Here is a 42,346-nt window from a genome sequence, read left to right as displayed (position 1 = left end):
ACATCACCGAAGCCACCCGATGGGCCAACCGCGACATGAACAGGCCATTCACCATCCTCGGCCTTGCCGGATGATGTTGAAACGGCCGTGCACCGCTAACTGATCGAATGCATTGGCCCAGCCTATGAATCCTGCTGCACTACACCTCGCAGCTGTGGGTGTGCTCGGCGGCCGTCATGCGCCGTCATGCTCTGGGTACCCACGAAGGCTTTGACCACGCGGGGCCGTCCAAGCCTGATCCGGTCGAGGGCCTTGATCCTGGCCTTCTTGCTCCGGTCGCGCCACGTGTAGCCGTCGGTGTCGAAGACGAGCGGCTGCAGGTAGTCGACGGGGTCGATGACCCACCGCACATGGCCGGTCGGCATCCGGTACGCCCATCAGGTTGATCTGCTCGAGGTAGCCGGCGTACACGGCCAGGGAGCAGCCCTCCCGTGTCCGGCTTCCGGAGGTGAGGTGGTTCGGCACGTAGATGCGGGGGTGGGCAACCGACTGGTGGTGAATAAGATCACGCAGGTCGTTGTTGATGTAGTTCGCCGTCGACGCGGTCGCCAGGTGCGGCGTGTTCATGATGAACGAGTTCTACGAGCAGAACACCGGGTTCTCGACCAAGCTCTACTCGATCCTGGAAACGCAGATCGGTGCGCTCGTCGACAACCCGGCGGCGGCACAGGATCTCTCGGCGAACGCCGGCGGCAAGACCTCACCCGAGAGCTTCGAGAAGTACCTCACCAACCCGGCGATCACCTACACCACCGAGCCGCACGGACTCCAGGACATCGCAGGCTTCATGAAGGAGATCGGAATGATCTCGAAGACGCCGGACAGTTGGAAGGATCTCACCTTCCCCACCGTCCACGAGCGTGCCGGTAGCTGACGTCACAACCCGCACCTCCCGACATCCCGCGCGGTGACCTCGCCGTCGGCGGTCGCGTCCGGCGACCGCCGACGGCTTGTCATCTGGGGGGCGGACCCCGTCAGTGGCGTTCGTCGCGGTCACGCCGGACGGTGGCCTTGCGTCCCTTGATGGTGCTGCCGCGCAGCCCGGCAATGATTTCGTCGGCGACCGAGTTCGGCACCTCGACCAGGGAGAAGCGGTCGGCGATCTCGATCGAGCCGATGTCCCGGCCGCGGATGCCGGTCTCGCCGGTGATCGCGCCCACCAGGTCCTGTGGGCGTACCCCGGCGCGCCGGCCCAGACCGATGAAGACCTGGGTGGTGCCGCTGGCGCGGGGACGCGCCGGTCGGCGTTCGCCCCGTCCCTCGTAACCCGGTCGGCTGTCCCGAGTCTCCCGGCCCTCGCGGGGCGCGCGGACCGCGACCTGCGGGATCTCCTCCTCGGCCTCGTCGGAGCCGGGCAGGGTCGCCTCGTGGGACAGCTTCACCGCGGCGAGCGCCACCTCCATCAGGTCGAACTCGTCGCTGAGGGTCTCGACGATGACCCGGAACGGGTCCAGGTCGTCCTCCAGCAGGCTCTCCCGCAGCGCGGCCTGGGTCAGCTCCAGTCGGCGGGTACGCAGGTCGGCGACGGTGGGGATCTTGTCGATCGTGATCCGCTGTCCGGTGACTCGCTCGATGGTCTTGAGCATCCGGTGCTCCCGCGGCTCGGCCAGGGTGATCGCCACCCCTTCCCGCCCGGCCCGGCCCACCCGGCCGATGCGGTGCACGTACGACTCCGGAGCCGAGGGCACGTCGTAGTTGACCACGTGGCTGAGTTGCTCGACGTCCAGCCCACGGGCGGCGACATCGGTGGCGACCAGCAAGTCGGCAGTGCCCGCCCGGAGCCGTCCCATCACCCGGTCACGCTGTTCCTGGCTCATTCCGCCGTGCAGCGCCTCAGCCCGGTACCCTCGACCGTTCATCGTCTCGGTGAGCCGGTCGACCTCCTCCCGGCTGCGGCAGAACACGATCGCCGCGGCCGGCGACTCGACGTCGAGCACCCGGCCCAGCGCCGCCGGCTTGTGTGCCCGGGCCACCAGGTAGGCGCTCTGACGCACCCGGGGCGCCTCCCCGGCCACCGCCTGCTCGCGGGCGATGAGGATACGCAGTGGATCGCTCAGGTGAGCGCGGGCCATGCCATCGATCCGTGCCGGCATGGTCGCGGAGAAGAGCACCGTCTGGCGCTGCTCCGGGGCGTGCTCCAGGATCGCCTCGATGTCCTCGGCGAAGCCCATGTCGAGCATCTCGTCCGCCTCGTCGAGCACCACCGCGGCGACGTTGCCCAGCCGCAGCGTTCCCCGGGCGATGTGGTCCAGTGCCCGCCCGGGGGTGGCCACCACGACGTCGACCCCGATGTCCAACGCCCGCAGCTGCCGGCCGATCGGCTGTCCCCCGTAGATCGGCAGTACCCGGGCGCCGAGATCCTTGCCGTAGCGGTGGAACGCCTCCGACACCTGCACCGCGAGTTCACGAGTCGGCACCAGCACCAGGGCCAGCGGGTCGCCCTTGCGTTCGTCCGGCATCCGTTGCAGCAGGGGCAGTGCGAACGCCGCCGTCTTGCCGGTGCCCGTCGCCGCCTGTCCGAGCAGGTCCCGGCCGGCCAGCAGCGGAGGGATCGCCTCGCGCTGGATCGGCGTGGGCTCCTCGTAGCCGAGCGCGGCGAGTGCGGCGAGCAGTTCGGGCCGCAGGCCGAGATCCGCGAAGGCGGGGTGGTCGGTGGACGGGCCAGGCGATACGGGCGTGGAACTCATGGGACAAGCTTTTCATTACGCCCTATCGCCCGCTGCGCCGACCACCGGAACCTGCCCGGCGCTACCGCCGACCGGCCCGGCGAGTCATGTGCCGAACGGTACATTCAGGTGGCGGCGGCGGCCGCAGGATGCCGGTGGTGGCCATCGCAGAGCCCGCCACCGCCCCGCAGGAGGCGCTCCTGCGGTGGGCGACCGGGTCCGCCGTCGGGCAGCCGGTGCACCCCGGACCGCTCGGAACCGCTCGTCCAGTACGTCCCACTGGGTCCGGTACCCGCTCCACGGTCGACATCGGCGTCACAGTTCGCCGCAGCGGCGCTCGGCCCGGTGATCGAGGGTGCTGCGCGGCAGAAGCATCTCCACCGCTTTTGCCACGCCTTAGAGGGATATAGGAGCTCTGCTCGTACTCATTCCGATTCATCTGATTACTGTCTGCAACAGGTGGTCGTCGCGCCGGCAGAGAGGACCGACCATGCGAGTGCCCAGCCGAAGCCCGGGACACCAGTCCGGTCCTATCGTCACGCCGGCGCGTCGTCGTCCGCGAGGCAGTGTGCGCCCGCTCACCACTGCCCCGCCCGACCTGGCGGCCTACCGCGATGCCGTCGCCGAACTGCTGGTCGAGGTGGGTGCGCTCGCCCAGGCGAGCAGCACGACCGCCCGTCAGGTGCTGATCGACCAGCGGCTGCGGGAGCCGGCCATCGCGAAGGTCCTCGAAGCGACCTCGCAGGGCCTGATCGGCGCCCGGGAAACCCTGCTGCTGGAGATGGCGCGGTACCAGCCGAACGCGCGTAGCTCCGCCGGGGACCTCGTCGCCCTCGTCCGCATCTACCTACTGTCCCGGATCGACGTGATGTGGTGGCGCGACGCGTCGACCTTCCTCACCGACACCGAGGTGCACCACAGCACCGAGCTGGTGGACCTGGAGTGGCTGCGACGCCGGGACCTGCTGTGGTTCCGTTACGCCGAGCAGCCCCGCACGGTCGTCGGCCGGGGGGTGCGCGCCCTGCGCCGCCGATTGCAGCCCGAGGCCACGCCGCGTACCGCCGGGTTGTTGTTCCGCCGGGCCCGCCGCGAGGTGGTCGCCCTGCTCAACGACATCGGCCGCGAGTTCGCCGCCGCCACCCCGGCGGGCACCCCGCCGCTGTGGGTCACCAGCCTGGTCCGCAGCGCCGAGCACCAGTACCGGTTGCGGCGCCTCGGGTATGCGGCGATGGTGCCCAGCGGGCACTGCCTGGGCTGGGCCGCGGACGTGGAAATGGAGTGGTTCGGCCACTTCGGCGTGCGGGAAACCCTGGCCGGACTGCTGCTGAACCGGCAGCGGGCCGAAGAGATCAACGTGGTTGACGAGGGGCAGGCGTGGCACATCTGCCTCGCCCCATCCGCCACTCAGCGGCTGCGGCGGGCCTACGAGGCCGAGATGGGGATCTGAGCGATGTGCGGCATCGTGCTCACCCTCGGCCCGGAGGCCGACCCGGCGGTCTTCCGGCGGATGCTCGGTACGCTCTCCCCGCGCGGTGCGGTCACCGAGACCCGGTACGAGAACGGCCTTCTCGCCGGGGTCAGGCGGTTGCCGGTGGTGGACCGGGAGCGTGCCGTGCAGCCGTGGGTCTCCACCGGCGGGCGCTGGCTGCTCTGCTACAACGGCGAGGTCTTCAACCACCACGAGCTGCGCGCCCAGCTGACCGACCTCGGGTACGAGTTCCGCAGCACCAGCGACACCGAGGTGGTGCTCGCCGCGTTCGAGCAGTGGGGCGACCAGGTGGTGACCCGGCTCCGCGGCGAGTACGCCCTCGCCGTCGTGGATCAGGCCACCGGCCGCGCCTACCTGGCCCGGGATCCGCTCGGGGTGAAGCCGCTCTACTGGTCGCGGACCTCGGGATGCCTGCACGTGGCGAGCGAGGTGAAGGCGTTGGTCCTGGTGGGCGCGCCGGTGATCGAGGTGCCGCCGGGGCATCACGGCTGGGTCGACGCCGACCGGCAGGTCCGGCTGCGCCCGTACGTGGACCTGCTCGCGCTCGGCGCGGACCGGCCGGTGGTGGACGACCCGGACGAGGCCGCCCTGCTCGTCCGTGCCGCCCTCACCGACAGCATCCGGGTGCGACTGGACACCGACCTCACGGTGGGTGTGGTGCTCTCCGGAGGTCTGGACAGCTCGCTGGCGTTGCTACACGCGGCACAACTGCACCCGGACTGCGTCGCGGTGACCGTCGGTGCGCCGGGCAGCCCCGACCTGGCGTACGCCCGGCGGTTGGCGAAGGATCTCGGGGTGCCGCACGAGGTGATCGAGCTGCGCCCGCGCGACATCCGGCTGGCCGACATCCGGGAGGCGATCCGCCTCTCCGAGCTGACCGAGTACGGCGACATCATCAACGCGGTCGTCTCTGTGCCGATCTTCCGCCGCCTGCGGGACCTGGGCGTGCGGGTGGTGCTCACCGGCGACGGTTCCGACGAGTTGTTCGGTGGCTACCCGATGTACCACGAGGTCGGGCCGGAGGCGTCGCGGCGGCTCTTCCTGCACAAGATCCGAAACCTGTGTCGTACGGAGCTGCAGCGGGTCGACCGGACCAGCATGGGTTTCGGCGTGGAGGCCCGGGTGCCCTTCCTGGACCTGGCCCTGGTCGAGCTGGCGATGCGGCTGCCGGTGGAGCTGAAGTCGCGTGACGGTCAGGACAAGTGGATCGTCCGCCGGGCCTTCGCCGACCTGCTGCCCGACTACATCCGGCGCCGGCCGAAGAACCCGATGTCGTACTCGTCGGGGCTGCACGAGCGGGCCCGGTTGTACAAGCCGCTCTTCGCCCGGTTGCACCGTTCGTTCGGCTATCACCTGCTGGAGTCGGTCCGCCGCGACTTCGACAGCGTGCTGACGCGCTGCGGCAACGACCTGGACGCCGCGCTCGCCGCCGGCCGGGCTCGGCCCGACTACACCGTGCTGGAACACGCCCGCGATCTGGCCGGCGCGGCCAGGTGGAACGCCACCCCGATGGTGCGCCGCCTGGTCTCGCCGCGTCGCAACCGGGGTGACGAGGCGCCGCTGCCCGGCTGAGTCGTTGCTACGCGACCGGGCCCGGCCCTCCCGGCGTGCGGGAGGGCCGGGCCCGTTGGCGTGCTGGTCTACCAGCTCAGGTAGCTGGGCTGGGTCTGGACGTTCAGCTCGCGGTAGTGGACCAGTTTGGCCGTCCACGTCCGCCAGTCGTTGAGTTCGAGCACGTCCAGCCCCTTCTGGATGTCCGAGGAGTAGATGTGCCCGTTGTAGTAGTAGGCCGACCAGGAGCCGCCCACGATCAGCTGTGTGTCCGACAGCGGACCGCGCTCCCAGTAGCCGATCTCCTTTGGCTTGCGGGAGTCGGTGAAGTCCCACACGGACACGCCGCCCTGGTACCACGCCTGGACCATGATGTCCTTGCCGAGCACCGGGATGAGCGAGCCGTTGTGCGCCACGCAGTTCTCGGTGGCAGCGTTGGTCCGCGGGATCTTGTAGTAGCTGCGGAACTCCAGCTTGCGTTTGTGTCCCTTGCCGGTGAGGTCGTAGATGGCGTTGGCGCCCCGGTCCGGGCCCACGGTCTCGTTGCAGGTGGCGCCACCGCCGCCGCCCAGCTCGTCGGTGAAGATGACCTTGGTGCCGCGGTTGTTGAAGGTGGCAGAGTGCCAGAACGCGAAGTTGGTCGTGTCCCGCACCGTGTGCAGCACCCTCGGTGCCTCCCGCCTGCTGATGTCCAGCAGCACCCCGTCGCCCATGCAGGCGCCGGCCGCGAGATCCTTGGCCGGGTAGGCGGTGATGTCGTGGCAGCCGGTGGTCGCCGAGCCGCCGGTGCGACCCTCGTAGCCACCGTCGGGGAAGAGGTTCGGCGTGGCCACGACCGCCGCGTCGGTCGGCTTCTTCAGCGGCACCTTGACGATGCTGATCGAGTCGTGCGGTGGCTGGCAGTCCGGGAAGTTGGCGTTCGGGCTGTACGAGGAGACGTAGAGGTAGACCGACTTCTTGTCCTTGGCCGGCACCAGGGTGTGGGTGTGCGAGCCGCACGCCGTCTCGACCGCCTTGATGTACCGGGGGCTGGTCTTGTCCCTGATGTCGAAGATCTTGATGCCCTCCCACGACTCCTTGATCGTGGTGGACTGGGAGGTGCTGCTGCACGAGTCGTCGTTGCGGGACGAGTCCGTCGACAGGAAGAGCAGGTCACCGTGGACGGAGATGTCGTTCTGCGCGCCCGGGCAGAGCACCTGCGACACGATCTTCGGCCTGCTCGGCTTGGCGATGTCGTAGATGACGAAGCCGTCGTAGTTCCCGACGAAGGCGTACCTGCCCTGGAAGGCGATGTCGGTGCCGAGCGCCGCGGTGGAGTCGAACGGCGCCTGCTTCGGCAGGTTGGCGATCAGTTTGAGGTTGTGGCTGCTGTCGATCTCGTCGACACCGAGTGGTGCCTCGACGGCCACGGTGGACTCGGTGCCCAACTGCGGGACCGTCTGTGCGTTGCCGGGTGGGGCAACCGCGACACTCGTGAGGAGGAGCCCGGTGGCGGCCACACTGACGATGCGCAGTTGCCGCCCCCGTGGCAGGGTCAATCCGACCATCGGCGATGCCCTTCGAAAGGGGGATGACGATGGCCGTACCCTACTCCGAGAAGAGATTCATCGATGTGATTTGGCTCACATCTGGTCCTGGTTGTCGATGGATGCGATCGCGGCGACCTCGACCCGGAGACGGGCCGCATGACCATGTGACAGGACGATCGCAGGCTGGCGTCACAACGGTCTGCCCGTGCCTCGCCCAGGCGACCGGCACCGCGGAGATGTTCCGCGCAGGTCGGGGCGGTGCTCGGCGCCGCTCCGGTACCGCGGTGACGGCCAGAACGATGGTGTCGCTGGCGGCTACAGGCGTTCGACGGTGGGGCCGGCGCAGCGGTTGCGGCTGTCGAAAACGTAACGGGCGTGCCGGGCGACCAGGTCATAGTCGAACACGTCGTGGTCGGTGACCACCACCACGCCATCGGCCGCGCCGACCTCGCGTTCGGTCAGGTCCACCATCTGCACCCCGGCGGGAAGATGGTGAGCCTCGGCGTACGGCTCGACCGCGCGGACCTCGGCGCCGAACTCCCGCAGCCGGCGGGCCACGTCGACGGCCGGTGAGTCGCGCATGTCCCCGGTGTTGCGTTTGTACGCCAGCCCGAGCAACAGCAGTCGGGAACCGTTGACCGACCGGCCCGACCGGTTGAGCCCCGCCATCACCCGCTGCGCCACATGCTCGGGCATCTCGTGGTTGACGTCGCTGGCCAACTCGATGAACCGGAACTGCCGGCCGAGTCGGCGCTTCACCTGCCAGGACAGGTAGCAGGGGTCGATCGGCAGGCAGTGCCCACCGACGCCGGGACCGGGCCGGAACGGCATGAAGCCGAACGGCTTGGTCGCCGCAGCGTCGATCGCCTGCCAGACGTCGATGTCCAACTGGTGCGAGAGCATGGCCAACTCGTTGACCAGCGCGATGTTGACCTGACGGAAGGTGTTCTCGATCAGCTTCGTCAGCTCGGCGACCCGGGTCGAGCCCACCGGCACCGTACGCTCCACCAGCTGTCGGTAGAAGGCGTCGATCCGGGCCAGCGAGGCGTCGTCCACGCCCGAGACCACCTTCGGGGTGTTCGTCAGCTGCCACGTCTGGTTGCCCGGGTCGATCCGTTCCGGGCTGTAGCCGAGGTGGAAGTCACCAGGACTGCGCAGGCCGCTGGCCGACTCCAGCAGCGGTCGCAGCAGCTCCTCGGTGGTGCCCGGGTAGGTGGTCGACTCGAGGATCACCGTGCAGCCCGGCCGCAGGTGCGGCCCGATCTCCGTGCCGGCCTGCTTCACGAAGCTCAGGTCGGGCGTACCGTCGCGCAGCGGCGTGGGCACGGTGATCACGCAGGTGTCGAAGTCCTTGGCGTCGGCGTACTCGGCGCTCGGGTGGTACCGGCCGCTGGCCAACGCCCGGCCGAGGCGATCGGCGGGGATGTCCGCCACATACGGCTCGCCCGCGGTGAGGCGCTTGACCCGGTCGGTGTCGACGTCCAGACCGACCACGTCGAGCCCGGCTTCGACGGCCCGGATGGCCAGCGGCAGGCCGACGTAGCCCTGCCCGATGACGACCAACTTCTCCACGCCCACCCAAGCTCCCGACAGTAGAAGACAACTGGTGGTGAGGAGCCTAAAGCGCGGTGTTGTGCCGTACGTCCGTTTCGGGGAATCCGAGGAGATTGGGACGGGTGTTGCTCAGCTGCCGCCGTCGGTGATCTCGGTCGGCCCGGTCGTCGGCGCGCCGGTGGTCGGCGTCGGAGCGGGCGACGTGGGCTCCGGATTGGCGGTCGTCGGGTCGGGGCTCGGTGTGGTCGGCTCCGGTGACTCGGGTGCGCTCGGCTCGCTGGGCTGCGGTGTGGTCGGCTCCGGCGAGGTGGGCTCGCCAGGACGTGAGGTGGCGTTGGTGGGCCGTAGCGGCGGCACCGGGGCAGGGCTGCTCGTCTCCTGGCTCGGCGACTGTTCCTTGACGACGACCTCGGCCGTCGGTGCGGGGGTCGGTAGTTTGACCGCCGGAGTGTCGGCCTCCTGGGTGGCGCCGAGGGCGGCACCGAGCGCGGTCAGGCCGACAAGCACGGCGGTGAGCGCGCCCACGAGCGTGCCGCGCCGCCGGCCGCCGGGCGGGGCGGCCAGCACCGGCAGGTCGCTGCGGGTGTCCGGCCCGGCGTCCCGCAGCGCGGCGGCGGCCGGGGCCATCGTGGTGGGCAGGGAACTGTCCGAAACGGCGGCGCGTGCGGCCTCGGCCATCGCCGCTCCGCTGCCGAACCGGTCTGCCGGATCCTTCGCCAGCGCACGACCGATCAGCAACCGCACCGCTTCCGGGACGTCGGGCGGCAGCTCCGGTGGCGGGTCGTCGAGGTGCCTCACAGCGACCTGGAGCGGGTTGTCGCCGGTGAACGGCGGACTGCCGGTCAGACAGCAGTAGCCGACCGCGCCGAGCGCGTACAGGTCGGTCGCACCGGAGACCGGACGTCCGGCGGCCTGCTCGGGGGCCATGTAGAGCGCGGTGCCGGGCACCGCGTTCGTGCTGGTGATACTCGTCACATTCGTCGAGCGGGCCACGCCGAAGTCGACCAGGACGACCGTGCCGTCCTCCTGCACGAGCAGATTGCTCGGCTTCACGTCGCGGTGCACGATCCCGCCGAGGTGCGCGGCGTGCAGCGCCTGCGCCGCCTGCGCCACGACCGACATCGCCACGCCCACGTGCAGGCGCCCATCGGCCTCTATGAGTCGGGACAGCGGCTCGCCGGTGACGAACTCCATGACCAGGTAGTCGGCCCGGCCGCCGCCGGGCAGGTCGTCCTCGCCGCAGTCGAACACCTGCACGATGCCCGGATGGCGCAACGCCGCCATGATTCGCGCCTCGGCGCGGAACCGGGCGATGAAGTCGGGGTCGGAGACCAGCGAAGGCAGCAGCACCTTGACCGCGACCTGGCGGCCGAGGATCAGGTCGGTCGCTCGCCAGACGTCGCCCATGCCGCCGGTGGCGACACGCTCGTCCAAGCGGTATCGACCGCTGAGTACGACCTCCGATGACAGCACGGCACCACCGTACCTACAGCGGGCGTCAAAGAGCGCGCCGGCAGGTCGGCCGTGGCCGCCCGCCCCCACGTGGCCCCGATGCCTGACCGTGCTCTGACGGATGCGGGGGGTCACCGCATCGCCGTAGGCGGGCTGTCCCGACCGTTGTCCGGGACGACCGTAGCGTCGCAGGTCCTCGTCCTGTTACGGCGAACCGCGCTCGAGACGGTAGACAATTATCACTGCGAGTGTGGTCTCCTGGGCTTGTTCGACCCGTTCGGTGCTCCTAACGTGAGCCGGGCCCGGTCGAGCCGGGGACGCCCGCCCGCGCGGTTGTGGTCCTCGGCGTCGTCAATCGGTCCCGGGCCGTGGCGGTCCGGGAACGAACAAGGCGACGGGGGGCGGGGTGCGGGAGGAGGTCCGGATCGAGGACCGCGCCGTCACCCAGGTCCGCGAGCACCGGCGGACGATGCGCGAGGGTCCGGCCGACTGCGAAGCGGCGCGGCCATGACCGGCGGGTTGAGCGAGGTGGTCGCTGCGGCCCAGGCCGGTGACGAGGACGCCTTCCGCTCGTTGTACCGAGACCTCCAGCCCGGCCTGCTGCGCTACCTGACTGCCCTGGTGGGATCGGACGCCGAGGACGTCGCCTCGGAAACGTGGTTACAGGTCGCCCGCGACCTGCCCTCGTTCACCGGCGGGGAGTTCCGGGCCTGGACCGTCACCATCGCCCGCAACCGGGCCATGGACCATCTGCGTCGACAACGGCGTCGTCCGGCCCTGTCAGTGCCGGTGCAGGAACTCAGCGAGTTGGCCGGAGACGCGGACACCGCGCAACGGGCCGGTGAGAGCATCGGCACCGAGGCAGCGCTGGCGATGATCGCCAGCCTGCCGCCCCGGGAAGCCGAAGCGGTTCTCTTGCGTGCCGTTGTCGGGCTCGACGCGGCGACCGCCGGGCGGGTGCTCGGCCGCCGGGCCGGTGCGGTGCGTACCGCCGCCCACCGGGGGCTGCGTCGGTTGGCCGCGCTGCTGGACCAGCAGGACGGGTCCGCCGCGCCGGTCGGCGCGGATGCGCTTCGGCCGGCCGTGGCCCGGACGAGCCCACCCGCCGGCCGCCGGCCGCCGCAGACCGAACCGGTGGACGGCTGACGTGCGGGGGCTGCGCCTGATGCTGCGCCGGTCGGTTCGGACCGAACACGACCGGCTGCTGGACTTCGACCACCACCCCGGGGCACGACAGTCGCCTCCTGGTGCGCCGGTCCCGCTCGCCAGCCTGCTGCGGGCGGCTGCCGCCCCGCCCCGCGAGCGGGAACTCGCCGGTGAGGAGGCGGCACTCGCCGCATTCCGTGCGGCCCGCCGTGACAGCCCGGTCGGCTCGTCAGGGGCCCGCTCGGTACGGCGCCGGTTCACGGCTGGTGCCACGGCGTGGATCGCCGGGCTGGTGGCCACCGTCACCGCGGGTGCCGCCCTGGCCGCGTCCGGCCCGGACCGTCCCGAGCCGCCGCCTCCGGCATCCAGCCCGACGGCACCGGCAACCAGCCTGACCGAGCAGACAACCAGCCCGGTCGTGCCGGCGCCCACCCTGGGCGACGGCGGGCACACCGGGGACCGTGCCGGCGCGCCGACCACTCGCCCGAGCGCCGGTCCGACCTACGACGCGCCGGCTCCCGTCACGCCCACGCCCGACGGGTCCGCACAGCCGGACACCGGTGCGTCCGGATTCGTCGGTCCCGGCAACTCGGCCAGCATCACCGACCGGAACGGTCTCTGCCGGGCCTACCTGGCCAAGCCGCAGCGGCAACGGGAGCGGGCCCTGCGGACCCCGGCCTTCGCCGAGTTGGTGGCTGCGGCCGGCGGTGCGGAGCTCGTCGAGGCGTACTGCCGGGATCTGCGGGTCGGATCGTGATTACCGTCTGCCGGATCCCTGGCCCTGATAGAACGGTGAGGGGCGGAGTCGACGCCCGGCGTGAATGTCACCGGCTCGGGTTACGGTGGTCGCCGGATCCGGTGCGCGAAGGGAGCCGTTGCATGGTGATGTCGCCGGAAGTGGGCCGGGTACCGGTGTTGCGGGACCGCGCCGCCGCCGCTCGACACCTGGCCCGCATCTGCTTCAAGACCGGCCCTCCCACCTACACCGGGGTCGAGCTCGAATGGACGGTCCACGAGACCGTCGACCCGAGCCGACCCATCGACGCCGCGCGACTACGCGCCGCCTTGGGGCCCCACAGTCCCACCACGCTGGACCCGACCAGCCCTGCCCGACGCCTCCTGCGGGGCAGCACGACGACCGTCGAGCCCGGCGGGCAACTGGAGATTTCCAGCCCGCCGCGAGCCTCCGTCGCCGCGCTGATCGAGGCCACCCAGGCTGACATGGACCAGGTCTCCCGGCTGCTGGACGCCGCAGGTCTGACCCTCGGCCGCACCGGCATCGACCCGTATCGACGCCCGCGGCCGGTGCTCGACACTCCGCGGTACCGCGCCATGCGCCGCGTCTTCGACCGGGATGGGCCGGCCGGGCGGACGATGATGTACAGCACCGCCGGACTTCAGGTCTGCCTCGACGCCGGGCAGCCCGAGCAGCTCGCGGCCCGGTGGGCGCTCGTGCACGCCGTCGGGCCGCCACTGCTGGCGGCATTCGCCACCGCCGGCCGGAACGCGGGCCGGGACACCGGCTGGGCATCGGCCCGGATGGTGGCGTGGTGGCGCATCGATCCCGCCCGCACCGCCCCCGTCTGGCAGCCGGACCTGGTTGACACGGACCCGGTCGCCGCCTGGACCGCGTACGTGTTGGCCGCCCCGCTGCTCTGCGTCCGCCGCGACGACGGGGAGTGGACCCCGCCGCCCGACGTGACGTTCGCCGACTGGGTCGACGGGGCGTTGCCCCGCCCGCCCGACGTCGACGACCTCGAGTACCACCTCAGCACGCTCTTTCCGCCGGTACGCCCGCGTGGGTACCTCGAACTGCGCTACCTCGACGCGCAGCCCGGGCGGGACTGGATCCAGCCGCTGGCGGTACTCGAGGCGTTGCTCAGCGGTCCCGACACCGTTGCCGCGGCGACTGCGGCGACCGCTTCCGTCGCCGACCGCTGGCAGGCCGCCGCCCGACGCGGCCTGCGCGACCCCACCCTGTCCAGGGCCGCCGTCGACCTGTTCGACCTGGCGCGGACGGCACTGCCCCGGCTGGACCTGCCGCCGGCACTGTACGACGAGATCGACCAGGGGCTACGACGGCGGCGTGACGCCGCGGAGAGGAGTCAGCGGTGACCGGCACCATCACCGACCGGAGTTCCGAGGAGCTGCGTGGCCGGATCGCGGCCGAGCTGGATCGGACCAGGGCGCGCACCGCGGTGTTGACCGACGCGGTGGACGACGACGACCTGGTGCGCCAGCACTCGTCGTTGATGTCGCCTCTGGTCTGGGACCTGGCCCACGTGGGCAACCAGGAGGAGCTCTGGCTGGTTCGCGACGTCGGCGGGCGGGAACCGGTCCGCCGCGACATCGACGACCTGTACGACGCCTTCAAACAGCCGCGCCGGGACCGCCCCGCACTGCCGTTGCTGCCGCCGGATCAGGCGCGGGCGTACGTGGCGACGGTCCGCGAGAAGGTCTACGACCTGCTGGACCGGGTGGCCTTCGACAGCCGACGACTGGTCGCCGACGGTTTCGCCTTCGGCATGATCGTGCAGCACGAGCAGCAGCACGACGAGACCATGCTCGCCACCCATCAGCTGCGCGCCGGCCCCGCGGTGCTGCAGGCGCCGCCGCCGCCCGAGCCGGCCCGTCCGGTGCCCGGTGAGGTACTGGTGCCCGCCGGTCGGTTCGTGATGGGCACCGACACCGATCCGTGGGCATTGGACAACGAGCGCCCGGCCCACCAGGTGGACCTGCCCGCGTATGTCATCGACGCCGCACCGGTGACCAACGGGGCGTACCGCGCGTTCATCGCCGACGGCGGGTACGACGATCCCCGCTGGTGGACCGAGGCGGGCTGGCGGCACCGCCGCCGGGCCGGGCTGAGCGCGCCGATGCACTGGCGGCGCGACGGCGACGGGTGGGCGTACCGACGCTTCGGGCGGTGGGACCAGGTCCGCGACGACGAGCCGGTGGTGCACGTCGGTTACCACGAGGCGCAGGCGTACGCCGCCTGGGCGGGCAAGCGGCTGCCCTCCGAGGCGGAGTGGGAGAAGGCGGCCCGCTGGGACCCGGCGACCGGCCGCTCCCGCCGCTATCCGTGGGGTGACGACGAGCCGACCTCGGCGCACGCCAACCTGGGGCAGCGACACCTGCGGCCGGCGCCGGTCGGCGCCTATCCGGCCGGCGCCTCACCGCTGGGTGTGCACCAGCTCATCGGTGACGTGTGGGAGTGGACGTCGACACCGTTCAGGGGCCACCCGGGCTTCGCGGCCTTCCCCTACCGGGAGTACTCCGAGGTCTTCTTCGGCGACGACCACCAGGTCCTGCGCGGCGGCTCGTTCGGCACCGACCGGGCCGCCTGCCGGGGCACGTTCCGCAACTGGGACTACCCCATCCGGCGGCAGATCTTCAGCGGTTTCCGGTGCGCCCGCGACGCCGACCCGGACCAGGCCCACCGGTGACGGCCGCGGACCAGGTCTCCTGATGTGCCGGCACCTGGCGTACCTCGGCCCGCCGGTGACGCTGCGGGAACTGTTGTTCGACCCGCCGCACTCGTTGCTGCGGCAGTCCTGGGCGCCGCGCGACATGCGCGGCGGTGGCACGGTCAACGCCGACGGTTTCGGCGTCGGCTGGTACCCGGGCGGCGGCGCCCCGGTGCGGTACCGACGCGCGCAGCCGATGTGGAGCGACCCCACCATCGCCGAACTCGCGGCGGCCACCTCGGCCGGTGCGGTGCTGGCCGCGGTCCGCTCGGCCACGGTGGGCATGGCGGTCGTCGAGGCCGCCGCCGCGCCGTTCGCCGAGGGGCGCTGGTTGTTCAGCCACAACGGCGTGGTGCGGGGTTGGCCGGACTCGATGGTTCCGCTCGCCGCCACCCTGCCCGTGCGGGACCTGCTCACCATCGACGTGGCCACCGACTCGGCGTTGCTGTGGGCGCTGGTCCGTGATCGGCTGCGGGCGGGGGCGGCGCCGGCCGAGGCGATCGCCGACACGGTCAGCGCGGTCGCGGCGGCGGCCCCCGGGTCGCGACTGAACATGCTGTTCACCGACGGGCAGACGGTGGTCGCCAGCACGGTCGGGCACGCCCTGTCGTGGCGGGCCACGCCGGCCTCGGTGCTGTTGGCCTCCGAACCGCATGACGACGAGCCGGGCTGGCGGGAGGTGCCCGACGGGCATCTCGTGGAAGCCACCGCGACCGAGGTCCGTCAGCGCACGCTGGCGACGTGGTGAACGAGCCGGACCGCATCCGACGAGTACGACAGAAGGGAACCAGATGGGCGCCGAGCCGCTAGAGATCCATCTCGACGACCACGACATCGCTCTGAGCCTGCGACGGGACGTGCGGGTCGGGTTGACCGCGCGGGAGAAGTGGCTGCCGCCGAAGTGGTTCTACGACAGCCGGGGCAGTGAGCTGTTCGACGAGATCACCCGGCTTCCCGAGTACTACCCGACCCGGGTGGAGCGTGCCGTGCTGGCTCGACGGGCCGCCGAGATCGCCGAGTTGACCGGCGCGAAGACCCTCATCGAGCTTGGTTCCGGGTCGTCGGAGAAGACCCGCCTGCTGCTGGACGCCTTCACCCACCATGGCAACCTCGGGACGTTCGTCCCGCTGGACGTGTCGGTCAGTGCCCTGGCTGGCTCGACCGCCGCCCTCGCCGCCGACTACCCCCGGCTGCGGGTACGCGGCATCGTCGGGGACTTCACCCGTCACCTGGACCGCCTGCCCACCGGCGGGCGGCGGCTGGTGATCTTTCTCGGCGGCACCATCGGTAACCTGCTGCCGGCCGAACGGGACGACTTCCTCGCCCGGATGCGGGCCGCGTTGGAAGCGGGCGACTGGCTGCTGGTCGGCACCGACCTGGTGAAGGACCCGGCGGTCATCGTGCCCGCATACGACGACGCGAAGGGAGTGACCGCCGAGTTCAACCGGAACGTGCTGCGGGTGTTGAACCGGGAACTCGGCACCGAACTGGACCCGGAGGCGTTCAGCCACGTCGCCCGCTGGGACCCGGAGCGGGAGTGGATCGAGATGCGGCTGCGGGCCGAGCGACCCGTCCGGGTTCGGGTGCTCGACCTGGACGTCGGCTTCGCCGTGGGGGAGGAGCTGCGTACCGAGGTGTCGGCGAAGTTCCGCCCGGAGGGGATCGCCGCGGAACTGGCCGCCGCGGGCTTCCGAGTCCAGCGGTTCTGGACCGACCCGGACGGCCTCTTCGGGGTCGGTTTGGCGCAGGCCGGGTGAGAGCCGTCCGCCGGCGCGAGTGCGTCACCTCCCCCGACGGGCAGCGGCGGGCAGGGGCTGGGTAGGCTCGCCGCAGCGAAGGGGAGTAGCCCGCAACGTCGTGGTCGACAAACTGGTACGTTCCGCATCCGGCCACGTGGCCTCGTTCTGCGAGGCGGGCGAGACCTTTGATCCAGGCTTGACAGCCGGGTCGAGGGCATCCCTGTCCTTCCTCCCGGCCTGATCCGGAAGGACACCATGGAGGGGTTCCTCGTCGCGCTGGCGGTCAGTTTCGGCGTGATCTTCGTCGCCGAGCTGGGAGACAAGTCCCAGCTGATGGCTTTGGCCTTCGCCACCAGATATCGCACCGTGCCGATCCTGATCGGCATCACCGTCGCCACCGCCGTGGTGCACCTGGCCTCGGTGGCGGTCGGCGTCGGCCTCGGCGCCGCCCTGCCAACCGGCTGGATCTCGCTGTTCGCGGGTCTGGCCTTCGTCGGCTTCGGCCTGTGGACCCTGCGGGGGGACACCCTCACCGAGCAGGAGAAGCGCAAGGCCGCGAGGGGCGGCAGGTCGGCGGTGCTGGCGGTCGGCGTCGCGTTCTTCCTCGCCGAGCTGGGCGACAAGACGATGCTCGCCACGATCACCCTGGCCACCCAGTACGGCTGGTTCGGCACCTGGGTCGGCTCGACCGTCGGCATGGTGGCCGCCGACGCGTTGGCCATCGGCGCGGGCCGGCTGCTCGGCCGGAAGCTGCCGGATCGGACTATCAGGTACGGCGCTGCCGCGCTCTTCGCCGCCAGCGGCATCTGGTTGCTCGTGGAGGCGCTCGCTGAGCTGCGTTGAGGACGTCCGGGGCAGACTACCCGGGCATCGGCCGGGTAAGGCGCGAAGGTGGACGTCGAGGGTATTCTCCGCCACGGTCATCACCTGGTGGTGACCGTGGCGGAACTGGTCGGCGTGGTGGTGATCGTCGCCGGGGTGGCCTGGGCGGCGCTGCGGTTCGTCGTTGACGGGCTGCGCCATCGTGATGCCGCCGTGTTCACCCGGATCCGGCTGTCCCTGGGCCGCTTCCTCGTCCTGGGGCTGGAGTTCCAGCTGGCGGCGGACATCCTGCGCACCGCGTTGTCGCCGACCTTCGCGCAGATCGGCCAGCTCGCCGGCATCGCGGCCATCCGGACCGTGCTCAACTACGTCCTGGGTAGGGAGATCGCTCAGGAGCAGCGGCAGATCGGAGAGCCGGAGCGTGCGGGTTGACCGAGTTGACCGGGACGCTGTCCGCCGTGGTCACCGCTCTGGGTGTGCTCGCCGCGGCAGTCGCGTTGATCTCCACCAGGTCCCGGTCGACGGCTCTGCAGGTGTTGCTCGACATGCTCGTCGCCGCCGGCCTGTTGCGGCTGACGGGTGAACCGTCCCTGCCGCAGTTGGCCGGAGTCGTGGCGATCGTCGCGCTGCGCGTGCTGCTGCGCACCGCGTTGACGCGGGACTTCGGGCGGTTGCGGCCGACAGATGCCAGACGCCCGGCCGGGCGGGCCGGCCGGGCGTCCGGGGCGTGAAACGCGGGTCGGTTCAGCCGCCGGGCTTCTGGTAGACGTCCGGCACGCCGTCCTGGTCGAGGTCGGTCTGCTCCTTCAACGCAATCGCCCGGTACACCTTGTTGCGCCGGCGCAGCACCACGGTGGCCAGTAGGGCGGAGATCAGCGAGCCGGCCAGCACCGCGGCCTTGACGTTGTCGCCCTCGACGCTGTCGGAACCGAAGGCCAACTCGCCGATCAGCAGCGACACAGTGAAGCCGATACCGGCCAGCAACGACACGCCGAGCAGATCCGACCAGGTGATGTCGTCGTCCAGGCTGGCCCGGGTGAACCGGGCCAGGAGGAACGTGGACCCGACGATGCCGACGCACTTGCCGACCACCAGGCCGAGCACCACGCCGAGGACGATCGGATCGGTGACCAGCGCGCCCAGGTCGGCGCCGCGCAGCGAGACCCCGGCGGCGAAGAACGCGAAGACCGGTACGGCGAACCCGGCCGAGATCGGCCGCCACTTGTGCTCCAGGTGCTCGGCGAGGCCGGGCATCGGGCGACGACCGGGGCGGTCCTTGCCGGCGAGTACCGGCACGGTGAAGCCGAGCAGCACACCGGCCACCGTGGCGTGCACGCCGGAGGAGTGCACCAGCGTCCAGGCGACGAGCGCCAGCGGGATGAGCGCCCACCACCAGGTGCGGCGGCGCTGCACCAGCAGACCGAACAGGGCGATCGGCACCAGGGAGCCGAGCAGCGGGAGGAAACTGAAGTCGTCGGTGTAGAAGATCGCGATGATGGTGATCGCGAGCAGGTCGTCGACCACGGCCAGGGTGAGCAGGAAGGCCCGTAGCCCCTGCGGCAGGTAGGCCCCGATGACGGCCAGCACGGCCAGGGCGAAGGCGATGTCGGTGGCGGTCGGGATGGCCCAGCCCCGTACCCCCTCGCCGCCGCCGGCGACGTTGACCCCGACGTAGATCAGCGCTGGCACCACCATGCCGCCGATCGCCGCGACCACCGGCAGCGCCGCCCGGCGCGGGTCGCGCAGTTCACCGGCGACGAACTCGCGTTTCAGTTCCAGCCCGACCACGAAGAAGAAGATGGCCAGCAGTCCGTCGGCGGCCCACGCGTTGAGGTCGAGGTCGAGGTGCAGGGGCTCGCCGCCGGGCCAGGGCACCCAAAGCCCCAGCTCCGTGTAGACGTCGCTCCAGGGTGAGTTCGCCCAGATCAGCGCGATCACGGCGCCGAGCAGCAGGAGCACGCCGCCGACGGTTTCGGTGCGGAGCACGTCGGCCAGGAAGCGGGCCTCCGGCCAGGAGGTACGCCCGAAGAGTTGGCGCACGCCGCGACGCCCATCGGGCGGGGTCTGGTCGGTCATACGTGGGGTCTCACCTCGTCGGTCAGAGGGCAGCACGGCATCATCGCCGACCAGGCTTCCCGGCACACCTGTGCGAAACCTTATCCAGTGCCGACGGTCGCCGCGAGCGGGGCGCAGAGCGAGTCTTCCCACACCGGGGCGGTGGACGGCCCGTACCGCTGGATGTGGTGACCGCGATTTTTCCGGGCGGGAGCGATTCCGACGGAGCTTCGGTCCGGTTGGTCATTCCGGGCAGGGTCCGCTACGCAGAAAACGCCTAACAGCGGACATTAGCCGCATGGGCCGCTTTAATGGTTTCACGAGATTTGAGTAGACCTTGGGGGTTTTCGTGAAGTTTATTGGCGTTACTGGCCCGGTACGGAGGCCCGCCTGATGGACCTGTACCGCCAACTTCGCCTGGTGCGCCGGCACTGGTGGATCGTGCTGGTCACCCTCATGGTGGCGCTCGGTGTGACCGCCCTGGTCACCGTCCGAGCCCAGCCACGGTACGTCGCCTCGGTCACCTTCTTCGTGACCACGCCGAGCCAGGGCGTCACGGACGCCTACCAGGGCGGCCTCTTCCTCCAACAGCGGGTGAAGTCCTACGCGGAACTGTTGACCAGCGATCGGCTGGCGCAGGCCGCCGTGGCCGACAGTCAACTGGGGCTGACCGCAGAGGAGATCCAGCGTCGGGTCAGCACCTCCACCGAGACCGGCACAGTCCTGTTGCGGGCGTCGGTGACCGACACCGACCAGACCCGGGCGTTGCGGATCAACGAGGCGCTGTCGGCGACGTTCGTCGAACTCGTACAGAAGATCGAGGCGCGGCCGGACGGCAGCCCCGGACCGATCAGGATCGAGGTCGTCAGCGGGCCCCGGGTCAGCGCCGCGCCCGTGTCACCGCAGCCGACCCGCAACGCCGCCATCGGCCTGCTGGTCGGTCTGGTGGCCGGGGTCGGTCTGGCGCTGCTGCGCGGCATCGTCGACGTCCGCCTGCGCGACGCCGCTGGTCTGCAACGGGTCACCGGCAGTCCCCTGCTCGGCGAGATCCCGATCGACACCGCGGCCCGGTCCGCACCGCTGATCGTGGGTGCTGCCGCGAACTCGGCCCGTGCTGAGGCGGTCCGCAAGCTCCGGACCAATCTGCGCTTCGTCGACGTGCACGAACCGGCGCGGGTCATCGCGGTCACCAGCGCCCTGCAGGGCGAGGGCAAGACCACGATGTCGTGCAACCTGGCGATCGCCCTCGCCGAGGCGGGCTGGCGGGTCCTGCTGGTCGATGCCGACCTGCGCCGGCCGAAGGTCGGCGACTACCTGGGCATCGACGCCGGAGTCGGGTTGACCGACGTGCTGGTCGGCGACGTGCTGGTCGGCGACGTGGTCCAGCGGTGGGGCGACAAGTCGCTGCTCGTGCTGCCCAGCGGCTCGGCCCCGCCCAACCCGAGCGAACTGCTCGGCTCCAAGGCCATGTCGGACCTGCTGCTGGCGCTGCGCGAGTCCGCCGACATCGTCATCATCGACACCGCGCCGCTGCTGGCGGTGACGGACGGGGTGGTGGTCGCCGTGCAGGCCGACGGAGCGTTGCTGATCACCCAGCAGGGACGCACCTCCCGGGCACAGGTGGCCGCGGCGGCCCGTGCGCTGCACTCGGTGTCGGTACGACTGCTCGGTTGTGTGCTGAACATGGCCCGGATGCCCAAGGTCGACGCCTACCAGTACGAGGCCTACCGGGCGGCGGCCGCAACCAGCACTTCGTCGGTGTCGTCGGACCGGACCGCCGGCGGCCGGCACGCCATGCGGGCCTCGGCCAGGAAGGCCAGCGAGGCCAGCGAGGTAAGCGAAGTCACCGAGGTAAGCGAAGTCACCGAGGTCACCGAAGTCACCGACCACACCCAGGAACTCACCCGGCTGCCGCGATGAGGGTCGCCAGGGGGCGCAGGGACCGGCCGATCTCCTCCGCGCAGCGGCGGAAGTCGGCCGGTGTACCGCCGACGGGGTCCCGTAGGTCGTCGTCGTCCGCCGGGACAGGCTGTAGTCGCCCCCGGGCGATGCCGGCCGCCGCCACCGCGGCGGCCAGCGGGTCGTCGGCAGCGTCCGTCGTCGGCTCGACCGTTGCCGCGAGCCGGCCGAACTGGCGCAACGTGAAGGTGTGGTGCAGCGCGGCGGGCGCCAGCGCGGTGCACATCGAGCGCTGGCGACGGGTGGCGGTCAGCACCAGCACGGCGCCGGTGAGGTGTTCGGCAGCGAGCCGCCGGGTGCGGAACGCCGCCGGGTCCTCCCCGGTCTCGGCGGCGATCGCCGCCGCGTACGGGTGCATGGCCAGACCCTCCAGCGCGTCGGTGCCGGCGCTGCTCACGCTCACCGGCCGCCCGGCGAGCAGGCGCCGGGCGGTGAACTCGGCCATCGGCGACCGACACAGGTTGGCGTGGCAGACGAACAACAACCCGTTGACCATCGGGAACCCTCTCGACGACGCGGTCGCGGGCGGTGGCGCCGCGACGGAGGGCGGAGACCGTCGGCGTCCGCTCCGGGAGGGGTTGTCCGCATCGTACGCAGCGATGGTGCCTCCGGTCCCGGCCGCCGCGCCGGACCGGTGGGCCGGGAAGGGGGTGTGGCGGTGCGCGTCGGCATCCTGACGTACCACTTTCCGCCGGAGCCGGCGTTCGTCCCGGGCAGCCTGGCCGAGGAGTTGGCCGCCCGGGGCCACGAGGTGCTGGTGCTCACCGGCTTCCCGGACTATCCCGGCGGGCATGTCTATCCGGGGTGGCGTCAGCGCTGGCACCACGAGACCCACAGTCGCGGGCTGACCGTGCGGCGGGTGCCGCGCTACAGCACCGGTGACGGCGGCCCGCGTGGCCGAATGGCCTCCTGGCTCTCGTTCGCCGCCAGCGCGGCGCTCGTCGGGCGTCGATACCTTGCCGGCATCGACGTGCTGTACGTGTACCAGCCGCCCGCAACGGCGTTCGCCTCGGCGGCGCTGCTGCGCCGGCTCGGCCGGGTGCCGGTGATGCTGCACGTGCCCGACCTGTGGGCCGGTGACGTGCCGGCGGGAACTGAGCAGGACCGGTGGAGGGCGCGGACACGCGCGGCCATCCTCCGGACCTACCGGGCGGCCGGCGCGGTCGCGGTGACCACCCCGTCGTTGCGCGACGCTGTCGTCGCGGTCGGCACCGACCCGGACCGGGTGCGGGTGGTGCCCAACTGGACCGAGGAACGGATCTTCCAGCCGGCGACGGCGAGTCCGGCCGCGAGCCGGCTGATCCGCCGGGGCGGGCGGTGTGTCGTCATGCACGCCGGCACCATCGGTCCCCGGCAGGGGCTGGAGACGGCGGTACGCGCCGCGGCGGCGTTGGACAGCACCGTGGACCTGGTCCTGGTGGGCTCGGGTACGGAGGAACGGCGGGTCCGGAGGCTCGCCGTGGAACTGCGCGCCGACAACGTGAGCTTCGTCGAACGGCGCTCGCCGCTGGACATGCCCGAGTTGTACGCCGCCGCCGACTACCAGCTGGTCGTGCTGCGTGATCTGCCGGCGTTGCGCGGCACCGTGCCGGCCAAGCTCCAGGCTGCGCTCTCCTGTGGCTCGCCGGTGGTCGCCTCCACCGGTGGGGACACCGCCGCCCTGGTCGAGCGGGCCCGGGCGGGGCTTTCCTGCCCCCCGGAGGACTGGGCCAGCCTTGCGGACAGGTTCTGGCTGGCGGCGCACATCCCCGCGTCGGCGCGGGCCGAGATGGGCCGGCGTGGCCGGGAGGCGTACCTGCGGGACATGTCCCTGTCGGCGGGGGTGGACCGGATCGAGGAGCTGCTGCGGGAGGTCGCGGCCGGCGGCATCCGGCAGGACCTGAATCACGACCGACTTTCGTATAACTCCTAATACCGTCATTAGTGCCTCATCTCGCTCGTTGGGTGTTAAGAACAATGTGGCCTTCTGTCCGGTTTCAGAATGGAGTGTGGTGTGACGGAGAGCGAGAGCCGGCGCCGGCGGCACAGCCGGGCCCGCCGGCGCCGTCGCGCACGGCTGCGCCGCGCCCTGCTCACCACGCTGGTGGTCGGCTCGCTGGTACTCGGTCTCGCCGGCTGGGTCGGCTTCCGGGGTTGGCAGGTCCGTGGTCACCTGGTCAATGCGGCCGGGTTGGCCGGTGAGCTCAGTGCCCACCTGGTCGGCGGGGACACCGCTCGCGCGCAGCGGGCGCTCGCCGCGTTGCAGGAACAGTCGGGTGCGGCTCGCCGTGCCACCGGGGACCCGGGCTGGTGGCTCGGTCGGCAGGTGCCCGCCGCCGGGGCGAACTTCTCGGCGGTCCGGCAGATCGCCGTCGCCATCGACAACCTCGCCCGGCAGGCGTTCCCGGCGTTGCTGCGGGTCGACCTGGGTGACCTGGTGCCGCAGGAGGGCCGGTTGGATCTGACCGGGCTGCGGGCCGTCTCCGACGACCTGGTCGCGGTGGACGCGACGGTGCAGCGGACCCGGACGGACCTGGCCAGGATCTCCACCGCCCGGCTGGCCGGGCAGGTCCGGCGGGCGCTGGAGGAGCTGCGCGGCGAGATCGACAGGCTGGCGGCGATGACCTCGGCGGCCGACCGGGCGAGCCGGCTGCTTCCGCCTCTGCTCGGGGTCGACGGCCCGCGGCGGTACCTGCTGGTGTCGCAGAACTCCGCGGAGCTGCGGGCCACCGGCGGCATGTTCGGCGCCTTCGCCGTGATCGAGGCGGACAAGGGTCGGGTCAAGATGGGCGCCCAGGGCAGCAGTTCGAGTCTGGGTAGATTCGTCGAGCCGCTGAAGATCCCGGCGGAGCTGCGCGCCCTCTGGGGGGAGCTGCCCGGCATCTATCCCGCGGACGTCAACCTCAGCCCGCACTTCCCGACCGCCGCGTCGCTGTACCGGGAGATGTACCGGCGGCACAGCGGAGTGACTGTGGACGGTGTCCTCGCCGTCGACCCGGTGGTGCTGTCGCACCTGCTGGAGGCCGCCGGGCCGGTGCGGTTGCCAGGTGGAGTGTCGTTGAGCGCGGAGAACGCGGTCAGCACCCTGCTCAGCGACACCTACCAGCGGATGAGCCCGAAGGAGCAGGACTCCTTCTTCGCCGCTGCGGCGGCCACTGTGTTCGACACGCTCTTCGCAAGGAACGTGCACCCGAATGGGTTGTTGTCCGCATTCAACCGATCTGTACATGAACGTCGGATACTGTTCTGGAGTGCTCGCCCGGAGGAGCAGCGGACGTTCGGCGACAGCCGGATGGCCGGGACGCTTCCGGAACAGGACACCGTGCCAACGGTCGGCGTGTTCCTCAACGACGGCAGTGGCGCGAAGCTCGGCTTCTACCTCCGGCAAACCGCTGATCTGGTGGTCGGCGACTGCCACGCCGACGGCCGCCGAGAGTTGAACCTCCGGGTGACACTCCGGTCCACCGCACCGGCGTCGGGGCTCAGCAAGTCGGTCCTCGGCCTGGCTCAGGCGGGAGACCCGTACACCGCGCGGACCCTCGTCTCGGTGTACGGCCCGGCCGGCGGGGCGGTGCTCGACACCCGCCTCGACGGCGCCGAGACGTCGGTGGGTAACGGCACCGAGCGGCGCCGGCAGGTCGCCACGGTGAACGTCGAGGTCGGACCGGGTGGCACCCGAACGCTGGAGGTCTCCCTGCTGACCGGAAAGACGGAGAGCGGCGCGGCTGATCTGTGGCTGACGCCGACCGCCACTCCATGGGCCACCCATGTTGTTACCGCAGCAAGCTGTTCTCAGTAGGAGGGAACGAACCATGCGGCTATCCCGCATCATCATGGCACTCACGGTCGGTCTGGCCGTAGTGGCCGTGCCGACCACGGCGGGGGCGGTACAGCCGCAGCCGGCGCCAACAGTCACCGGTACGCCCCAGCCGCCGCCCTACCCGCCGGTCCTCGCCTCGCTGACGGTGAACCGACCCACGATCTTCCTCGGTGAGACGGTCATCCTCACCGGCCGCGACTACGGACCGAACGAGACAGTGGACATCGTGGTCTCGGTGACGCCGCTGGCGGCACCGGCCGCCGGCACGGCCCGCCGTAGCGACGGCAGCACCGTCGCCATGACCCCGGTCGGCTTCCAGGCCAGCGCGCCGTTGAGCTTCACCGCGCGGACCAACTCCGAGGGTGTCTTCACCCGTAGGTACACGCCGTCGGTGACCGGTCTGCTCACGTTCACCGGCACCGGCCGGGAGTCCGGGCGTAGCGCGTCGACCGAGCTGCGGGTGCTGCCCAAGAAGAAGCCGCACCTGCCGGTCACCGGCAGCAGCCTGGACACGCCGATGAAGGTCGGCGGCGGGCTTGTCGCCACCGGCATGGTCCTGCTGCTCGGCACGGTGCTCTGGCGGCGGCGCAACCGCTTCGGTGCGGGTGGCGCGCACTAGTCCGACACGCCGGGCAGGGCCCGGACGCATTGACACCGGCGCCCGCCGTTCCCTCCGGCGGGCACCGGTGTCCGGCTGTGCGGCCTCCGCCCGGCGTCGTTGCCGAACCTCATCCCCGCCACCGCGCCCGGCGCCCCCTCTGATGCGGTTCGTCACCCCCGTGCGGTTCACTGGCAACCGTGGACGAGACGACCTGGCAGGCGGTACGAGCCGCGCGGGGCTGGCTGGACGAGACGAACGGCACCGGGGAGGCGGAGCTGACCTGCCGCATGCTCAAGCTGACCGAGGAGGCGGGCGAGGTCGCCGCGGCCTGGATCGGCATGCTCGGCCAGAACCCGCGCAAGGGGGTCACCCACACCCGCGAGGAGGTGGCGGCGGAGTTGGCGGACACCGCGTTCACCGCCCTGGTAGCGATCGAGAGCCTGGGCCTGGATGCCCGCGCCGAACTCGAGGCGTGCGCCGCGAAGGTCGCCGGACGGCTGGACGATCGGCCCGCTGCCAGCGGTTCAGCCGCCGGCGCAGTGATCCGTCCCGTTCTCTGACTCGTACCCCTCGGGTAGGGCGACCGTGGAAGGTGGACGGCGGATGGCCGATCCGGAGCGGGACGGACACCGTCGGACACGTCGGAGCCGGTCGTGGCGGCGCAGATCCCGGAGCCGGGGTCCGTCGCCGGCGCAGCCCGAGTGGCCGCGGGGCGCCGGCCTGCTGGCCGCCGCGGTGCGGGTGCTCGGGCTGGATTTCGTCGCGGTGGTGGTGATCCAGCGCCACGGCGCTACTCCGCCGGGCACGGTGCTCAGTTCAGCGGTCTCGGATCGGGCCACCGAACGGGTCTTCCTGGATCTTGTGGCCGGCGCGAACACCGTCACCGTCACCGGCCGGTGACCTGCGCTCCGGCCGCTGCCGATCGGTCGCTGTGGCGCGGCAGGCGGGCCGGATCGGGCGTAGAGTCGGCCCGTGGAGCGTACCGAGTCGATGCCCGCGCAGACCCGGCCGCCCGGCGTCGCCACCGCCGACCCGGGCAGCGTCCTGCTTCCGGGTCACGACGTGCCGCTGGGCCGCTACACCACTGTGCGTCGGCTGCTGCCACAGCGCGCCCGCCGACTGGTGGGCGCCTGGTGTTTCGTCGACCACTTCGGTCCCGACGACGTGGCGCGACGGCCGGGCATGGAGGTGCCGCCGCATCCGCACACCGGCCTGCAGACCGTGACCTGGCTGCTGGACGGCGAGATCCTGCACCGCGACAGCCTCGGCAACGTCCAGCCGATCCGCCCCGGCCAGCTGAACGTGATGACCTCCGGCCACGGCATCGCGCACTCGGAGCGCTCGCCGGCCGAGCATCCGCCGCTGATGCACGGCGTGCAGCTGTGGGTGGCGTTGCCGGAGCCGGCCCGGGCCGGCGCGGCCGACTTCGCCCACCACGCCGAGCTTCCCCGGTGGCGCGACGGTGACCTGGACGTCACCCTGCTGATCGGGGAGTTGGGCGGCGAACGGTCACCGGCCCGGGTGCACACAGCGCTGCTCGGTGCGCAGTTGGAGCTGGCCGGTACGGGGCCGGTCGGGTTGCCACTGCGGCCCGACTTCGAGTACGCGCTGCTGGCCCTCGACGGCAGCGCCGAGGTGCACGGCGTCCCGCTGGCGCCGGGGGCGCTGCTCTGGTTCGGCGCGGGGCGGCAGTCGTTCGTGGTGCGCGGCGAGCCCGGCACCCGCCTGATGCTGTTGGGTGGTATGCCCTTCGAGGAGCCGCTGGTGATGTGGTGGAACTTCGTCGGCCGTACCCACGAGGAAATTGTCACCGCCCGGGAGGACTGGATGGCCGGGCGGCGTTTCGGCGCGGTCGCCGGGGACCCGGATCCGCCGCTGCCCGCACCGGCCCTGCCCACCACTCGACTCAAGGCCCGCGACCCGGCCGGCGGCCTCCGGGCCTGAGTCGCCCGAGCGGCTCCGGTCCCTGTCGGCACCCCCTGTCCGTTCGGAGGATGGTGTGGGGTATTGTCGCCGCAGTAGCACCAGCCACCCGGTTCGGGTGGCTGTCGGCCGCCTGGTGGCCGCGACCCGGTTCGGGTTCGGCGTGTCGCCAGGGCAGGTGGCTGTGCAGGGGCGCTCCCGGTCGCGGTTCGCGGCCGGGGCGCCACCGCAGCGGCGAGGTCACGGACCGCCGCTATCCCTCGCCCGCACCACGTCGTCCATCCCCGCGGGTGGCCCAGGTCGGACAGGTACTGCAGAATGTCGGAGTAACTCGCGTGGTGTCGGCTCCTCCCGGCTGTCCGGGCAACGACCAGCGCGGGAACCGTCCGTGGGCAGGTCACCTCGTCGCTGGCGAAACCGGCCCCGTTTCCGCTGCTGCCCGGCGGGTAACCGCCGCGCGGAGGGGGTACCCGATGGACTACGACACGTTCGTCGACCAGGTCGCCCGGCGCGCCGGCACTTCGTGGCAGCGGGCGGTGGAGCTGACCCGGGCGACGTTGGAGACGCTTGCCGAGCGGCTGACTGGTGGCGAGGTGTTGGACCTTGCCGTGCAACTGCCCGAGCCGTTGCGGCTGCCGCTGCGCCCGACGCCGGACATCGAGGCGGCGGAGCGCTTCGGTGCCGCCGAGTTCGTCGCCCGGGTGGCCCTGCGGGCCGAAGTTCAGGAGCCGGCCGCCCGCGACGCGGTCCGGGCGGTCTTCGTCACCGTCCGCCAGGCGGTCAGCGGCGGCGAGTTCGACGAACTGGTGGTCCAGTTGCCCCGCGACTACCGGGACATCGTCGAGCCGGCCCTGGCGCCCGGGGCGACCCTACGCCGTCGTTGAGCCGCTGCTCGCGTGCGCTGTTCGGCCTGGACCGGGCCGGTTTGGGGCGGCTACTGCGGTCAGCCGACCGCCCCGGCGGTACGCAGCTCCGTCACCCGGTCCTGCCCGTAGCCGGCCTCGGCGAGCACCTCGTCGGTGTGCTCGCCCGGCCAGGGCGGTGGCCGGCGTACCGACGTCGGGGTGCCGGAGAACCGGGGAGCTGGTGCCGGCTGGACGACCCCGTCGCGGACCAGGAACGTCTGACGGGCGGCAAGGTGCGGATGCTCCGGTGCCTCCCGCCAGTCCAGCACGGGCGCCACGCAGGCGTCGGAGTCGGTGAGCAGGGCCGTCCACTCGTCCCGCGTCCGGGTGCGGAACAGCCGCGACCAGGCGGCGCGCAACGCCGGCCAGTTCGCCGGGTCGGTCCGGTCGGCCATCTCGTCCGGCGGCACCGGGAAGCCGGTGCGCCGGACCAGTTCGTCGTAGAAGCGCGGCTCCAACGCGCCGACCGCGAGGTGTCGCCCGTCGGCGCACTCGTAGGTGTCGTAAAAGGGTGCGCCGCCGTCGAGCAGGTTGACCCCGCGTGGGTCGTGCCACATGCCGAGCTGCCGCAGCGCGTGGATCTGGGTGCTGAGTACCGCGACTCCGTCCACGATCGCCGCGTCGATCACCTGACCCGCCGCGCCGCCGCGCACCGCGTAGAGCGCGGACACGACGCCCAGGGCGAGCATCATCCCCCCGCCGCCGAAGTCGCCCAGCAGGTTCATCGGCGGCACCGGCCGCTGTCCCGCCCGCCCGATGCCGTGCAGCGTGCCGGTCAGGGCCAGGTAGTCGATGTCGTGCCCGGCGTACCCGGCGTTCGGGCCGTCCTGGCCCCACCCGGTCATCCGGCCGTAAACCAGTCGGGGGTTGACCCGGTGGCAGTCGGCCGGGCCGAGCCCGAGCCGTTCGGTGACGCCGGGCCGGAACCCCTCGATGAGGGCGTCAACGTCCTCGACCAGGGACAGCACCACCTCGCGGCCGGCGGTGGACTTCAGGTCTACGCCGATCGAGCGGCGTCCCCGGTTGAGTAGGTCGGGGTGGGGGGTGCCGAACGCCGAGGCGTCCACGTCGGTCACCCGGTCCACCCGCACCACGTCCGCGCCGAGGTCGGCCAGCATCATCGCGGCGAACGGGCCCGGCCCGATGCCGGCGAGTTCCACCACGCGTACGCCGCTCAGGGGGCCAGCTGCCAGCTCTGCGGTCACCCGACCACGATAGGCGCTCACGTCCTGGTCGGTGACGGTCGTCACCCGTTCGCGCTGCTTCGTCACCGGCGCCACCGGTCCGGTTGCGCCCCGCGTGGCGGACGGGATCCGGCTGCCCTAACCTTGGCGGCACGAGGGGAGTACTTCCCACGAACCATGCCGGTCAGTACGGCGCGCCCGGAGCGTGCCTCGGGTGGTTGCCCACGAAAGGTGGGTGAAGGAGACCTCGAACATGACACGGTGTTCGAGGAGGCCCCATGTCCGAGTTGTCCTACGCCGCTGACGGCCTACAGTCGGTGGGTACGCCCTCGCTCTGGGCTGTCACCATCCTCGGCGTGCTCGCCCTGCTGGTGCTGGACTTCCTGTTCACGCGCCGCCCGCACGAGGTCTCCCTCAGGGAGGCGCTCGGTTGGTCCGCCTTTTACATAGCCCTGCCGATGATCTTCGGTGCCTGGGTCTGGCAACGCTACGGACCGGACCAGGGCCTCGACTTCTACGCCGGTTACCTGGTCGAGAAGTCGCTGTCGGTCGACAACCTCTTCGTTTTCATGCTGCTGTTGGCCGCCTTCGCGGTGCCGAGTGTGCTGGCCCAGCGGGTGCTGCTGTTCGGCATCACCGGTGCGCTGGTGCTGCGTGGCATCTTCATCGCCCTCGGCGCGGCAGCCCTGCAGACCCTCGACTTCGCGTTCCTGATCTTCGCGTTGATCCTGTTGGTCACCGCGGCCAAGCTGCTGCGCGACGCGTTCACCGGGCACGAGCAGGCGGTGGACATCAACACCATGCGCTCGGTGCGGCTGTTGCGTCGGTTCATGCCGGTGGTCCACGAGTACCACGGCACCAAGATGACCGCACGGGTCGACGGGCGACGGGCGCTCACTCCCCTGGCGCTGGTGGTGGTGGCGGTGCTCGCCACCGACGTGGTCTTCGCCGTCGACTCGGTGCCGGCGGTCTACGGCATCACCGAGGATCCGTACCTCGTCTTCGCCACCAACGCCTTCGCCCTGCTCGGCCTGCGGGCGCTGTACTTCGTGCTGCACGCGGCGCTGAGCCGCCTGGTCCACCTCACCTACGGCCTGGCGATCATCCTGGCCTTCATCGGCGTCAAGCTCGGCCTGCACTGGGCGCACGGCATCTGGGAGGGCGTGCCGCTGATCCCCACCGAGATCTCGCTCCTGGTCATCGTCGTCGTGCTGGCCGCGGTCACCTTCACCAGCCTGCGTGCCACCCGCAACGTGGTCCCCGGCTCGAAGGAAGTCGTCACCGAACGCAAGTGACCCGCCGGCCCGAGCGGGCCGGCCGGCGAACACCCGCGCCGTACCGGGGCGTGGTACGACTGGGCGGACATCGTCGTGACCCCGGGATTTCAGGGTCGGCGCCGTGTTTCTTCGGGTGCGGCAGGCCGGCTGAGAGGACGGCAACACCGCCCCCGTCCCGAAGACAGCCCATCCGTGACGTTTGCCGACGCCCACGACGGGAACCGGGCCGGAATGACGAAGCCTCGGGTGGTGATCGTGGGGGCCGGGTTCGCCGGTTACCACGCGGCGAAGACGTTGAGCCGGCTGGCCCGCGACCGGGCCGAGGTGATCGTGCTCAACTCGACCGACTACTTCCTCTACCTGCCGCTGCTGCCGGAGGTGGCCGCCGGGGTGGTCGAGCCCGCCCGGATCGCCGTGCCGCTGACCGGCACGCTGGACGGAGTCCGGGTGGTGATCGGCGAGGCCGAGCAGGTGGACCTGCAGAACCGGTGGGTGAGCTTCACCCAGCCGGAGGGCGAGCGCAACCGGCTGGCGTACGACCGGTTGGTGCTGGCGGTGGGCAGCGTCAACAAGCTGCTACCCATCCCGGGCGTGACCGAGTACGCGCACGGCTTCCGTGGCCTGCCCGAGGCGCTCTACCTGCACGACCACGTGATCCGGCAGGTTGAGCTGGCGGAGCAGGCCGAGGATCCCGCCGAGCAGCAGGCGCGGGCCACCTTCGTGGTGGTGGGCGCCGGGTACACCGGGACCGAGGTGGCCGCGCACGGCCAACTCTTCACCGACGAACTGGCCGCCCAGCGTCCCCGTCTGAAAATCCGTCCCCGGTGGATGCTGGTGGACGTCGCGCCCCGCGTGCTTCCGGAGCTGGACCGGCGGATGTCGGCCACTGCGGACCGGGTGCTGCGCCGTCGCGGCGTCGACGTGCGGATGGGCACCTCGGTGGCGGTCGCGACCTCCGACGGGGTCAAACTCACCGACGGCGAGTACGTGCCGACCTGCTCGCTGGTCTGGTGCGTCGGTGTACGCCCCGACCCCTTCGTGGCGGAGTTGGGCCTGCGCACCGAGAAGGGGCGGCTGGTTGTCGACGAGTACCTGACCGTTCCCGGTTTTCCCGAGGTGTACGCGTGCGGTGACGCAGCTGCCGTGCCGGACCTGACCCGACCCGGGCAGATCTGCACGATGACCGCCCAGCACGCCCAGCGGCAGGGCAAGCTCGCGGGTCACAACATCGCCGCCTCCTACGGGCAGGGCAGCCGCCGGCCGTACAAGCATCACGATCTCGGTTGGGTGATCGACCTGGGCGGTAAACAGGCGGCCGCGAACCCTCTCAAGGTGTCGCTGTCCGGTCTGACGGCCAAGGCGTTCACCCGCGGCTACCATCTCCTTGCCATGCCGGGTAACCGGGCCCGGGTGAGCGCCGACTGGCTTCTGGACGCCACCCTGCCCCGGCCGGCGGCGCAGCTCGGGTTGGTGTCGTCCACCGCGGTGCCACTGGAGAGCGCCTCACCCGAGGTTCCCGCCCGGGCACGCTGACCGGCTGGGCCGTGCGGCCGGTGGGCGTACCACCTCCGCACAACCCAGCCGGGCCGGCTGCTCAGCCGCCGGCCATCCCGGCGCCCGCCTCGTCGATCGCGCCGTCGACCGTGTGGGCCAGGTCGACGTCCAACGCGGTCACCGCGCCGGCGTTGCCGGTGGCCACGGTCAGCACGGCGGTCCTCGGGTCCACGCGGCCGATCCGTGGCCCGCGGCCGGTCTGGTCGCGGATCAGGTCGAGGCGGCTCAGGACCCGGTCGAGGTTGTCCGGAGGCAGCTCCAGCGTTCGTGACAGGCAGGCGCCGCCACCGGTCCAGTAGGGCAGGTCCAGCAGGGCCTCGCGCAGCTCGGCCTCCGACAGTGGTGGCGTGGTGCTGCTCGCGCCGACCAGACCGCCGCCGGTCGCCGCCGGGTTCAGCAGCTCCCGCAGCTCGTCCGGTACGTGTAGCGACTCGACCAGGTCACGGTCGTGGGCGGCGAGCGCGGCGAGGGTCGCCTCGGCCTGGTAACGGGCCTGCTCCGGGCTGCGCCCGCTGATCCGGCCGACCTCGGTCAGGAAACCGGAGAGATCCTGCCGCCGCTCGATGCCGTCGACCGGGACGACGTCGTGTAACGAGGCGGGGACGGCCGCCAGCAGCCGCTGTCGTTCGGCGGCGTCCAGCGCCCAGGCCAGGACGAGGACCGTCGACTCCACCCCGACCTTGGCGGTGCGGAAGTCGACGCCGGCGCGGCGGACGACATCCTCGACCAGGTCGCGGTAGCCCACGGTGGTGATGCCCGGCGCCTCGACGCCCGGCTCCGGGCGAGGTCGGGGAGTTTCCGGCACGCCGGCCGGCGACGGAACGGGCCCGCCACGCCTGGTGTCTGGTTTGTGGCGGTTGCCTGCCGGCGGCGGTCCGGCGCGCCTGTGCTGGTCGAGATGGGCGAGTTGCTTGGACGCGCTCAGGCTGGCGCCGGTGTCGGCGGCCTGCATGCCGCGTTCCCGGGCCTGGCGGGCCAGCGCCCGGCGGCGCTGGTTGTCGCCCTCCATCTGCTTGCGCATGGTGGCACCTCGCTTCCGCTGGTGTTTCCCTGGCTTCGTCGATGGCCTTCCCGCCGTTATCGGGGGCGAAACGGTCGGTGCGGGCGCGCGGGCGGCCGGTGTTGGGCAACACCGACCCAGCTTCATCCGGGCGGGGTGATGGGCGGTCACCCGCGGGGGGCCGACGATCGCAGTGGACCGGAGATCTTCCGAGGCACGCGGAAGGGAAGGTCGTGATGAAGCGGATAGTCGAGATCGTCCCCGCCCGACCCGGCTGGTACGCCCGTTGGCGGTTGGCACCCGAGAACACCCGTTGCTACCCGGTGAGCCTGTGGGCGCTGCTGGAAGAGAACGACGGCAGTGGCCGCGAGGTGATCGGCGTCGACTGCGCCGGGCAGTGGCCCGGCGCGCAGGACGACGGGACGGGCGCGGAGTTCGTCCGCTATCTGTACCAGACGCCCGATTCGGGACCACCTGAGGACGCGGAGCCGACTCCGGGTTCACGCGGCGCGGGCCGGTACCCGGTCCCGACGCCCTGAGCCATCCTCCGGCCCCCGGCCCCCGGCCCCTGGTCCCAGGGTCGGGGGCCACCCCCGGTCGGGGTGGCCCTGCCGGTTCCGCCGGCCGGTGGGTTAGTCCAGAGCGATCGGGCGGGCGAGCAGGCCGGTGACCCCGGTCATGTCGAGGATGGTGTTGAGGAACCGGGGGACCGCCCGTAGCCGCAGGCCGGTGCCGGTCTGTTGTCCCGCACGCCAGGCGTGCACGATGACGCCCAGCCCGGTGCTGTCGATGAACTCCAGGTCGCCGAAGTCGAGCACGACGGTGGTGGGAGCGGTGGCCAGCAGCCGGTCGATCTCGGTGCGTAACGGGCCGGCACTGGTGTAGGCGAGGTCGCCGCCGACCCGGATGAGGGGTCGGCCGGGATCGGACCGGTCGACGGAGATGCTCAGCGGTGTCGTCTCGGGTCTGCGACCGTGGGACAGCAACGATCACGCCTTCCGCGGGTGGCGGGCGGGGCAGGGGCGAACGGATCGTAACAACCGCTGAACTGCCGTGCCCGCCGGGCGGACGGCAGTGGCTCAGGTGGCGGTACCGCGAGAGTTGCGTACGCTGAGGTGCTGGGTGAGAGATCGGGCATGCCGCCTGGTGCGGGGTGCGTGACCGAGAAGGAGTGGGACTCAACTGGTGACAGGTGCCGACGTCAGGGACCTCGAACCCGGCGACGGGCGGTTCGCCAGGCCGGGTGTCGCACGGGGCTCCGCGTGGCGCTCCGGTTCGGCCCGGCCCGCCAACGGGCCAGGCGCCCTCGACCAACCCGCCCTCGACCAACCCGCCCTCGACCAACCTGGGGCCCCGGTCGCCGCGGACTGGCCCGAAGTGGTCGAGCATCTTCGTGACGGTCTGGTGGTGTGCGGTCCCGACGGTGTCGTCGCGTACATCAGTCCGGTCGCGCGGCGGCTGCTACCCGAGGTTGTCGTCGGCGGGTCGCTCACCGAGCTGAGTTCCCTCGACCCGGAACTCACCCATCACGGCCGTCGCCTGCGCCTGCGCCGGGTGTCCCTGTCCGCCGGGCGAAGCTGCTGGTACGTCGAGGATCTCAGCGACAGCGTCGAGCGGGCCGACGCGCTGGTGGCCGAGCGGGCCAGGTCTGCCTTCCTGGCTGTGGTCGGCGAGAAACTCGGCAATCCGCTGCACCCGGATCGGGCCGCCGCCGCGGTGGTCCGACTCGCCGTACCCACCCTGGCCGAGGTTGCCGTCCTGGTGCTGGCGCCCCGTTCCGGTCGCGTTCGCTGGTGGCGTGCCCGCCGCGTCGACGACGGGACACCCCACGTGGACGGTGGCGTGCTGGTCCCCGCGGAGCTGCCACCGGCGGTCGAGGAGAGCCTGCGGGGCGGCCAGCTGTCCGCCGTCGACTGGCTGGTCGAACAGGCCGTCGACGCGGGGTGGCTGCCCGATCTGCCCGCCGTCGGAATGGCTGCTCGGCTGGTGTCGCTGCCCGGCCGTGACGCGCCGATGGGAGTGCTGCTGGTCGCCCGGCAGGCCACCCGTTGGTTCGTCGAGGAGGACCTCGATCTGATCCGCGCCTTCGCCGCCCGGGCCGGCGCGGCGTTGACCACCGCGTCGCTCTACCGCGACCAGACGGAGGTCGCCGACACTCTGCAGGCCAGCCTGTTGCCGGTGGAACCGGCGCCGGCGCCGGGTGTGCAGTGGGGTGCCGCGTACCGTCCGGCCCAGGCCGGCCTGCGCATCGGTGGCGACTTCTATGGTTCCCACCGGTTGCCCGACGGCGGCTCGGTCTTCTTCCTGGGCGACGTCTCCGGCAAGGGGGTCGAGGCGGCGGTCTTCACCGGCCAGCTGCGTCAGTGCCTGCATGCGCTGCACCGGGTCGAGCAGCATCCCGTCAGGCTGTTGCAACTACTCAACGACGCCCTGCTGGAGACCACCCTGGCGCACGGACAGGGCCGGTTCGCCACCATTGTGCTCGGGGTGGTCCGCCCGCATCGCGACGGTGGCCTGGCCTTGACGTTGGCCGGCGGAGGGCACCTGCCACCGCTGGTGCTGCGCTCCTCCGGCGAGGTGGAGCAGTTGCCGTTGAGCGGCATGCTCATCGGTGTGGTGCCGGACCCGCGGGTCGGTCAGGTCTCCACCCGGCTGGCACCCGGCGAGACCTGTCTGCTCTACAGCGACGGGGTGACCGAGGCGCGGGGTGGCCGGCGGGGCGACGAGCAGCTCGGCACCGATCGCCTGACGCAGGCGCTGACCGGGTGCCAGCGGATGCCGGCGCCCGCCCTGGCCGAGCGGGTCGAGCAGGTGACCTGCGACTGGTTGGCCCAGCGCGACCACGACGACATCGCGGTGTTGGCGCTGCGTGCCGCCGCCGGTGACCGGCCGCAGCGCTACCCGCATGCCGTGCCGGAGACGCCCGCCGTGCCCGAGCCGGACCAGGAGGGGGCGGCGGGGCCGTGACGACGGGCATCTCGCCCGCTGCCGTGTACCTGGACTACCTGCGCTGCCTCGCCGAGGCCGACGAGCAGGCGGCCATCGAGGTGGCGCACGACCTGCTGGACGCCGGGGTGTCGGCCGACCGGGTCCTGCTGGATCTGGTCGCCCCCGCGCAGGCCGAGGTGGGGGAGCGGTGGGCGCGCAATGAGTGGAGCGTCGCCCAGGAACACGCGGCCACTCACATCAGCGAGCGGGTGGTGGCGGCCGTCGCCGCGTACACGCCTGTCCGTCCGACCCACGGCCGGGTGGTGGTGGCCTGCATGGACGGTGAGTGGCACGCGCTCCCGGCGCGGCTGGTCGCGGAGTTGCTGCGGCTGCGCGGCTGGCAGGTGACCTTCCTCGGTGCCAGCGTGCCCGCCGCCCACCTGGTGTCGTACCTGCACCGTTACGACGCGCACGCGGTGGCGTTGGCCTGCGCGCTGCCGATGCGGTTGCCCCAGGCGCACCGGATGATCGAGGCCTGCCGGCGGTCCGACGTGCCGGTGGTGGTCGGCGGCCGGGGCTTCGGAGTGGACGGCCGGTGGGCGCGGCGGCTCGGCGTGCCGTGGGCGCCGAGCGGGCCGTCCGCCGCGGATCTGCTCGCCGACGAGCGCGCGCTGCGGGCCGATGCGCCGGCGAACCTGGCGCACCTGGCCGACGACGAGTACGCCGCCCTGGTCAGCAGGCGCGGCGAGCTGATCGACAGCGCGTTGGGCGACCTGGCGCGGCGGGTCCCGACCGCCCGGGACTACAGCCCCGCCCAGCTGGACTCGACCGTCAGCGACCTCGGCTACATCCTGGATTTCCTGGCCGCCGCGCTCTACGTCGACGACGGCACGCTGTTCACCGAGTTTGTCGAGTGGCTGGTGACCGTTCTGGGCAGTCGAGGCGTGCCTGCCGCGGCGGTGGAGGCGACGCTGGGCCACTACTTCCGAGTGTTGCACGACTTTCCCCGGGCGTCGGGCTATCTCCAGCAGGGGCGGGCGGCGTTGCCGGTGTCGCCGCGGCGGATCTCGCCGTAGCCGGTGGGGCGGAATTCGCCGTCGAGGGCGTGAAATTCGGCCCGCCGCAGGCTCACCTTATACTTGTCGCACCGCAAGCATCCGTTCCTGAACGGCGGGAGGGGATCGTCGCGGCGTTCACGGTCACGTATGCCGATCACGACGGCGAGGGGCCGACCCGGCTGCGCCTGGCCGGTGAACTCGACATGGGCAGCGCCGCACAGCTCAACGCCGTCATCGACCGGCTGGCCGGGGGCGGGTGGCCGCGGGTTGCCGGCGCCACCAGCCGGGTCGAACGGGTGCTGCAGCTCACCGGCCTCGCCGAAGTGCTCGGGTGCGGGTCCGGTGGCGTGGACCCGGCGGGCACTGACCGTCCGTGAATGGGCTAGATTTCCCGCAGCACGGACCGGCAGGTTCCGTGCTGGCCGACCTGAGGCAGGTAATGATGGGCGCAGGCACCCTTGCTCCGGTTCGGATCCTCGTCGTGGACGACGATCCGGGCGACGTGCTCATGATCGAGGAGGCGCTGGCGACCTCGGACGTGGCTAAGGTCATCGACGTGGTCAACGACGGCCGCGAGGCGATGGAGTTCCTCCGCCGTGAGGGGCGGCACGGCGAGGCCCAGCGCCCGGACGTGATCCTGCTCGACCTGAACATGCCCCGGATGGACGGCCGGCAGGTGTTGGGCGAGGTGAAGGGCGACGAGGACCTGCGAACCATCCCGATCGTCGTGCTCACCACCTCGAACGCGGACACCGACATCGTCAGCAGTTACACGCTCCAGGCCAACGCGTACGTGACCAAGCCGATCGACCTCGACGACTTCAACGACGTGGTCCACCGCATCGACGAGTTCTTCGGTCGGGTGGTCGTGCTGCCCAAGCGGGTCTGACTCCGACCGCTCTGGCGGCGACGCCGCGAATCAGGTCAGCGCGGCCACCACGGTGCCGGCCTTCTCCTCGTGTTGGGCGTACGCGTACGGGTAGGCGGAGATCTGCACGGCCTGGGCGGCCATGGTCAGGCTCATCCCCTGCCAACCGGGCACCTCGAGCAGCGCCTCGTAGAACGCGCGGGAGGCGTACGCCGGACGCATCAGCTCCCGTACGGTGCCCCAACCGCTGCTCGGGCGCTGCTGGAACAGCCCCACCGAGTCGTGGTCCCAACCGATGGCCTGGTGCGGATACTGCTGCGACTCGGGCAGCACGCCGCTGGCGTAGTTGAGCAGGGTGCTCTCCTGCATCGCGGTGGCGACGGCGATGACCATCGCCTGGCGGGGGATCTCCATGTCCACGCCGACGTCCACGATCGCCTTGGCGTTGTCCATCTGCGCCTGGCTGAGGCCGGCGACCGGCTTGGGGCGTGGTGGCGTGGTGGGCTTCGTCTTCGTCGCCTTGGCGATGGCCGACGGCTTTGCGGTCGGCGAGGCGGTCGGGCTGGGGCTGGGGCTGGGGCTGGCCGGGGTGGGGGAGGGGCTGCGGTCGAGGGATCGGGACGCGGCTTCGTCCTGGGCGGCCAGGGCACGGTCGGCCAGCGCCTCGGCCACCTGTGGCGGCGGCGCCGCGTCGTCGTCTCGGGTCGTCACGAGGGCCGCCGCGCCGAGGCAGCAGGTCACGCCGGCGGCCAGGGCCACCCGTGCCGCAGTGGAGGCGAGCATGGCACGGACGCCGCGAAGCGGGTTCCCGGCAGCGCGATGCCGCCCTGCCACCCTTTCGGTGGATGCTCCATCGGCCGAATGGCTCGCCGATGGCCGGGGGGTCAGCCTCTGGTCGATTTGGTCGTCGGGATGCACCCGCCGAGGCTAGAAAGCCGATGGCCGTCTGCCATCGGCTAGCTTGGTGGCATGCATCACAATTCGCGGGCATTTGCCCGGTGGATCTCCGCGGGGCTACCGATAACGGGTGAGGTTCCGTTATCCGTCACGACGAAAATATCCGGAATGTCAGGAGAAAGTGGTAGGGAACGCCGATCTTGTACGTGTCGATAGCAGCCGCAGCGCGCCTCACCCGAACGGGGGACCGTGGATCGGCCTGACCGCACCAGCCGGAAAGCGGTCGGACCAACCGGGCGGTACGCGATTCAGTGCCGGCCGTTCTCCGCCGGAGTGACGGTGAGCCGGTGCCGGCTGCTGTCCGCGCTGGAGAACGGCCACAGTCGATCGGCGTGTTCGACCAGCTCGGCGAGCTGCTGCCGGGTCAGGCCCACCGACGAGATCGACGCGTGCACGTCGGCCCGGTACCGGCCGTCGTCGTCGCGGCCGAGCTTCGCCTCGGCGCGCACCTGTACGGTGTGCGCCTCGTCGGTTATCTCGCCGGCCGCCTCCACCGCCGCGTGGTGCAGGCAGGACGCGAAGGCGGCGGCGAGCAACTGCGACGGGGTCAGCCCGGTGCAGTGCCGAGCCAGCGGCGAGGCGAGGGCGGTGGACAGGGCATCGTCGTCGGTGTGAATGTGACCGCCCTCGGCGGTCGCGGCGGCAACCTCGTTCAACCAGGAACTCGGCATCGCGTTCCTCCCGTCACTCCCCGCCCGGCTACCCGAGGCCGATGGCGTGAAACCGGGATCAGCCGGCGGGTCGGCATCCCCGGAGGCCGGCGGCCTCGGTGACCCGGGCGGCCTCGGTGGCCTCGGCCGCCGCCCGCTCGGTCCACGGGCTGACCGTGGGCGGTCGCTGCCGTGGCATCAGCGGTTCGTGCATCGGCACGTACACCCGGGCATCCACCGCCTCGGCGAGCACCAGCGCGGCGACGAGGCTGCTCGGCCGCCGCGCCGGGTCGTCGGCGAGGCACCGTCGGCACAGCTCGTCGACCTCCGTGGGCAGTCCGGGAAGTTCGGGCAGCGGGCGCAGTCCGCCCCGCGGACCGAGCAACCGGGTGATGCTGTCCGCCGCGTACGGCAGCCGGCCAGCCAGACAGCAGTAGAGCAGGACGCCGAGCGCGTACATGTCGGCCGCCGGGGTCGCCGGAGCCCGTCGGAGCTGCTCCGGGGCGAGGTATGCCGGTGTGCCGACCACGATGCCCTCGGGCGCGGTGTCGGCGGCTCCGCTCGGAGTGGCGATACCGAAGTCGAGCACCTTCACCCCGGACGGGGTGAGCATCACGTTGGCGGGCTTGATGTCGCGGTGCACGATGCCGTGCGTGTGGGCGGTGGCCAGCGCCGCGCTCACCTCCGCGCAGACCCGCACCGCGATCCGCCAGTCCAGCGGCCCGGCGCGCAGGTGGGCGGCGAGCGTCTGCCCCTCCGCCAGCTCCATCACGATGTAGGGCAGCTCGCGCCCGGCAACGGTGCCACCGGTGCCGAAGTCGTGCACGCTGGCGACGTTGGGATGGACCAGGCGGGCCGCGGAACGGGCCTCCGCGCGGATCCGTTCCACCGAAGCCGGACCGTCCGGCAGTCCGGGCAACACCAGCTTCACCGCGACCATCCGGTCCAGCACCTCGTCGTGTGCCCGCCAGACCTCCGACATGCCGCCGATGCCGATGCGCTGATCGAGCCGGTACCGCCCGTCCACCCTACGCATCGACCGCTCCCTGTCGTCAAGGCGCACCACCGCGGTGCGCGTGCGCACGGTACCCCGCCACCGATCAGGGCAAACCGGCATCCGGCGGCGGCTGGTGCGTTAGCGTGCGAGCCGAGACGCCCGATGCGCCGGGCAGTCCGGAGGCGGAGCGGTGATGGATGAGGTGAGCGTACGGTTCGTCGGCGGTCCGGCCCACGATCTGGTCCGGTCGCTGCCGGCCGGCCCGGACGGTGCGCCGCCGCGGCTGTGGGTGCTGCGCCGGCCGCAGGCTGCGCCCACCCCCGTCGCCGACCATCTCTACGCCCGGCAGCGGCCCGACGGGGCCGGCGCATGGTCCATGCGTTTCGTCCGCACCGACCCGGTCGGCGTGACCGAGTGATGCCGCGTCGGTCCTGCCCCGCGACCCGGCGGACCGCACAGCCGGCGCACAGGATCCCCACAAGTGGAACCCAGCGTGTCGGCCCACCATGGCGACCATGATGACCGAGGGGGAGGTCGGGCCGGGCCGGGTGGAGCTGCGCCGGCCAGACGGCGAAACGGTCCGGGTGCTGGTCGTCGACGACGAGCCGACCCTGACCGATCTGTTGTCGATGGCGCTGCGTTATGAGGGCTGGCAGGTGCGGACGGCCGGCGACGGCATGGCCGCGGTACGCGCCGCCCGTCAGTTCCAGCCCGACGCGGTGGTGCTCGACGTGATGCTTCCCGACCTCGACGGCTTCCAGGTGCTGCGCAGGTTGCGGGAGGACAACGCCACCGTGCCGGTGCTCTTCCTGACCGCCCGGGACGCGGTGGAGGAGCGGATCACCGGGCTGACCGTGGGTGGCGACGACTACGTCACCAAACCGTTCAGCCTCGAGGAGGTGATCGCCCGACTGCGGGCGCTGCTGCGCCGCTCCGGCTTCGCCGTCGCCACCCGCCAGGACGCGGTCTTGACCGTCGGCGATCTCACCATGGACGAGGACAGCCACGAGGTGCGCCGGGACGGCCGACTGGTCACCCTCACCGCCACCGAGTTCGAGCTGCTGCGGTATCTGATGCGCAATCCCCGCCGGGTGCTCAGCAAGGCGCAGATCCTCGACCGGGTGTGGAACTACGACTTCGGCGGCCAGGCCAACGTCGTCGAGCTGTACATCTCGTACCTGCGCAAGAAGATCGACGCCGGCGGCCAGCCCATGAT

General features: G+C 71.6%; 42 protein-coding genes (1 of these 42 cut by a window edge). 29 read left to right on the top strand and 13 right to left on the bottom strand.

Going from position 1 to position 42,346, the window contains the following annotated elements:
* Positions 1-122: 122 nt before the first annotated feature.
* Entirely contained in the window at positions 123-365 is a 243-nt protein-coding gene (locus tag ACFHWY_RS19835) for a hypothetical protein (protein ID WP_416581708.1), read from the bottom strand.
* A gap of 200 nt (positions 366-565) precedes the next feature.
* On the opposite strand from ACFHWY_RS19835, the gene ACFHWY_RS19830 reads away from it, so the two are divergent.
* Positions 566-874 carry a hypothetical protein gene (locus ACFHWY_RS19830; protein ID WP_416581707.1) on the top strand — a complete coding sequence of 103 codons (309 nt, stop codon included), beginning with the start codon at positions 566-568 and terminating at the stop codon, positions 872-874.
* Between the two features lie 100 nt (positions 875-974).
* On the opposite strand, the gene ACFHWY_RS19825 is transcribed toward ACFHWY_RS19830, so the two are convergent.
* Positions 975-2,687: a DEAD/DEAH box helicase gene (locus tag ACFHWY_RS19825; protein WP_416581706.1), complete on the bottom strand. Its 1,713-nt coding sequence runs from the start codon at positions 2,685-2,687 to the stop codon at positions 975-977.
* Positions 2,688-3,156: 469 nt separating this feature from the next.
* On the opposite strand from ACFHWY_RS19825, the gene ACFHWY_RS19820 reads away from it, so the two are divergent.
* Entirely contained in the window at positions 3,157-4,113 is a 957-nt protein-coding gene (locus ACFHWY_RS19820) for a DUF5715 family protein (RefSeq protein ID WP_416581705.1), read from the top strand.
* 3 nt (positions 4,114-4,116) lie between these two features.
* Positions 4,117-5,727 carry an asparagine synthetase B family protein gene (locus tag ACFHWY_RS19815; protein WP_416581704.1) on the top strand — a complete coding sequence of 537 codons (1,611 nt, stop codon included), beginning with the start codon at positions 4,117-4,119 and terminating at the stop codon, positions 5,725-5,727.
* A gap of 68 nt (positions 5,728-5,795) precedes the next feature.
* On the opposite strand, the gene ACFHWY_RS19810 is transcribed toward ACFHWY_RS19815, so the two are convergent.
* The 3 genes from ACFHWY_RS19810 to ACFHWY_RS19800 form a co-directional block, all read right to left on the bottom strand.
* Entirely contained in the window at positions 5,796-7,253 is a 1,458-nt protein-coding gene (locus ACFHWY_RS19810; RefSeq protein ID WP_416581703.1) for an LVIVD repeat-containing protein, read from the bottom strand.
* A 297-nt stretch (positions 7,254-7,550) separates the two neighbouring features.
* Complete coding sequence (locus ACFHWY_RS19805) at positions 7,551-8,813, bottom strand: nucleotide sugar dehydrogenase (RefSeq protein ID WP_416581702.1); 1,263 nt, start codon at positions 8,811-8,813, stop codon at positions 7,551-7,553.
* 105 nt (positions 8,814-8,918) lie between these two features.
* Positions 8,919-10,262: a protein kinase domain-containing protein gene (locus ACFHWY_RS19800; protein ID WP_416581701.1), complete on the bottom strand. Its 1,344-nt coding sequence runs from the start codon at positions 10,260-10,262 to the stop codon at positions 8,919-8,921.
* 486 nt (positions 10,263-10,748) lie between these two features.
* Here ACFHWY_RS19800 and ACFHWY_RS19795 point away from each other — a divergent pair, with 486 nt between their 5' ends.
* From ACFHWY_RS19795 to ACFHWY_RS19755, 9 genes are all read left to right on the top strand, one after another.
* Positions 10,749-11,387 (top strand): RNA polymerase sigma factor, encoded by a 639-nt coding sequence (locus ACFHWY_RS19795; RefSeq protein WP_416581700.1) that lies wholly within the window; start codon positions 10,749-10,751, stop codon positions 11,385-11,387.
* A 1-nt stretch (position 11,388) separates the two neighbouring features.
* Positions 11,389-12,144, top strand: coding sequence for a hypothetical protein (locus ACFHWY_RS19790; protein ID WP_416581699.1), 756 nt, complete (start codon positions 11,389-11,391; stop codon positions 12,142-12,144).
* Between the two features lie 122 nt (positions 12,145-12,266).
* Positions 12,267-13,502 (top strand): ergothioneine biosynthesis glutamate--cysteine ligase EgtA, encoded by a 1,236-nt coding sequence (gene egtA, locus ACFHWY_RS19785; RefSeq protein WP_416581698.1) that lies wholly within the window; start codon positions 12,267-12,269, stop codon positions 13,500-13,502.
* Complete coding sequence (egtB, locus tag ACFHWY_RS19780) at positions 13,499-14,833, top strand: ergothioneine biosynthesis protein EgtB (protein WP_416581697.1); 1,335 nt, start codon at positions 13,499-13,501, stop codon at positions 14,831-14,833. Before egtA ends, egtB begins: the two co-directional genes overlap by 4 nt.
* A gap of 22 nt (positions 14,834-14,855) precedes the next feature.
* Positions 14,856-15,602, top strand: a complete 747-nt coding sequence (gene egtC, locus ACFHWY_RS19775) for an ergothioneine biosynthesis protein EgtC (protein WP_416581696.1) — start codon at positions 14,856-14,858, stop codon at positions 15,600-15,602.
* 43 nt (positions 15,603-15,645) lie between these two features.
* Positions 15,646-16,611 (top strand): L-histidine N(alpha)-methyltransferase, encoded by a 966-nt coding sequence (egtD, locus tag ACFHWY_RS19770; protein ID WP_416581695.1) that lies wholly within the window; start codon positions 15,646-15,648, stop codon positions 16,609-16,611.
* 237 nt (positions 16,612-16,848) lie between these two features.
* Positions 16,849-17,436, top strand: coding sequence for a TMEM165/GDT1 family protein (locus ACFHWY_RS19765; RefSeq protein WP_416581694.1), 588 nt, complete (start codon positions 16,849-16,851; stop codon positions 17,434-17,436).
* Between the two features lie 48 nt (positions 17,437-17,484).
* Positions 17,485-17,847, top strand: a complete 363-nt coding sequence (locus ACFHWY_RS19760) for a DUF1622 domain-containing protein (RefSeq protein ID WP_416581693.1) — start codon at positions 17,485-17,487, stop codon at positions 17,845-17,847.
* A complete protein-coding gene (locus tag ACFHWY_RS19755) occupies positions 17,844-18,146 on the top strand; it encodes a hypothetical protein (RefSeq protein WP_416581692.1) in 303 nt (100 codons plus the stop codon). Before ACFHWY_RS19760 ends, ACFHWY_RS19755 begins: the two co-directional genes overlap by 4 nt.
* Positions 18,147-18,159: 13 nt before the next feature.
* On the opposite strand, the gene nhaA is transcribed toward ACFHWY_RS19755, so the two are convergent.
* Positions 18,160-19,491, bottom strand: a complete 1,332-nt coding sequence (gene nhaA / locus ACFHWY_RS19750; RefSeq protein WP_416581691.1) for a Na+/H+ antiporter NhaA — start codon at positions 19,489-19,491, stop codon at positions 18,160-18,162.
* A gap of 372 nt (positions 19,492-19,863) precedes the next feature.
* Between nhaA and ACFHWY_RS19745 the strand changes: the two genes are divergently transcribed.
* Positions 19,864-21,390: a polysaccharide biosynthesis tyrosine autokinase gene (locus ACFHWY_RS19745; protein ID WP_416581690.1), complete on the top strand. Its 1,527-nt coding sequence runs from the start codon at positions 19,864-19,866 to the stop codon at positions 21,388-21,390.
* Here ACFHWY_RS19745 and ACFHWY_RS19740 read toward each other — a convergent pair.
* On the bottom strand, positions 21,371-21,925 hold the full coding sequence (locus ACFHWY_RS19740; protein WP_416581689.1) for a low molecular weight phosphatase family protein: 555 nt from the start codon (positions 21,923-21,925) through the stop codon (positions 21,371-21,373). The genes ACFHWY_RS19745 and ACFHWY_RS19740 overlap by 20 nt on opposite strands.
* Positions 21,926-22,087: 162 nt before the next feature.
* Here ACFHWY_RS19740 and ACFHWY_RS19735 point away from each other — a divergent pair, with 162 nt between their 5' ends.
* The 7 genes from ACFHWY_RS19735 to ACFHWY_RS19705 all read left to right on the top strand — a co-directional run bounded on the left by ACFHWY_RS19735 (position 22,088) and on the right by ACFHWY_RS19705 (position 28,636).
* On the top strand, positions 22,088-23,341 hold the full coding sequence (locus ACFHWY_RS19735; RefSeq protein ID WP_416581688.1) for a glycosyltransferase family 4 protein: 1,254 nt from the start codon (positions 22,088-22,090) through the stop codon (positions 23,339-23,341).
* Positions 23,342-23,422: 81 nt separating this feature from the next.
* Positions 23,423-25,207, top strand: coding sequence for a DUF4012 domain-containing protein (locus ACFHWY_RS19730; protein ID WP_416581687.1), 1,785 nt, complete (start codon positions 23,423-23,425; stop codon positions 25,205-25,207).
* A 13-nt stretch (positions 25,208-25,220) separates the two neighbouring features.
* Positions 25,221-25,847, top strand: coding sequence for a hypothetical protein (locus ACFHWY_RS19725; protein WP_416581686.1), 627 nt, complete (start codon positions 25,221-25,223; stop codon positions 25,845-25,847).
* Between the two features lie 179 nt (positions 25,848-26,026).
* Entirely contained in the window at positions 26,027-26,389 is a 363-nt protein-coding gene (locus tag ACFHWY_RS19720) for a MazG-like family protein (RefSeq protein ID WP_416581685.1), read from the top strand.
* Between the two features lie 43 nt (positions 26,390-26,432).
* Positions 26,433-26,729 (top strand): hypothetical protein, encoded by a 297-nt coding sequence (locus ACFHWY_RS19715; protein WP_416581684.1) that lies wholly within the window; start codon positions 26,433-26,435, stop codon positions 26,727-26,729.
* Positions 26,730-26,801: 72 nt separating this feature from the next.
* Complete coding sequence (locus ACFHWY_RS19710) at positions 26,802-27,773, top strand: pirin family protein (RefSeq protein WP_416581683.1); 972 nt, start codon at positions 26,802-26,804, stop codon at positions 27,771-27,773.
* 452 nt (positions 27,774-28,225) lie between these two features.
* Positions 28,226-28,636, top strand: coding sequence for a DUF2267 domain-containing protein (locus ACFHWY_RS19705; RefSeq protein ID WP_416581682.1), 411 nt, complete (start codon positions 28,226-28,228; stop codon positions 28,634-28,636).
* A gap of 59 nt (positions 28,637-28,695) precedes the next feature.
* Here the strand turns inward: ACFHWY_RS19705 and ACFHWY_RS19700 are convergent, their stop codons facing one another.
* The gene (locus ACFHWY_RS19700) at positions 28,696-29,862 is read right to left on the bottom strand and encodes a CaiB/BaiF CoA transferase family protein (RefSeq protein WP_416581716.1); all 1,167 of its coding nucleotides are present in this window, start codon (positions 29,860-29,862) and stop codon (positions 28,696-28,698) included.
* Positions 29,863-30,119: 257 nt separating this feature from the next.
* Between ACFHWY_RS19700 and ACFHWY_RS19695 the strand changes: the two genes are divergently transcribed.
* Both ACFHWY_RS19695 and ACFHWY_RS19690 read left to right on the top strand, forming a co-directional pair.
* On the top strand, positions 30,120-31,136 hold the full coding sequence (locus ACFHWY_RS19695; protein ID WP_416581681.1) for a TerC/Alx family metal homeostasis membrane protein: 1,017 nt from the start codon (positions 30,120-30,122) through the stop codon (positions 31,134-31,136).
* 213 nt (positions 31,137-31,349) lie between these two features.
* Positions 31,350-32,651: an NAD(P)/FAD-dependent oxidoreductase gene (locus ACFHWY_RS19690; RefSeq protein WP_416581715.1), complete on the top strand. Its 1,302-nt coding sequence runs from the start codon at positions 31,350-31,352 to the stop codon at positions 32,649-32,651.
* 61 nt (positions 32,652-32,712) lie between these two features.
* Here ACFHWY_RS19690 and ACFHWY_RS19685 read toward each other — a convergent pair whose 3' ends face one another.
* Positions 32,713-33,693, bottom strand: coding sequence for a 4a-hydroxytetrahydrobiopterin dehydratase (locus ACFHWY_RS19685; RefSeq protein ID WP_416581680.1), 981 nt, complete (start codon positions 33,691-33,693; stop codon positions 32,713-32,715).
* Between the two features lie 215 nt (positions 33,694-33,908).
* Here ACFHWY_RS19685 and ACFHWY_RS19680 point away from each other — a divergent pair, with 215 nt between their 5' ends.
* Positions 33,909-34,211, top strand: coding sequence for a hypothetical protein (locus ACFHWY_RS19680; RefSeq protein WP_416581679.1), 303 nt, complete (start codon positions 33,909-33,911; stop codon positions 34,209-34,211).
* 93 nt (positions 34,212-34,304) lie between these two features.
* On the opposite strand, the gene ACFHWY_RS19675 is transcribed toward ACFHWY_RS19680, so the two are convergent.
* Positions 34,305-34,658 carry an STAS domain-containing protein gene (locus tag ACFHWY_RS19675; RefSeq protein ID WP_416581678.1) on the bottom strand — a complete coding sequence of 118 codons (354 nt, stop codon included), beginning with the start codon at positions 34,656-34,658 and terminating at the stop codon, positions 34,305-34,307.
* A 199-nt stretch (positions 34,659-34,857) separates the two neighbouring features.
* On the opposite strand from ACFHWY_RS19675, the gene ACFHWY_RS19670 reads away from it, so the two are divergent.
* From ACFHWY_RS19670 to ACFHWY_RS19655, 4 genes are all read left to right on the top strand, one after another.
* A complete protein-coding gene (locus tag ACFHWY_RS19670) occupies positions 34,858-36,639 on the top strand; it encodes a SpoIIE family protein phosphatase (RefSeq protein ID WP_416581677.1) in 1,782 nt (593 codons plus the stop codon).
* Positions 36,636-37,676: a cobalamin B12-binding domain-containing protein gene (locus ACFHWY_RS19665; RefSeq protein ID WP_416581676.1), complete on the top strand. Its 1,041-nt coding sequence runs from the start codon at positions 36,636-36,638 to the stop codon at positions 37,674-37,676. Before ACFHWY_RS19670 ends, ACFHWY_RS19665 begins: the two co-directional genes overlap by 4 nt.
* A 29-nt stretch (positions 37,677-37,705) precedes the next feature.
* Positions 37,706-38,035: a hypothetical protein gene (locus ACFHWY_RS19660; RefSeq protein ID WP_416581675.1), complete on the top strand. Its 330-nt coding sequence runs from the start codon at positions 37,706-37,708 to the stop codon at positions 38,033-38,035.
* Between the two features lie 62 nt (positions 38,036-38,097).
* The gene (locus tag ACFHWY_RS19655) at positions 38,098-38,547 is read left to right on the top strand and encodes a response regulator (protein WP_416581714.1); all 450 of its coding nucleotides are present in this window, start codon (positions 38,098-38,100) and stop codon (positions 38,545-38,547) included.
* A 30-nt stretch (positions 38,548-38,577) separates the two neighbouring features.
* On the opposite strand, the gene ACFHWY_RS19650 is transcribed toward ACFHWY_RS19655, so the two are convergent.
* From ACFHWY_RS19650 to ACFHWY_RS19640, 3 genes are all read right to left on the bottom strand, one after another.
* Positions 38,578-39,444 carry a hypothetical protein gene (locus ACFHWY_RS19650; RefSeq protein ID WP_416581674.1) on the bottom strand — a complete coding sequence of 289 codons (867 nt, stop codon included), beginning with the start codon at positions 39,442-39,444 and terminating at the stop codon, positions 38,578-38,580.
* 287 nt (positions 39,445-39,731) lie between these two features.
* Complete coding sequence (locus ACFHWY_RS19645; protein ID WP_416581673.1) at positions 39,732-40,154, bottom strand: OsmC family protein; 423 nt, start codon at positions 40,152-40,154, stop codon at positions 39,732-39,734.
* Between the two features lie 58 nt (positions 40,155-40,212).
* Complete coding sequence (locus ACFHWY_RS19640; RefSeq protein ID WP_416581672.1) at positions 40,213-41,169, bottom strand: serine/threonine-protein kinase; 957 nt, start codon at positions 41,167-41,169, stop codon at positions 40,213-40,215.
* Between the two features lie 154 nt (positions 41,170-41,323).
* On the opposite strand from ACFHWY_RS19640, the gene ACFHWY_RS19635 reads away from it, so the two are divergent.
* Together ACFHWY_RS19635 and ACFHWY_RS19630 are read left to right on the top strand one after the other, a co-directional pair.
* Complete coding sequence (locus tag ACFHWY_RS19635) at positions 41,324-41,548, top strand: hypothetical protein (protein ID WP_416581671.1); 225 nt, start codon at positions 41,324-41,326, stop codon at positions 41,546-41,548.
* Between the two features lie 97 nt (positions 41,549-41,645).
* Positions 41,646-42,346, top strand: the 5' portion of a protein-coding gene (locus ACFHWY_RS19630) for a response regulator transcription factor (protein ID WP_416581670.1). The gene runs 46 nt beyond the window's last position; the window shows 701 of its 747 coding nt (coding positions 1-701); it begins with the start codon at positions 41,646-41,648; its stop codon lies off the right edge, out of view.

Origin of the sequence: Micromonospora sp. LOL_024, from assembly GCF_048060415.1 — a bacterium.
Lineage (GTDB): Bacteria > Actinomycetota > Actinomycetes > Mycobacteriales > Micromonosporaceae > Micromonospora.
Note: the sequence above shows the minus strand (reverse complement) of the source record. Positions and strands in the feature narration are given on the sequence as shown.

Excerpts from the sequence above, each read along its gene's own strand:
- ACFHWY_RS19835 (WP_416581708.1), bottom strand. The coding sequence starts at position 365 with ATGCCGACCGGCCATGTGCGGTGGGTCATCGACCCCGTCGACTACCTG.
- egtD (WP_416581695.1), top strand. The coding sequence starts at position 15,646 with ATGGGCGCCGAGCCGCTAGAGATCCATCTCGACGACCACGACATCGCT.
- egtC (WP_416581696.1), top strand. The coding sequence starts at position 14,856 with ATGTGCCGGCACCTGGCGTACCTCGGCCCGCCGGTGACGCTGCGGGAA.
- ACFHWY_RS19815 (WP_416581704.1), top strand. The coding sequence starts at position 4,117 with ATGTGCGGCATCGTGCTCACCCTCGGCCCGGAGGCCGACCCGGCGGTC.
- ACFHWY_RS19645 (WP_416581673.1), bottom strand. The coding sequence starts at position 40,154 with ATGCCGAGTTCCTGGTTGAACGAGGTTGCCGCCGCGACCGCCGAGGGC.
- egtA (WP_416581698.1), top strand. The coding sequence starts at position 12,267 with ATGGTGATGTCGCCGGAAGTGGGCCGGGTACCGGTGTTGCGGGACCGC.
- ACFHWY_RS19765 (WP_416581694.1), top strand. The coding sequence starts at position 16,849 with ATGGAGGGGTTCCTCGTCGCGCTGGCGGTCAGTTTCGGCGTGATCTTC.
- ACFHWY_RS19830 (WP_416581707.1), top strand. The coding sequence starts at position 566 with ATGATGAACGAGTTCTACGAGCAGAACACCGGGTTCTCGACCAAGCTC.
- ACFHWY_RS19725 (WP_416581686.1), top strand. The coding sequence starts at position 25,221 with ATGCGGCTATCCCGCATCATCATGGCACTCACGGTCGGTCTGGCCGTA.
- ACFHWY_RS19810 (WP_416581703.1), bottom strand. The coding sequence starts at position 7,253 with ATGGTCGGATTGACCCTGCCACGGGGGCGGCAACTGCGCATCGTCAGT.
- ACFHWY_RS19680 (WP_416581679.1), top strand. The coding sequence starts at position 33,909 with ATGAAGCGGATAGTCGAGATCGTCCCCGCCCGACCCGGCTGGTACGCC.
- ACFHWY_RS19705 (WP_416581682.1), top strand. The coding sequence starts at position 28,226 with ATGGACTACGACACGTTCGTCGACCAGGTCGCCCGGCGCGCCGGCACT.
- ACFHWY_RS19820 (WP_416581705.1), top strand. The coding sequence starts at position 3,157 with ATGCGAGTGCCCAGCCGAAGCCCGGGACACCAGTCCGGTCCTATCGTC.
- ACFHWY_RS19690 (WP_416581715.1), top strand. The coding sequence starts at position 31,350 with ATGACGAAGCCTCGGGTGGTGATCGTGGGGGCCGGGTTCGCCGGTTAC.
- ACFHWY_RS19795 (WP_416581700.1), top strand. The coding sequence starts at position 10,749 with ATGACCGGCGGGTTGAGCGAGGTGGTCGCTGCGGCCCAGGCCGGTGAC.
- ACFHWY_RS19825 (WP_416581706.1), bottom strand. The coding sequence starts at position 2,687 with ATGAGTTCCACGCCCGTATCGCCTGGCCCGTCCACCGACCACCCCGCC.
- ACFHWY_RS19655 (WP_416581714.1), top strand. The coding sequence starts at position 38,098 with ATGATGGGCGCAGGCACCCTTGCTCCGGTTCGGATCCTCGTCGTGGAC.
- ACFHWY_RS19640 (WP_416581672.1), bottom strand. The coding sequence starts at position 41,169 with ATGCGTAGGGTGGACGGGCGGTACCGGCTCGATCAGCGCATCGGCATC.
- ACFHWY_RS19715 (WP_416581684.1), top strand. The coding sequence starts at position 26,433 with ATGGCCGATCCGGAGCGGGACGGACACCGTCGGACACGTCGGAGCCGG.
- ACFHWY_RS19685 (WP_416581680.1), bottom strand. The coding sequence starts at position 33,693 with ATGCGCAAGCAGATGGAGGGCGACAACCAGCGCCGCCGGGCGCTGGCC.
- ACFHWY_RS19695 (WP_416581681.1), top strand. The coding sequence starts at position 30,120 with ATGTCCGAGTTGTCCTACGCCGCTGACGGCCTACAGTCGGTGGGTACG.
- ACFHWY_RS19745 (WP_416581690.1), top strand. The coding sequence starts at position 19,864 with ATGGACCTGTACCGCCAACTTCGCCTGGTGCGCCGGCACTGGTGGATC.
- ACFHWY_RS19635 (WP_416581671.1), top strand. The coding sequence starts at position 41,324 with ATGGATGAGGTGAGCGTACGGTTCGTCGGCGGTCCGGCCCACGATCTG.
- ACFHWY_RS19740 (WP_416581689.1), bottom strand. The coding sequence starts at position 21,925 with ATGGTCAACGGGTTGTTGTTCGTCTGCCACGCCAACCTGTGTCGGTCG.
- nhaA (WP_416581691.1), bottom strand. The coding sequence starts at position 19,491 with ATGACCGACCAGACCCCGCCCGATGGGCGTCGCGGCGTGCGCCAACTC.